The 57671-nt window shown below is 70.9% G+C and carries 49 protein-coding genes and 1 pseudogene (1 of these 50 running past the window's edge); 26 read left to right on the top strand and 24 right to left on the bottom strand.

What is annotated here, in order from left to right:
* Both A3CO_RS0108755 and A3CO_RS0108750 read right to left on the bottom strand, forming a co-directional pair.
* Positions 1-931, bottom strand: the 5' portion of a protein-coding gene (locus A3CO_RS0108755; RefSeq protein ID WP_018331868.1) for a dynamin family protein. 881 nt of this gene lie to the left of the window's left edge; 931 of the gene's 1812 nt are visible here — the first part of the coding sequence; its start codon is at positions 929-931; its stop codon lies off the left edge, out of view.
* A 140-nt stretch (positions 932-1071) separates the two neighbouring features.
* Positions 1072-2022: an IniB N-terminal domain-containing protein gene (locus tag A3CO_RS0108750; protein WP_026204410.1), complete on the bottom strand. Its 951-nt coding sequence runs from the start codon at positions 2020-2022 to the stop codon at positions 1072-1074.
* 329 nt (positions 2023-2351) lie between these two features.
* Here A3CO_RS0108750 and A3CO_RS39960 point away from each other — a divergent pair, with 329 nt between their 5' ends.
* The 3 genes from A3CO_RS39960 to A3CO_RS0108735 all read left to right on the top strand — a co-directional run bounded on the left by A3CO_RS39960 (position 2352) and on the right by A3CO_RS0108735 (position 7062).
* Positions 2352-4499, top strand: a complete 2148-nt coding sequence (locus tag A3CO_RS39960) for an Hsp70 family protein (RefSeq protein WP_281167685.1) — start codon at positions 2352-2354, stop codon at positions 4497-4499.
* The gene (locus tag A3CO_RS39955) at positions 4496-6043 is read left to right on the top strand and encodes a LuxR C-terminal-related transcriptional regulator (protein WP_018331866.1); all 1548 of its coding nucleotides are present in this window, start codon (positions 4496-4498) and stop codon (positions 6041-6043) included. The genes A3CO_RS39960 and A3CO_RS39955 overlap by 4 nt, the downstream gene beginning before the upstream one ends.
* A gap of 128 nt (positions 6044-6171) precedes the next feature.
* The gene (locus A3CO_RS0108735; protein WP_018331865.1) at positions 6172-7062 is read left to right on the top strand and encodes a type IV toxin-antitoxin system AbiEi family antitoxin domain-containing protein; all 891 of its coding nucleotides are present in this window, start codon (positions 6172-6174) and stop codon (positions 7060-7062) included.
* A gap of 96 nt (positions 7063-7158) precedes the next feature.
* Here A3CO_RS0108735 and A3CO_RS0108730 read toward each other — a convergent pair whose 3' ends face one another.
* Positions 7159-9048, bottom strand: coding sequence for a S9 family peptidase (locus tag A3CO_RS0108730; protein WP_245561468.1), 1890 nt, complete (start codon positions 9046-9048; stop codon positions 7159-7161).
* Between the two features lie 146 nt (positions 9049-9194).
* Between A3CO_RS0108730 and A3CO_RS39950 the strand changes: the two genes are divergently transcribed.
* Positions 9195-9326: a hypothetical protein gene (locus A3CO_RS39950; RefSeq protein ID WP_281167683.1), complete on the top strand. Its 132-nt coding sequence runs from the start codon at positions 9195-9197 to the stop codon at positions 9324-9326.
* Here the strand turns inward: A3CO_RS39950 and A3CO_RS30990 are convergent.
* The 4 genes from A3CO_RS30990 to A3CO_RS0108705 all read right to left on the bottom strand — a co-directional run bounded on the left by A3CO_RS30990 (position 9302) and on the right by A3CO_RS0108705 (position 14557).
* Positions 9302-11131, bottom strand: coding sequence for a putative bifunctional diguanylate cyclase/phosphodiesterase (locus A3CO_RS30990; protein ID WP_018331862.1), 1830 nt, complete (start codon positions 11129-11131; stop codon positions 9302-9304). The genes A3CO_RS39950 and A3CO_RS30990 overlap by 25 nt on opposite strands.
* A 76-nt stretch (positions 11132-11207) precedes the next feature.
* The gene (locus A3CO_RS0108715; RefSeq protein ID WP_018331861.1) at positions 11208-13286 is read right to left on the bottom strand and encodes an Rv1355c family protein; all 2079 of its coding nucleotides are present in this window, start codon (positions 13284-13286) and stop codon (positions 11208-11210) included.
* Positions 13283-13972, bottom strand: a complete 690-nt coding sequence (locus A3CO_RS30985) for a hypothetical protein (RefSeq protein ID WP_157647243.1) — start codon at positions 13970-13972, stop codon at positions 13283-13285. The genes A3CO_RS0108715 and A3CO_RS30985 overlap by 4 nt, the downstream gene beginning before the upstream one ends.
* Positions 13973-14098: 126 nt before the next feature.
* Entirely contained in the window at positions 14099-14557 is a 459-nt protein-coding gene (locus A3CO_RS0108705) for an amidase family protein (protein WP_018331859.1), read from the bottom strand.
* Between the two features lie 134 nt (positions 14558-14691).
* Here A3CO_RS0108705 and A3CO_RS39375 point away from each other — a divergent pair, with 134 nt between their 5' ends.
* Together A3CO_RS39375 and A3CO_RS0108695 are read left to right on the top strand one after the other, a co-directional pair.
* Positions 14692-15021 carry a hypothetical protein gene (locus tag A3CO_RS39375; RefSeq protein ID WP_018331858.1) on the top strand — a complete coding sequence of 110 codons (330 nt, stop codon included), beginning with the start codon at positions 14692-14694 and terminating at the stop codon, positions 15019-15021.
* 28 nt (positions 15022-15049) lie between these two features.
* On the top strand, positions 15050-16240 hold the full coding sequence (locus tag A3CO_RS0108695) for an FAD-dependent monooxygenase (protein WP_018331857.1): 1191 nt from the start codon (positions 15050-15052) through the stop codon (positions 16238-16240).
* 7 nt (positions 16241-16247) lie between these two features.
* Here the strand turns inward: A3CO_RS0108695 and A3CO_RS0108690 are convergent, their stop codons facing one another.
* Both A3CO_RS0108690 and A3CO_RS0108685 read right to left on the bottom strand, forming a co-directional pair.
* The gene (locus A3CO_RS0108690; protein ID WP_026204409.1) at positions 16248-16718 is read right to left on the bottom strand and encodes an NUDIX domain-containing protein; all 471 of its coding nucleotides are present in this window, start codon (positions 16716-16718) and stop codon (positions 16248-16250) included.
* A gap of 88 nt (positions 16719-16806) precedes the next feature.
* The gene (locus tag A3CO_RS0108685) at positions 16807-18456 is read right to left on the bottom strand and encodes a cation:proton antiporter (protein ID WP_245561470.1); all 1650 of its coding nucleotides are present in this window, start codon (positions 18454-18456) and stop codon (positions 16807-16809) included.
* Positions 18457-18550: 94 nt separating this feature from the next.
* On the opposite strand from A3CO_RS0108685, the gene A3CO_RS0108680 reads away from it, so the two are divergent.
* From A3CO_RS0108680 to A3CO_RS0108670, 3 genes are all read left to right on the top strand, one after another.
* Positions 18551-19156 carry a TetR/AcrR family transcriptional regulator gene (locus A3CO_RS0108680; RefSeq protein ID WP_018331854.1) on the top strand — a complete coding sequence of 202 codons (606 nt, stop codon included), beginning with the start codon at positions 18551-18553 and terminating at the stop codon, positions 19154-19156.
* Between the two features lie 63 nt (positions 19157-19219).
* Positions 19220-20173, top strand: a complete 954-nt coding sequence (locus A3CO_RS0108675) for a daunorubicin resistance protein DrrA family ABC transporter ATP-binding protein (protein ID WP_018331853.1) — start codon at positions 19220-19222, stop codon at positions 20171-20173.
* A complete protein-coding gene (locus tag A3CO_RS0108670; protein WP_018331852.1) occupies positions 20170-20982 on the top strand; it encodes an ABC transporter permease in 813 nt (270 codons plus the stop codon). The genes A3CO_RS0108675 and A3CO_RS0108670 overlap by 4 nt, the downstream gene beginning before the upstream one ends.
* On the opposite strand, the gene A3CO_RS0108665 is transcribed toward A3CO_RS0108670, so the two are convergent.
* Entirely contained in the window at positions 20979-21359 is a 381-nt protein-coding gene (locus tag A3CO_RS0108665) for a hypothetical protein (protein ID WP_018331851.1), read from the bottom strand. The genes A3CO_RS0108670 and A3CO_RS0108665 overlap by 4 nt on opposite strands.
* 198 nt (positions 21360-21557) lie before the next feature.
* Here A3CO_RS0108665 and A3CO_RS0108660 point away from each other — a divergent pair, with 198 nt between their 5' ends.
* Positions 21558-22367, top strand: a complete 810-nt coding sequence (locus tag A3CO_RS0108660) for an SMP-30/gluconolactonase/LRE family protein (RefSeq protein ID WP_018331850.1) — start codon at positions 21558-21560, stop codon at positions 22365-22367.
* Between the two features lie 24 nt (positions 22368-22391).
* On the opposite strand, the gene A3CO_RS0108655 is transcribed toward A3CO_RS0108660, so the two are convergent.
* The gene (locus A3CO_RS0108655; RefSeq protein WP_157647240.1) at positions 22392-23060 is read right to left on the bottom strand and encodes a YveK family protein; all 669 of its coding nucleotides are present in this window, start codon (positions 23058-23060) and stop codon (positions 22392-22394) included.
* 135 nt (positions 23061-23195) lie between these two features.
* On the opposite strand from A3CO_RS0108655, the gene A3CO_RS34935 reads away from it, so the two are divergent.
* The gene (locus A3CO_RS34935; RefSeq protein ID WP_211214424.1) at positions 23196-24161 is read left to right on the top strand and encodes an alpha/beta hydrolase; all 966 of its coding nucleotides are present in this window, start codon (positions 23196-23198) and stop codon (positions 24159-24161) included.
* A gap of 441 nt (positions 24162-24602) precedes the next feature.
* Complete coding sequence (locus tag A3CO_RS0108645) at positions 24603-25049, top strand: Rieske (2Fe-2S) protein (protein ID WP_018331847.1); 447 nt, start codon at positions 24603-24605, stop codon at positions 25047-25049.
* Between the two features lie 4 nt (positions 25050-25053).
* On the opposite strand, the gene A3CO_RS37910 is transcribed toward A3CO_RS0108645, so the two are convergent.
* The gene (locus tag A3CO_RS37910; RefSeq protein ID WP_157647237.1) at positions 25054-25467 is read right to left on the bottom strand and encodes a hypothetical protein; all 414 of its coding nucleotides are present in this window, start codon (positions 25465-25467) and stop codon (positions 25054-25056) included.
* 4 nt (positions 25468-25471) lie between these two features.
* Between A3CO_RS37910 and A3CO_RS0108635 the strand changes: the two genes are divergently transcribed.
* The 3 genes from A3CO_RS0108635 to A3CO_RS36630 all read left to right on the top strand — a co-directional run bounded on the left by A3CO_RS0108635 (position 25472) and on the right by A3CO_RS36630 (position 27787).
* Complete coding sequence (locus A3CO_RS0108635; protein ID WP_018331845.1) at positions 25472-26269, top strand: hypothetical protein; 798 nt, start codon at positions 25472-25474, stop codon at positions 26267-26269.
* Positions 26270-26781: 512 nt separating this feature from the next.
* Complete coding sequence (locus A3CO_RS0108630) at positions 26782-27240, top strand: SMP-30/gluconolactonase/LRE family protein (RefSeq protein ID WP_018331844.1); 459 nt, start codon at positions 26782-26784, stop codon at positions 27238-27240.
* Entirely contained in the window at positions 27224-27787 is a 564-nt protein-coding gene (locus tag A3CO_RS36630) for a DUF3558 domain-containing protein (protein ID WP_157647234.1), read from the top strand. Before A3CO_RS0108630 ends, A3CO_RS36630 begins: the two co-directional genes overlap by 17 nt.
* A gap of 127 nt (positions 27788-27914) precedes the next feature.
* Here the strand turns inward: A3CO_RS36630 and A3CO_RS0108620 are convergent, their stop codons facing one another.
* The 5 genes from A3CO_RS0108620 to A3CO_RS0108600 form a co-directional block, all read right to left on the bottom strand.
* Entirely contained in the window at positions 27915-29165 is a 1251-nt protein-coding gene (locus tag A3CO_RS0108620) for an alpha/beta fold hydrolase (protein ID WP_018331842.1), read from the bottom strand.
* Complete coding sequence (locus tag A3CO_RS0108615) at positions 29162-29404, bottom strand: hypothetical protein (protein ID WP_018331841.1); 243 nt, start codon at positions 29402-29404, stop codon at positions 29162-29164. The genes A3CO_RS0108620 and A3CO_RS0108615 overlap by 4 nt, the downstream gene beginning before the upstream one ends.
* Entirely contained in the window at positions 29401-30018 is a 618-nt protein-coding gene (locus tag A3CO_RS0108610; protein WP_018331840.1) for a VOC family protein, read from the bottom strand. Before A3CO_RS0108610 ends, A3CO_RS0108615 begins: the two co-directional genes overlap by 4 nt.
* A gap of 31 nt (positions 30019-30049) precedes the next feature.
* Positions 30050-30784 (bottom strand): TetR/AcrR family transcriptional regulator, encoded by a 735-nt coding sequence (locus A3CO_RS30975; RefSeq protein WP_157647231.1) that lies wholly within the window; start codon positions 30782-30784, stop codon positions 30050-30052.
* 68 nt (positions 30785-30852) lie between these two features.
* A complete protein-coding gene (locus A3CO_RS0108600) occupies positions 30853-31545 on the bottom strand; it encodes a TetR/AcrR family transcriptional regulator (RefSeq protein WP_018331838.1) in 693 nt (230 codons plus the stop codon).
* 70 nt (positions 31546-31615) lie between these two features.
* On the opposite strand from A3CO_RS0108600, the gene A3CO_RS0108595 reads away from it, so the two are divergent.
* Positions 31616-32524 carry an NADP-dependent oxidoreductase gene (locus tag A3CO_RS0108595; protein ID WP_018331837.1) on the top strand — a complete coding sequence of 303 codons (909 nt, stop codon included), beginning with the start codon at positions 31616-31618 and terminating at the stop codon, positions 32522-32524.
* Between the two features lie 14 nt (positions 32525-32538).
* Here A3CO_RS0108595 and A3CO_RS0108590 read toward each other — a convergent pair whose 3' ends face one another.
* Positions 32539-33495, bottom strand: coding sequence for an amidohydrolase family protein (locus A3CO_RS0108590; protein WP_018331836.1), 957 nt, complete (start codon positions 33493-33495; stop codon positions 32539-32541).
* Positions 33496-33813: 318 nt separating this feature from the next.
* On the opposite strand from A3CO_RS0108590, the gene A3CO_RS0108585 reads away from it, so the two are divergent.
* The 3 genes from A3CO_RS0108585 (at position 33814) to A3CO_RS0108575 (ending at position 35615) form a co-directional block, all read left to right on the top strand.
* Entirely contained in the window at positions 33814-34119 is a 306-nt protein-coding gene (locus A3CO_RS0108585; RefSeq protein WP_018331835.1) for a hypothetical protein, read from the top strand.
* 252 nt (positions 34120-34371) lie between these two features.
* Entirely contained in the window at positions 34372-35268 is an 897-nt protein-coding gene (locus A3CO_RS35525) for a hypothetical protein (RefSeq protein ID WP_026204408.1), read from the top strand.
* Positions 35265-35615: a hypothetical protein gene (locus A3CO_RS0108575; protein ID WP_018331834.1), complete on the top strand. Its 351-nt coding sequence runs from the start codon at positions 35265-35267 to the stop codon at positions 35613-35615. Before A3CO_RS35525 ends, A3CO_RS0108575 begins: the two co-directional genes overlap by 4 nt.
* 380 nt (positions 35616-35995) lie before the next feature.
* Here the strand turns inward: A3CO_RS0108575 and A3CO_RS38975 are convergent, their stop codons facing one another.
* The 6 genes from A3CO_RS38975 to A3CO_RS0108540 all read right to left on the bottom strand — a co-directional run bounded on the left by A3CO_RS38975 (position 35996) and on the right by A3CO_RS0108540 (position 45127).
* Positions 35996-36709 (bottom strand): DUF4253 domain-containing protein, encoded by a 714-nt coding sequence (locus tag A3CO_RS38975; protein WP_018331832.1) that lies wholly within the window; start codon positions 36707-36709, stop codon positions 35996-35998.
* Between the two features lie 111 nt (positions 36710-36820).
* The gene (locus tag A3CO_RS0108560) at positions 36821-37576 is read right to left on the bottom strand and encodes a maleate cis-trans isomerase family protein (protein WP_018331831.1); all 756 of its coding nucleotides are present in this window, start codon (positions 37574-37576) and stop codon (positions 36821-36823) included.
* Positions 37573-39132: a (2,3-dihydroxybenzoyl)adenylate synthase gene (locus A3CO_RS30960; protein WP_018331830.1), complete on the bottom strand. Its 1560-nt coding sequence runs from the start codon at positions 39130-39132 to the stop codon at positions 37573-37575. The genes A3CO_RS0108560 and A3CO_RS30960 overlap by 4 nt, the downstream gene beginning before the upstream one ends.
* Positions 39129-40718 carry an FAD-dependent monooxygenase gene (locus tag A3CO_RS30955; RefSeq protein WP_018331829.1) on the bottom strand — a complete coding sequence of 530 codons (1590 nt, stop codon included), beginning with the start codon at positions 40716-40718 and terminating at the stop codon, positions 39129-39131. Before A3CO_RS30955 ends, A3CO_RS30960 begins: the two co-directional genes overlap by 4 nt.
* A complete protein-coding gene (locus A3CO_RS0108545; protein WP_018331828.1) occupies positions 40715-43021 on the bottom strand; it encodes a hydantoinase B/oxoprolinase family protein in 2307 nt (768 codons plus the stop codon). Before A3CO_RS0108545 ends, A3CO_RS30955 begins: the two co-directional genes overlap by 4 nt.
* Positions 43022-43024: 3 nt before the next feature.
* Positions 43025-45127, bottom strand: coding sequence for a hydantoinase/oxoprolinase family protein (locus tag A3CO_RS0108540; RefSeq protein WP_018331827.1), 2103 nt, complete (start codon positions 45125-45127; stop codon positions 43025-43027).
* Positions 45128-45317: 190 nt separating this feature from the next.
* Here A3CO_RS0108540 and A3CO_RS0108535 point away from each other — a divergent pair, with 190 nt between their 5' ends.
* The 7 genes and pseudogenes from A3CO_RS0108535 to A3CO_RS30935 form a co-directional block, all read left to right on the top strand.
* A complete protein-coding gene (locus A3CO_RS0108535; RefSeq protein ID WP_018331826.1) occupies positions 45318-45731 on the top strand; it encodes a hypothetical protein in 414 nt (137 codons plus the stop codon).
* 1523 nt (positions 45732-47254) lie between these two features.
* Positions 47255-48406 carry a DNA cytosine methyltransferase gene (locus tag A3CO_RS40330; protein ID WP_051085895.1) on the top strand — a complete coding sequence of 384 codons (1152 nt, stop codon included), beginning with the start codon at positions 47255-47257 and terminating at the stop codon, positions 48404-48406.
* Between the two features lie 179 nt (positions 48407-48585).
* Positions 48586-50271 (top strand): hypothetical protein, encoded by a 1686-nt coding sequence (locus A3CO_RS30950; RefSeq protein ID WP_211214422.1) that lies wholly within the window; start codon positions 48586-48588, stop codon positions 50269-50271.
* Between the two features lie 116 nt (positions 50272-50387).
* On the top strand, positions 50388-51812 hold the full coding sequence (locus tag A3CO_RS30945; protein ID WP_211214421.1) for a hypothetical protein: 1425 nt from the start codon (positions 50388-50390) through the stop codon (positions 51810-51812).
* On the top strand, positions 51809-56788 hold the full coding sequence (locus A3CO_RS36625; protein WP_033414095.1) for an ATP-binding protein: 4980 nt from the start codon (positions 51809-51811) through the stop codon (positions 56786-56788). The genes A3CO_RS30945 and A3CO_RS36625 overlap by 4 nt, the downstream gene beginning before the upstream one ends.
* A gap of 7 nt (positions 56789-56795) precedes the next feature.
* Complete coding sequence (locus tag A3CO_RS36620; RefSeq protein ID WP_342663153.1) at positions 56796-57308, top strand: very short patch repair endonuclease; 513 nt, start codon at positions 56796-56798, stop codon at positions 57306-57308.
* Between the two features lie 135 nt (positions 57309-57443).
* Positions 57444-57671 (top strand): annotated as a pseudogene (locus A3CO_RS30935) (helix-turn-helix domain-containing protein); the annotation flags it as partial.

Raw genomic sequence — 57671 nt, 5'->3', positions numbered from 1 at the left:
CCAGCTCGTCGCTGATGCGCTGCGCCCGGCCGGGGTCGGCGAGCGCGTCCCGCTCCGCGCGGAACCGGGCCGAGAGCTGCTCGCAGACCACGAGCACCTCGTCGGCCGCCATCCGCGTGCGCCGCGCGTGCCGGCCGCCGACCACCTCGGTGCGCAGCAGCTCCCGCAGGTCCGGCAGGCCGGACTCGGCGAGGAGCGAGGCCTCCTCGTGCAGAGCCAGGGCGGCCGATGTGGGGAGGACGGGGACCCGGCGCAACGACTCGTGGGCGTGGTCGAGGTGGGCCCGGTCGAGGTCGGCGATGCGCCGCCAGTGCGGGTGCAGGTCGGTGCGGGTGAGCACGACCGCGACCGTCGGGCACACCGCCGACGCCGTGCGCACCAGGGCGAGCTCGGGGGCGGTCAGCTCCCGGCCCCCGTCGCAGACCAGCAGCACCGCGTCCGCGCCGGGGAGCTCCGCCATCGTCGAGACCGACGCCGGGGACGCGAGCCCGCCCGCACCGGGGGTGTCGACGAGCCGCATGCCGTCGAGCGCGTCGACCGGCAGCGTCACCTCGGCGTACGACCAGCCCGCGCGGTTGTCGGGGTTGCCCGCCTCCGTGACGTGCTCGGCGAGCTCGGCGGGCGCGACCTGCTGCTGCTCCTCGCCGCCCGCCACGGCACGGGCCAGCATCACCGACCGCTGCGCCCCCTGCACGCAGACCGTGGGCACGGTCGTCGCCCGGTGGGCGTCCGTGGGCAGGGCCCGGCCGCCGAGGACGGCGTTGACCAGCTCGGTCTTGCCCGCCTTGAACTCGCCCATGACGAGCACCCGCGCCCGGTCGTCCGCGACCGATGCGGACACCGTCGAGAGCCGCTTCTCCAGGTCGGGCCGGCCGTAGGCCGTCGCCGCCTGCCGGGCGACCTTGACGAGGTCGACCAGGTCCTTCTTCATGTCCCTCCCCTGCACGCACGAAAGCCGGGACACGGTCTCCCGTGTCCCGGCCTCGTCGTCACCCGGGGAACGTTACGCGGCCCGCTCCGACCGTCGTGCCGCTCGTCCCCGGCTGCCCGTCACCCGATGGGCGGGTCGGCTCAGAAGCCGACGTGCGCCACGTCCAGGAGCGGGGACACCGCCCCGTGGCTGGCGTCGACGAGCGCGTTGTGCTGCTCGTCGGTCGTGGTGTTGTTCGAGTGCGACGTGTCGGTGTCGTGCGAGTCGGTCGTGTGGTTCTGCGAGTCGGTGATGTTGTGCGACCCGGAGTTGTCCGTGTTGTGCGAGTCGGTGTGCAGCGTGGTGTTGCCCGAGTCGTGGTTCGACGAGTCGGTGTTGGTGTTCACGCCGTTGGCGCCGGCGACCTGGTTGCCGTGGCCGAAGGCGCCCGAGTTGTTCACCGTGCCGGAGCCGGTGGAGATGACGCCGTTCTGGCCGGTGCCGACGTGGTCGAGCGAGGTGGCGTTGCCCGCACCGAAGGCGGTGGTGGAGCCGTCGCCGGACATCTGGTTGCCGTCGCCCACGAAGCTGTGGTCGCCGGTCACGATCGGGGCGTTCGAGTCGCCCTGGACCTGCACACCGTGCGAGCCGATGTTGTTGGTCTCGTTGGTGACGTTCACGTCCGAGCCGTCGCCGGCCCAGATCTTCGTCACGTTGGTGGTGTTGTAGATCGTGTCGTGCGAGTCGTACGAGTAGTTGTTCGTCACGTAGTTGAGGTGCGTGACGACCTTGTCGATCTCGGAGCAGTGCGGCGCCGGGCGGCCCTCGTCGTCGCAGTCGATCGGCTTGCAGTGGTGCTCGTGGTCGTCGTGGTGCTTGGGCTCGGAGTCCCAGCACTTGTCGTCGTCGCAGTCGTCCTCGTACTGCGCGCACTTCTGCGCGTCGACCTTCTCCAGGACGACGGGGAGGAGCTCCTTGATGTCGTCGACGCAGACGTTGCCGAGGCCGGCGGCCTGCAGCGCGGCGTGCGGGTCGTCGCGGAACTCGGCGAGCGCGTCGTGGTTGTTGAGGAGGTCCATCAGGAACTCGAGGAGGGTCTTGTGCTCGCTCATGGTGTCTGCCCCCAGACGGTGAAGGTGAGCGCTCGGTGCCGGACGGCCCGAGCGGCGTGGTGAGAACAGTCGTCGTCGGGGGGCCGCCGGCCATCGGGGCTCCCGCCGGGTTCCGTGGAGGACCCCCTAGGGGATCGGGGCCCCATCCCCTGGTCGGCACCCCGGGGTCACAGCAAGTGACGTAGCTGCACCCACCGAACGGACCACCCTCACTCGATAGAGCTACGAATGTGTAACGACGACGCGGAACGGGTCGATGATGCGCACGAGTCAGCGACACGACGCCGCCCCGTCCGGGCGGCCGGGGCGAGATGGAGCTGGGTGTGACGATGGTGGGCCCGCAGCGGGCGGGGACGGCACGGAGCGCGATGCCGCTGGCGTACGACCTCGGCATCGACCTCGGCACCACCTTCACCGCCGCGGCCGTGCACCTCGAGCCGGCGCCCGACGTGCACGTCGTCCCCCTCGACCGCCAGGGCACGCAGGTCCCCTCCGTCCTCCTGGTCGACGACGACGGGTCCCTCCTGGTGGGCGGCGAGGCCGAGGCCCGCGCTCCGTGGGCCCCGCAGCGTGTGGTCCGCGAGTTCAAGCGCCGCCTGGGCGACGACACCCCGATCGTCGTCGCCGGCGAGGGCTTCTCCGCCGACGGCGTGGCCGCCGAGATGGTCCGCTGGACCGCCGACCGCGTCGCCGAGCAGCAGGGCCGCGAGCCGCGCCGCCTCGCCGTCGCGCACCCCGCCGGGTGGGGCGCCTACCGCCGCCGCGTGTTCACCGAGGCGCTCGCCGAGGTCGGCCTGCACGACGTCGTCCTGCTCACCGAGCCCGAGGCCGCCGCCTCCGCCCACGCCGCCGCCGGCCGCCTGCCGGTCGGGCGCACCGTCGCCGTCTACGACCTCGGCGGCGGCACCTTCGACGCCGCCGTCGTCCGCGGGGTCCCCGCCTCACCTGTCGCACCGGTCGGCCTGACCGTCCTCGGCCGCGGCCAGGGCATCGAGGCCCTCGGCGGCATCGACTTCGACGAGGCCCTGTTCTGGCACGTCTGCTCCGAGCTCGGCGGCGCCGTCGCCTCGCTCGACCCGGCCGACCCCGCCACCGTCCGCGCCGTCTCGGGCCTGCGCCGCGCCTGCGTGGCGGCCAAGGAGGCGCTGTCGGTCGACACCGAGGCCGTCGTCGAGGTCCGCCTGCCGAACGTGACCACCCGCGTCCGCGTCACCCGCGGCGAGTTCGAGGAGATGATCGCCCCGGCCCTGCGCCAGACGATCGACGTCCTCGGCGAGGTGCTCGACTCCGCCCGCCTCCGCCCCACCGACCTCGACGGCGTCCTGCTCGTCGGCGGGTCCTCCCGCATCCCGCTCGTCGCGCGGATGCTCACCGCCGAGCTCGGCCGCCCGGTCTCCATCGACCCGGACCCGACCTCCGTCGTCGCCCGCGGCGCCACCTGGGCCGCTGCGGCCGCCTCGGGCGTCATCCGCCCGCCCTCGGGCCCCTTCCCCGCCGCCTCCGGCCCCTTCCCCGCCGCCTCCGGCCCCTTCCCCGCCGCCTCCGGCCCCTTCCCGACGCCGGGTCGTGCCCCGATCTCGGGGCCCTTCGAGCGTCCTGCGGTGGAGCCCCGCACCGAGTGGGTCGGCCCGGCCGCGGCGCTCCTCGCGCACGCCGAGGCGGAACCCCGTACCGAGTTCGTCGGGCCCGCCGCCGCGCTGCGCGCCCACGCCGAGGACCCGCGGACCAACCCGGTCCGCGTCGGCCCGCACCTCGATGACGACCCCGTCACCGACACCCTGGGCAACGGCCTCCCCAGCCGCACCCCGATGCCGACGAGCGCTCTGCGGCCCTCCCCGGTCGCCGCCCCCGCGGGCTGGACCGGACAGCTCCAGCCGCCCGGGAAGCCCGACACCCGCAAGCGCCGCCTCGCCATCGGCGCCGGTGCCGCGGCGGTGCTGGTCGCGGGCGGCGTGGTCGCCGTGGCCGTGCCGATGGTCAGGAACACCAGCGGTGACGCCTCCGTCGCCGCGTCCGCCGCCCCGAACGCCGCGACCCCGGCTGCGGCCGCTCCCCCGGCCAACGCCGCCGGCACCCTGCCGCCGGGCACCCTCGGCTCCGGCGGCGCCACCGACAACTCCGGCCGCGCGGCAACCCCGGTCGCCGCGACCAGGAGCCGCGCCGCCACTCCGGCGGCCGTGAAGCCCGTGGTCCCGGCCGCCGTCCCGCCGGCGGCCGCCCCCGCGGTCGTGCCGCCGCCCGCCGCCGCACCCGCCCCGGCTCCTGCCCCGGCGCCTGCTCCCGCTCCCGCTCCCGCCCCAGCTCCGGCCCCCACGCCGGGCACCGGGAAGACGACCCCGCCGCCCACCGGCGGCACGGGGGGCACCGGCGGGACCGGGGGTACGGGGGGCACGGCCGGTGGCACGGGTGGCACGGGCACGGGCGGCACGTCGACCGCTCCCGGCCCGACGACCACCCCCTCCGGCACGGCGACGTGAGCGCCCCCGAGCTCGAGCGACCCATGACCGCCGACCTCGTGACGCTGGCCGAGCAGGCCGCGCTGACCGGAGAGCTCGTCGAGGCCGCCCGCTGCGCCGACGAGGTGCTGGCGTCGGAGGCCCCGGTGGCCGACCTCGTCCGGGCCGCCCACGTCCTCGCCGGGGTGCACGCCCACCGCGGGATGCTGGCCGACGCCGCCGCGCTGCACGCCTGGGTCGCCGCCGTGGCCCCGAGCGGCGCGTCGTCCGCGGCCGCGATCGCGCTGGTCGGGACCGGGCAGGAGCTCCCCACCTGCCCGGCCGACCCGTCGCGGCCCGCGCCGCCGACCCTGCGGACCGGCGCCGACGGCCTCGTCGGGAAGGCGATCCGGGCGAGTGTGCGGCCCGCGGGCTCGGCGTCGGCGCTGTCCGACCTCACCCGCGCCGCCGCGATGCTCGAATGCCGCGCCACCCCCGTGCTGCACGACGACTCGCCCGCGGCGCTCGGCGCCCTCGTGGCGCTGCACCGCGGGGAGCCCGACCTCGCCCGCACCCTCGTCGACCGTGCCCTGGCCGCCGACCTCGGCGGCGCGCCCTACCGTCGCCGCCACCTGCTGCTGCGGGCGTGGGCGGACATGGCGGGCGGCGACCTCCTCGCCGCGCGGGCGGGCCTCGACGCGGCGAACGCCCGTCCCGAGCCGGTCCACGCGCGCGACGAGCTGGTCGCGGTCGCCCTGGAGGCCGGGCTCGTGCGCCGGGCCGGCGACACCCGCGGCCTGCTCGCGGTCTGGTCCCGGGCGCGCGAGGCGGTGCTCCGGCACGCCGTGGACCTGTGGTCGCTGCTGCCGATCGGGGAGCTGGCCGTCGTGGCCGGCCGCCTCGGCCAGCTGGCCTGGCTCGCCCCCCACCTGCAGGCCGGCGACGAGCTGCTGACCGCGCTCGGCGAGCCCGTGCTCTGGGCCGCGCCGTGGCACTGGTGCGCCTTCCTCGCCGCCGTCGCGGCCGACGACCCGCCCGCCGCCCAGCGCCACGCCGCCCACCTCGCCGAGGGCGCCGCCGACGTCGCGGCCCACGCCGGGTCGCTCGCGCTGGTCCTGTCCCGGGCCGCCCGCACCTGGCTGCGGGTGCTCGCCGGGGACGTCGACGCCGACGACGTCAGTGCCGTCGCGGGCTCGCTGTCCGACGCGGGCATGGCCTACGACGGCGCGCGCCTCGCGAAGGAGGCCGCCGTCCGCACCAGCGACAAGCGGGTCCTCGCCGCCATGCTCAACCTCGCCCGCGGCATCCTCGCCGGCCCGACCGTGCTGCCCACCACCGAGGCCGCCCCCGCGGAGCCGGACGCGCCCGTCGTCGTGACCCCCTCCCCCCGGCCCGGCGTGCTCTCCGACCGGGAGCGCGAGGTCGCGGAGCTGCTCCTCGACGGGCTGACCTACCGCGAGATCGGCGACCGCCTGTTCATCACGGCGAAGACCGTCGAGCACCACGTGCGGGGCATGCGTCAGCGCCTCGGTTCGGAGTCCCGCACCGACCTGTTCGCCGACCTCCGGGCGTCCCTCGCGGGCTGACGTTCGTCCCGCCCCGACCAAGATCATCGGAACGTGGAGAAACCGGACGCCTGCCGTCCGAATTCTCCACGTCCTGGCGATCTTGAAATTCCTGGAACCGGTCAGCCGCCCGGGCACTCCAATCCCATGTGACGGTCGAACAGTTCATCGCGTCCCGCGACGGTGTCATCTCACGCTCGCAGGCGAAGGACTGCGGGATGAGCGACGACCAGATCGCCCGCACGATCGCGAGCGGCGAGTGGATCCGGCGCGCTCCGGGGGTGTACTTCGTGCGGGCGTGGCCCTGGACGGCCGCGGCCCGGGTACGCATCGCCGCGGAGTGGATCCGGCCGGTCGGCGCGCTCGTCGGGGTGTCCGCCGCGTGGTGGCTCGGCCTCGGGGTCGTGAACCCGCACCCGAACGTCGTCGCTCTGCCACCCGGCTGCTCGCGCTCCAGGCCGGCCGGACTCTCGGTCGTGCACCGGGACCTGCGGGGCGACCGGGTCCAGCACCGCGGCCTGCGGGTGACGAGCAGGGCGCTCACCGTGCTGGACGCGGCCGTCGCGCTCGGCAACGAGGGCCAGGCGTTCCTCGACCGCATGCTCCAGCAGAAGGTCGTGTCCCTCGACGAACTCCGGACGATGCAGTCCCGCCACCTGGGTCGGCGCGGTTCCCGGGCGGCCCACGACCTGCTGGTGCAGGCCTCGGACCGGGCCGCCTCCGGGGCCGAGCGGATCATGATCGCCCTGCTCCGGGACGCCGGGATCACGGTGTGGGCGGTGAACCTGGCGGTGACGCTCGCGGACGGCCGCGGGGTGATCATCGACATCGCGTTCGCGGACGCGAAGTTCGCGCTGGAGGTCGACGGCTGGGCCTTCCACTCCGACCCCTCGCGGTTCATCGAGCGTCGCGCCCGGACCCGCGCTCTCGTCGCCGACGGCTGGGTCGTCGCGGAGGTGACGTGGGAGGACCTGGAGAAGCGTCCGGCGAAGGTGATCGCGGAGATCCGACGCACCCTGGCCCACCGGGCGACGCGCTGATCCCCCACAAGATCATCGGGATGTGGAGAATCCGGATGATCAGCGTCCGAATCCTCCACGTCGCGATGATCTTGGCGGCGCGGACAGCGTCACCGGCTAGAGGTTCTCGATCTCCACCGGTGGGACGTCGACGGACAGGTCGAACAGGCGGGCGTAGAAGGCGAGCTCGGAGTCGAGTGCGCGCTTGATGTTCTCGGCGGCCCGGAAGCCGTGCTGCTCCCCCTCGAAGAGCAGGTACGCCACCGGCACGCCCTTGGAGCGGAGCGCCGAGACGATCATCTCCGACTGGTTCGGCGGCACGATCGCGTCCTCGTCGCCCTGGAGCACGATCAGCGGTGTCGAGAACTCGTCGACGTGGGTCAGCGGCGACCGCGCCACGTAGACGTCGCGCGCCTCGGGGTACGGGCCGACCAGCCCGTCGAGATAGCGGGACTCGAACTTGTGCGTGTCCCGGGCGAGCGCCTCGAGGTCGGCGACCCCGAAGTGGTCGGCCCCCGCGGCGAAGGGCGTGTCCGGCCGAGCCAATGACGCCAACACCGTGAACCCGCCCGCCGAGCCGCCCCGGATGGCCAGGCGCGACGGGTCGACCCGGCCGGCCGCGGCGAGGGCCCGGGCCGCCGCGAGGCAGTCGGCCACGTCGACGATCCCCCAGGCGCCCTTGAGCTGCTCGCGATAGGCGCGGCCGTAGCCGGTGGAGCCGCCGTAGTTGACGTCGACGACGCCGAAGCCGTGGCTCGTCCAGTACTGCAGCCCGACGGCGAGGACCGGCGCGGCGGCACCGGTCGGGCCGCCGTGGATCACCACGAGCAGCGGCGGGGCGCCGGAGACGGGTCCCGACGGCGGGTAGTACAGCGCGTGCGCGTCCCGTGCGGCCCCGTCGGGGCCCACCGAGGAGAACGTCATGGACTCGGGGACCGAGATCGTCGTCGGGTCGAGCCCGAGGTCCCGCGGCGCGCGCAGCGTCGTGACCTCGCCCGTGCGCGACACCCGGTGCACCCCGGGCTCCGTGGTCGGGCTGCCCGCGAGGCAGACGACGCCGTCCCCGTCGGCGCGGACGGAGCGGATCGCGCTGAACCCGGTGTCGAGCTCGGTCAGCGTGCCGTCCGGGGCCCGCAGCACGAGCGCGTCGAACCCGTCGGACGAACGCGCGAAGACGAGCGACCCGTCGTCGAGAACGGCGTAGCGGGAGCCGCCGAGCTGCCAGCCCGGCTCGCCGATCTCGCCTTCGAGCACGACGAGCGGCTCGACGGAGGTGCCGTCCCAGCGGTAGAGGTTCCACCAGCCGGTGCGGTCGGAGATGAAGGTGAGCGACCCGTCGTCGTGCCAGGCGGGCTCGGCGACGGACTCCCCGGGCCCGCCGGCGACCACCGTCTCGTCGCCGGTCTCGAGCGAGCGCACGGTCAGGACGACGTCGTCCCACGGCATGGACGGGTGGTCCCAGGACAGCCACGCGAGCCGGCCGGCGTCGCGCGACAGGCGCGGGGCCGCGACGAAGTCCGGCCCGCTGACCAGCACCTCCGGCTCCGAGGGCGCCACGGCCGACAGCCGCACCACCTCGTTGACGACGTCGGTGGCCGGGGAACCCGCGGTCGGGTGGTGCTCGCGGACGCAGACCAGCCAGGTGCCGTCGGGGGCGACGTGACCGTCGGCGTAGCGGTCGCCACGGGGGACGGCGGGCTCCGGGGTCAGCATCGTGACCTCGCCGGCCGACACCCGGCGGAGCCGCTGGTCGGACCAGTCGACGGTGAAGACGACACCGTCGTGGACCCACCAGGCCCCGCCGCCGTACTCGTGGACCGCGGTGCGGGCGTTGGAGCCCTCGGGGAGCAGGTCGTGCACGGACCCGTCGGGCGCGCGGCGCACGAGCTGCACCCGGCCGCCGTCGGCCGCGCGGCCCTCTCCCCAGACGACGCCGTCGCCGTCGGGCACCACCGCGTCGAGGCGGACGGCGGCGGTCACGACGAGATCCGAGGTCACCGGGGTCACGGCGTGCACGGTAGCCCGCGGGCCGCTTCGGGATCGGTCAGGGACGGACCCACGGCGACGGAACGGTTACCGTGCTACAAGATCGGGGTGATCCGGAAACGAAGCGGGCGACCTCGCGGCGAACGGCGACCACGAGGGGAACGACCATGAGTTTGCTCCTCGGCAATCTGCGTGACCTCATCGGCGACCTGTGGGACGGCTCGGACCTCCCCGACCCCGAGCGTCTCGAATGCCCCGAGCGCGACGAGGACGATCAGCCCGTCGCCCGTCGCGAGTAGGTCGTCCCCCCGGTCCGGCTCATGAGGGCGGACGCCACCCGGTCGGCGGGCAGCGGGCGGGAGAACAGGTAGCCCTGCGCCACCCGGCAGCCCAGCTCGACGAGGGTGGCCGCGGCCTCCTCGCTCTCCACGCCCTCCGCGATGAGGTCCAGGCCGAACGACTCGGCCAGCTTGATGATCGACCGGACGATCGCGTGGTCGTCCGGGCTGTGGCCCAGGTCCAGCACGAAGCCCCGGTCGATCTTGAGGGTGTTGACGGGGAACGCCTTGAGCTGGGCGAGCGAGCTGTAGCCGGTCCCGAAGTCGTCGATGGCGATGGACACGCCGAGCGCCCGCAGGCCGTGCAGCGTCCTGCGGGCCGCCGCGTCGTCGCTCACCACGGCGTGCTCGGTCACCTCGAGGATGAGGTCCCGGCCCGAGAGCCCGTAGCGCTCGAGGGTGGTCGCCACCGTGGAGACGAAGTCGATCGCGATGAGCTGGACCGGCGAGATGTTCACCGAGATGGCGAACCCGTCCATCGTCCCGGCGGGCAGTTCCGCCCGCCAGGTGGCGAACTGCCGGCACGCCTCGCGGAGCACCCAGTCACCCAGCTCCCCGGCGAGGTTGGTGGCCTCGGCGACCCCCACGAACAGCTCGGGGGCGACCGGCCCGAGCGTCGGGTGGTTCCACCGCACGAGGGTCTCGACGCCGACCGGCACGCGCGTGCGCAGGTCGACGATCGGCTGGTAGGCGACCGTGAGCGAGCCGTCGCGTATCGCGGTCAGCAGGTTCATCTCCACCGCGACGCGGACCTGCTCGCGCTTCTCCATCTCGGCGGTGAACACCACGACGTTGTTGCCGCCGCGCTTCTTCGCCACCAGGACCGCGTGGTCGGCCGACCGCAGCCACTGCGCGAGCGAGACCGACGCCGGCTCCATCACCGCGATGCCCACGCTGACGGTGCGCCCGAGGGACTGCCCGCCGACCTGGATCGGCTGCGCGATCGCCCGCTGGATGCGCTCGGCCAGCGCGACCGCGCGCGCCTCGTCGCACGTCCCGTCGACGGACACGACCAGCTCGTCCCCGCCGAGCCGGGCGACGACGTCGGCCGGGTCGACGGCGGCCCGCAGCCGGTCGGCGATCTCGACGATGAACCGGTCCCCCGCCTCGTGCCCGAGGAAGTCGTTCATCGCCTTAAGCCGGTCGACGTCGATGAACAGGAGCGCCCGCGTGCCGGACACCCCGGCCGCCAGCAGGCCCGTGAGGTGCTCCATCAGCGCGCGCCGGTTCGGCAGGCCGGTGAGCTCGTCGTGGTGGGCGATGTGACGCAGCCGGTCCTCGGCGGCCATCCGGCCCTGCATCTGGGCGAACAGCAGCGCGATGGTCTTGAGCGCCCGCAGCTCGTCGTCGTCCCAGCCGCGGTCGCCGTACTTGATGAAGCCGAGTACGCCGGTGGTCGCGCCGGCGGAGCGCAGCGGAACCACCGCGACCGACGTCAGCTCCACACCGGACCCGTCGCGCACGCGCTCCTGGTAGTCGGGCGACTCCGAGGGCCGGAGGATCATGATCTCGGCCAAGTACTCGCTGGCGGCGAAGATGGGGTCCGCCGAGGCGAAGGGGATGACGCCGAGCGGGTCCGGATCGGGGATGTCGGGCCGCGGCGGCCACTCGGCGACGAGCACGGTGGTGTGCGCACGAGGGTCGTGGAAGCGCAGGAAGCTGAGGTCGACGCCAAAGTAACGGACCATGCGGGCGAGCACGGACGCGGCGGCGCAGCGCAGGCCGGCGGAGTCGACGCCCATGAGGCTCGTCGCGACGGCCGTCACCAACTCGTCCAGGTTCGTTGGCTCAGGGTCGTGATCCGGCTGGTCCACGTACAGAGCGTAACGAATATTCGGCCATTCAGGCATCCCGACGTACCCCCCCGACCGGGCGACGTCTGCTCCTCACCGGCGCCCCCACGACGTGGCTCAGCCTTAGCACGAGAGCCACCGCCTCGTCATCAGCCACACCGACCGCGGCGCGGAATTCACCGCGGAGCCCGTCGAGAGTGTCCGCGAAAGGTTCGGAGAGGGCGCGGAGGTCCTCCTGATCGACCGCGTAGAGGAAGACGGGCGAGACCGGATGGACGGCCAGGCCACACCGTTCGGCCGTCACCCAGACGGCCTCGACGGCCATTCCTCCGTGCACGAAGTGACGCTTCGTCGCACCCGGGACCGCCACCACCGCGAGGGCGGAACTCGAGGCGACCCGGTCCCGCGTGTCGTCGGCGAGCGCCGAGCCCGCGTCCCACTCGGCGAGGAGCGCCATGACCTCGGGACGTCGCGCGATGGTCAGCTTCGCGAGGTCGCCCTCCGCGAGGCCGAGCGTCGCGACGTCGATGCCCGTCGTCGTGTCGCCCCCGGGCCAGACGAGTTCCTCGAACATCTCCCGGTGCAGCGGCGCGGTGAGGTAGCGGACGCGGTCGGCCTCGGCCATCGCGGCACCGGCGCGCGTCAGCGCCTCTCCCGGCTCCACCAGGTGCAGCCGTCCCCCTTCCGCCTCGGCCGCCTCCCGCAGGCTCGCCGAGACCTCGGGGGCGATCGGCTGCGGTCGTCCCAGAGCCCGGTTGGTCCCCCGGCCGAGCACGTCCAGCGCGGCCAACCGGTCGTCGGACCCGTCCCCCAGGCGCAGCGTCGCGATCAGGTCGGGGCGGTCCGCGTCGGGGAGGATCGCCACCTCGCCGAGCCGGCGCGCCCGGGCCGCCGCCACCCGTGCGTTGAACAGGGCGGCACCCAGGGCCACGTGGCTGCCGCGGTGGGCCACATCCATCGTGCTCGTCCGGGACTCGTCGAGGACCAGACGGACTTCGTCGGCGTCCCGCTCCACCCGCCAGGGCTGGACGTTCCCGCCCGAGGGTGCGCGGCGGACCGCCTCGAGGATATCGTCGTCGCCGGTGTCATCGGCGACCTCCTCGTCCGCCGGCGTCGGGAGCGACGGCGTCGAGAGCCCCGCCAGGCAGTCGTCGGGGTCCCACCGCACACGCCCGGACGGGAGGTCGTGCCCGAGGCCGAGACGGCGCACGGCGGCGGCGACCTGGACGGCCCCGAGCGTGACGTCGGACCCGAGCTGTGGCCACGTCGACAGCGTCGTTCCCACCTCCACCAGCGACGCCGCGATCCTGGGAGACACGTCGGCGGCTCCGAGGATCCGCATCACGTGGGGGACCTTGTCCCGGGTCGAGAGGCTCGCGAGCGCGGCCGAGTCCAGGTCACCGACGAGCCCGTGGAAGAGCGGACGGTCGGGTTCGAGATCGAACCGCTCGACGTCGAACAGCCCGCGGTCGCTCGTGGCCATCAGCACAGGGATGCCACGCGCTCGCGCCGACTCGCGCAGCAGGACCTTGACGTCGAGCGAGTCGGCCTCCTCGACCAGCACGTCGACCCCGTCGAGGAACGTCTCCACCGCGTCGGCGGTGACGCCCGCGGGGAACACCTCGGTCTCCAGCCACGGGTCGAGCTCGGCGATCCGGCGGGCGGCGAGGACCGCCTTGTTCACGCCCAGGTCGAGCACCGTGGCCGGGATCCGGTTCAGGTTCGAGAGCGCGATGGTGTCGAAGTCCGCGAGTCGGAGGCGCCCGCACAGGCCCTCGAGCGCGAGCGTGTGCGCGATCGCATGCCCGACCGACAGGCCCGCGACCGCGACGGTCAATCCGGCGAGCCGCTGCTGCTCGGCGGCGGTGATCTTGTTGCGGTTCCGATCCTGCCGCAGCCGCCGGAACGGCTCCGGACCGAGCACGGCGACCGCGGTGTTCCGCCACGGGTAGTAGACCCAGTGGACCGGAGCGTCCTCGACGACGTCGCCCCGCAACGTCGCCAGGTCGGCGAGCTGCTCCGCCCGACGGTCGAGCACCTCGGCGCCCACTGGTGGCTCGGCGACCACGAACGCACGGTGCTCCTGCGGCCGGCCCGCGTGCTCCTCCGGCGAGCCGTCGAGGTTCATCGGCCCACCCGCGGCAGCGGCACGTCGACGCCCAGCAACTGGGCGGTCTCCAGATCCATGGCCCGTCGCACGTCGTCCGAGATGCCCGCCGGGAGATTCCAGCGGTCCCAGGAGACGAGCCGGGTGAGGTAACGGTCGTCGGGATAGGGAACGGCAGGTATGCCGTCCTCGACGATCGCCCCGCTCGACGTCCACAGGCGCTCGCTGTGGCGCGCGGCGCTCCCGATCCCGTGACGCGCGCCCAGGATCGTGCTGGCATAGACCGGGGCGCGGCCGAAGGCGTTCACGACGTCCCGCCGACCCTCGAAACCCGGAGCGACCCAGAGACCCTTGGACTCGACGAGTCCGTCGGCCAGACGCGCCCGAAGCCAGCGGCGGAGCGTGGCGTCGTTCTCCCAGACCGCGAGGGCCTGGGCTTCCGCCGGGTGATCGAGCGGTCCCTGGGAGCGCATCCCACCACGCACCCGGCCGTGCCGGTCGTGCGCGACGAACATCAGGGACGTGAGATCCGGGTCCAGTTCGAGGGCGGGCGCCACCCCGTGGGACGAGTACACCTCCAGGGCGCCGGCGACGTAGGACTCCCACAGGTCGGGGCGGGCGACCGGGGTACTCACCGTCATGGTGTGCTCGGTGCCGCGGATGCCGTACCGAAGCTCCCGACCCGCTGTGGCGATCCCTGCGGACATCCAACCCCCATCGTCGAAGCGCACCAGGGATCTTCAGTGCGTCGACGCTCCGACACAGCCGCCATCCGGAGGTTCCTCTGGGTGGCGGCCGTCTCGCCCACCCGCCGTATGAGGGACGGCTATCCGCTACACGGCGTGTACGCCGTTCGCAGTGCGGACAGCCGACTCCAGCTCGAACGCCAGTTCCACCAATGTCGCCTCGTCGCCGGGGCGGCCGGCGAGCTGCACCCCGACTGGCAGGGCCCCGTGCCGCCCCGCGGGCACCGCGATCACCGGGGCGCACGCGACGTTCTGCAGCGGGGCGAAGCCGACGTAGCGCACGAGTCGCTCGGCCAGTTCGTCGAACGGGACGGCGGGGTGGAGCCACCCGAGCGGCGGCGTCCGGTGGGCCAGGACGGGCGAGAGCAGGACGTCATGGTGGGTGGACTCGTCCGCGCGGTCCAGCCCGAGGCCCCGGAGCGTCGGGTCGACGGCCACGAGCCGGGCCGCGACGGCCGCGCGCAGTTCCCCGGGCGACACCTGGCGGCGGCGCAGCCGCGCCACCAGCGCGGTGACGTCGTCGTCACCCAGCGCGTCGTCGGTCATCCACCCACCTCCGTGACGGCAACGCCACATCGTCGGCGACGTCACGGCGGACCCGCCGCATGTCACACCGGCACCTCGTGGCGTACCTCCGGGTACCTGCGCACCATCGGTGGCTCGCAGACCCGGAGGTGCCCATGGACCCACAGGAACGCTTCGACCGCTTCCGCTCCGCCCTCGGCTTCCGCGCCGACCTCGCCGACGTGGCCGACGTCGCCGATGCCCCGGGGCTCGCCCTGGCCGCCCTCGACGGCGAACCGATCGAGCCGCCGGTCCGGCTCCACGTCGACGTCGCGAGCCTCACCGACCACCTCGGCGCCCCGGCCGACGACGACCACGAGGCCGCCCGCCTGCAATCGCTGCTCGCCCAGATCGAGGAGGCGTTGCTGGTGCGCGAGCAGGGGCAGGACCACCTCGTGCTCGAGGCCGCCGGACTGCGCGCCACGAGCTCCGCCCCGACTCGTTAGCCACGCTCAGGACGGGGCATCCGACCCCGTGCCCCACGCCCTGATCTCCGGCGCCAGCATCGCCGGCCCGGCTCTCGCCCACCAGCTGCACACCCTCGGCTGGCGCGTCACGGTCGTCGAGCGGGCGGAGCGGCTGCGCGACGAGGGGCAGAACGTCGACATCCGCGGCACCGGCCGCGAGGTCGTGCGCCGCATGGGGCTGGAGGGCGCCCTGCTGGGCGCCGGCACGGGCGAGCTGGGCGTCCGCTTCCTCGACGGGCGCGGCGGCACCGTCGCGGAGTTCCCGGCGGGCGAGGGCGACTCCGACGGGATGACCGCCGAGCTGGAGATCCTGCGGGGCGAGCTCTCCCGGATCCTCTACGAGGCGACGGCCGACTCGACCGACTACCGCTTCGGCGAGCAGATCGCCGACCTGGTCGACCACGACGACCACGTCACCGCCACCCTCGCGAGCGGCGAGGAGATCGACGCCGACGTGGTGGTCGTGGCCGAGGGGACCCGGTCGCGCACCCGCGACCTCGTCGTGCCGCAGGCCGACCTCGTCGAGCTCGGCCTCTACATCGCCTACCTGACGATCCCGCGGACCGCCGACGACGACCGGTGGTGGCGCTGGATGCACACGGTCGGCACCCGCGGGGTGGGCCTGCGCCCCGACAACCGGGGCACCACCCGCGCGATGCTGAGCTTCCTCTCCGACGTGCGCGGGGTGGAGGCGCTCGACCGCGAGAGCCAGGTGCTGCTGCTGCGCCGCACCTTCGCCGACGTCGGGTGGGAGACGCCGCGGGTGCTCGCGGCCCTGGACGACGCGCCGATGTACCTCGACGCGGTCGCGCAGGCCAAGCTGGACCGCTGGAGTTCCGGACGACGGGTGCTGCTCGGTGATGCCGCCTGGTCCGCGGGTCCGTTCGGCACCGGGACGAGTCTCGCGTTCACCGGGTCCTGGGTGCTGGCGGGCGAGCTGGCCGACGGCACCGACGTCCCCGCCGCCCTGCGTCGCTACGAGCAGGTCATGCGCCCGTTCGTGGACCGGGCGCAGGACGTGAAGCCGGCGATGCTCCGGGCCATGAACCCGCGCACCGCGGCCGGTCACGCGCTGCGACGCGGGGCGTTCAAGGTGGCCGCCGGGGTCATGGACCGCTTCGGTGGCCTGCTCAGCCGGTTCTCCCCGGCCGCGGCCGTGATCGACCTGCCCACGTACCGGGGCCTCCCGGCGGCCTGACGCGCCCTCAGGCGATCCGCGGCTCGGTGCGGTGCAGGGCGTCCGCGATGCGCACCGCGTGGTTGGAGAACAGCTCGTACTCCCCGATCCGCTCGGGCTCGACCCACGCCACGGCCGTCGTCTCCACCCCGTCCGGGCGCGCCTCGCCCCCGATCGCTCGGGCGTGGAAGCAGACCCCGAGCGGCTGGACGGCGCGCCCGTCGTCGAGCAGCGCGACGTGGCGCGGGTCGGTGTAGATGCCGACCAGCCCCGTCACCTCGATCTCGACGCCGGCCTCCTCGCGGGTCTCCCGCACGGCGCACTGCGCGATCGTCTCGTCGAGCTCGAAGATCCCGCCGGGGAGCGCCCACGTGCCGGTGTCCTCCCGCCGGATCAGCAGCAGTCGCCCCTGCTCGTCGCGCACCGCCGCCGAGGCGCCGGGGATGCGGGTGGTCGCCCGCGGGGCGGCGGGGTCGTCGAAGAAGTCCACTCGGGCCACGGGCCGATCCTCCCCCGGCACGGGCCGCCGGTCGTCGGGAACTCCGTCCCCGACCGCTCCGCGGTCGCGACGGCGACACCCCGTGCGGTCACCCGGTCCCGCGGCCCCGGAGCTCGATGGCGATCTCGGAGGCGTCGAGGTCGGCCAGCGCGTCCTCCAGCACGTCCGCGTCGAAGGCGCCGTCATCGCGGGCGTCGAGCAGGGCGGTGCGCTGCGCGGCGAGCACCACCAGTCGGTGCTCGACCGAGGCCCGGACGCGCTCGACCGCGGGCTCGGCGTCGGGGCGCTCCGGCTCCGGGATCGCGGTGGACGTCCGACGCAGGAGGTCGAGGAGTTCGGTGCGCTCGGCCTCGGCACGCTCCCGGGCCGCGGGGTCGACCGGTGGGGCGAGCCGGCGGACGAGCGGGCCGACGGTACTGCCCTGGACCAGCAGGGAGAGCGTCGCGACGGTGAATGCGACCAGCACGAGGACGGAGCGCTGCGGGGTGGTCTCGGGGAGGGTCTGCGCGGCGGCCACGGTGACGGCCCCGCGCATCCCGGCCCAGACCACGACGGTGCCCTCGCGCCACCCGAGCGGCTCCCGCAGGAAGTAGCGGATGGTGGCGAGCCCCCGGGTGATCCGCACGGCGAAGCGGTCGAGCCGGGCCTGCGAGACCCGTCGTCGGGACCGGGCGGCGAACTCCTCCTGGCCCTCGGCGGTGCGCATGCGTTCCTGCATGTCCTCGAGGCGCGGCTGCAGCGACCGGTGCTGCCGGGCGCGGATCGCGAGGCCCCGCAGCAGCGGGGCGACGTAGGCGGCCCGCACCAGCACCGTCAGGACGAGGGCGGCGACGGCGACGAGCACGGCGGTCCCGACGCCCGCGTGGTCGCGTTCGACGCTCTCGACGATGCCGCGGATCTGCAGCCCCATCGTCAGGAACACCGCGCCCTCGAGGACGAACTCGACCGTCCGCCAGTTCTGCGAATCCGCGAGGCGGTTGCGCGACGACAGGTCGCGCGGCGCGCGGATACCCGTCAGCAGCCCCGCGACCACCGCGGCGACGAGGCCGGACGCCCCGAGGATCTCGGCGGGCACCGACGCGAGGAACGGGACGGCGAAGGAGATGACCGTGGTGACGGTGGGGTCGGCGATGCGGCGGCGGACGAGCAGGGCCAGCCGCCCGACGGCGGCGCCGAGGACCACGGCCACCGCGACCGAGTACGCGAAGGACCCGACCGCGCCCCAGAACGAGAAGGCCGCGGCGGTCGCGACGATGGCCGTGCGCAGGATGACGAGCGCGGTCGCGTCGTTGAGCAGGCTCTCGCCCTCCAGCATCGCGACGACGCGCCTGGAGGTGGACGTCCGGCGGATGATCGAGGTGGCGACCGCGTCGGTCGGGCTGACGATCGCCCCGAGCGCGACGCCCCAGGCGAACCCGAGACCGGGGACGACCAGGGAGAAGAACCAGCCGAGCACCAGCGAGCCGGCCACGACGAGCACCACCGACAGCCCGCTGATGGCCCCGAACTCGCGTCGGAAGTTCATGGCCGGCATCGAGACGGCGGACGAGTAGAGCAGGGGTGGCAGGACGCCCTCGAGGATCCACTCCGGCTCGATCTCGACCCCCGCGAACAACGGCAGGAAGCTCGCACCGACACCGACCACGACGAGGAGCAGCGGCGCGGCGACCCCGACGCGGGGCCCGAGGGTGGCCGCCACGGCGAGCACGACGATCCCCACCACGCCGACGACGAGCATCTCCGTCACGCGGGCAGCCTGGCAGCACCGGCGCCCGCGTGGCGGTCGAGCGCATGCGACGAACGCAACCGTGTCGTTCCTATACGGTGAGGACATGGCAGGGGCTCGGACGGCGACCGGTGGCGCGGCGCTGCGGCCCCGCGTCACCGACGCGATCGTCGGGGCGGCGTTCGCGGAGCTGGCGGACTCGGGGTACGCGCGGATGTCGATGGACGCCGTGGCGCGGCGCGCCGGCGTGGGCAAGGCGGCCCTGTACCGGCGCTGGTCGTCCAAGGAGGCGATGCTGATCGACCTCGTCCGCCAGTCGGTCGCCGACACCCTGCCCCCGACGCCCTCGACGGGCGCCCTCCTGAGCGACCTGCGGGAACTGCTCGGCACCCTGCGCGACCAGGTCTCCGACCCGCTGGTCGCCGCGATCGGCCCGACGCTGTTCGCCGAGGTCCGGCACACGCCGGCCCTGACCGAGGTGCTCCGGGCGGACGTCGCGGCGCCCCGCAGGGTCGCCGGGGAGGCGGTGCTGCGCGCCGCGGTGGCGCGTGGCGAGCTGCCCGGGACGGTCGACGTCGAGCTCGCCGTGGATCTGCTGATCGCGCCGCTGTTGTTCCGCGTTCTCGTCGCGCAGGAGCGGTGCGACGACACGTTCCTGGACACCCTCGCGGTGGCGATCGAGGCGGCGGTGCGGGCCACGGGCCGGAGCTGAATCCCGACGACGCTGTCGGACCCCGTCGCTACGCTCGCGCCGATCCGGACATCAGGGGGCTTCATGGACGTGGCGATCGAGGTCGCCGGGCTGGTCAAGCGGTACGGCGACGTGACCGCCCTCGACGGGGTCGACCTGCAGGTTCCGCGTGGAACCGTGCTCGGCCTCCTCGGCCCCAACGGCGCGGGGAAGACGACGATCGTCCGCATCCTCACCACGTTGCTGCGGCCGGACGCCGGGCGGGCGACGATCGACGGGGTCGACGTGCTCGCCCAGCCGCGTGAGGTCCGCCGGCGGCTCGGGCTCTCCGGGCAGTACGCGGCGGTCGACGAGTACCTGACGGGGTTCGAGAACCTCGACATGATCGGGCGGCTCTACCACCTCGGGCGGCGCCGCAGCCGGGAGCGCGCGCGGGAGCTGCTCGACCAGTTCAGCCTGGCGGACGCGGGCGACCGCCCGGCCCGGACCTACTCCGGCGGGATGCGGCGGCGCCTCGACCTCGCGGGCGCGCTGGTCGCCGCTCCCCCGGTGCTCTTCCTCGACGAGCCCACCACGGGGCTCGATCCCCGCAGCCGGACCGAGATGTGGGGCGTGATCCAGCAGCTGGTCGCGGGCGGCACCACGCTGCTGCTCACCACGCAGTACTTGGAGGAGGCCGACGTGCTGGCCGACGACATCGTCGTGATCGACCACGGCAAGGCGATCGCGCGCGGCACCGCCGACCAGCTCAAGGCCCAGATCGGCGGCGAGCGCCTGGAGCTCACCGTCACCGATCCCGGTCGGCTCGACGAGGCGGGGCAGCTCGTCACCCCGCTCGGCGTCGCGCCGCCGGTCACCGACGAGCACCGCCGGTCCCTGACGATGCCCGTCGCGGGCGGGGTCAAGGCGCTGCGGCAGGCGCTCGACCTGCTCGAGTCCGAGGGGCTCGACGTCGACGACGCCGGGGTCCGGCGGCCCACCCTCGACGACGTGTTCCTCACCCTGACCGGCTCCACCACGGAGGAGGACGCGTCGTGAGCACCCTCGACGTGGTGAACGACGCGGCCGTCGTCGCCAAGCGGAACCTCATCAAGATCAAGCGGGTGCCCGACCTGCTGGTCTTCACCACGCTCTCGCCGATCATGTTCGTGCTGCTGTTCGCGTACGTCTTCGGCGGGGCGATCGACCCGAGCGGCGGCGGGGCGGCCTACCGCGAGTTCCTCATCGCGGGGATCTTCGCGCAGACGGTGGTCTTCGGGGCGACCAACACCGGCGCGGGCCTCGCCGAGGACGTGAAGAAGGGGATCATCGACCGGTTCCGGTCCCTGCCGATGGCGCCGTCGGCGGTGCTGACCGGGCGCACGCTCTCCGACGTGGTCAACAACGTGATCGTGCTGGTCGTCATGTCGATCACGGGCCTGCTCGTCGGCTGGCGCATCAACACGGGGCCGCTCGAGGCGCTGTGGGGCTTCGTGCTGCTGCTGATCTTCGCCTACGCGGTCTCGTGGATCATGGCGTGGCTGGGCCTGCTGATCCCCAGCCCCGAGGTCATCAACAACGCCTCGTTCATCGTGATCTTCCCGCTGACCTTCGTGGCGAACACGTTCGTCCCGTTGGACACGCTCCCCGGGCCGCTGCGGGTGTTCGCCGAGTGGAACCCGGTCTCGTCGGTGACGCAGGCGGCGCGAGAGCTGTTCGGCAACCCCGACCCGAACCCGGCCGCCACCGCGTCGGGCGCGTGGTCGCTGCAGCACCCACAGCTCTACACGCTGATCTGGGCCGTGGCGGTCGTGGCGGTGTTCGCCCCGCTCGCGAGCGCGCAGTACCGGCGGGCGGCGAGCCGCTAGCTCTTCACCGCGGAGACGATCCCCGCGATCAGCAGGCCGACGAGCAGCAGCAGGAGGGCCACCGGGCTCAGCACGCCCAGCAGCACGAGCCCGACGATGATGGCGATCTTCGGGCCGGTGCCGAGCGCGCCCCACGCGCCCTTCATCGCGCCGAACAGCGGATTCCTGCCCGCCATCAGCGCGTTGCCCGCGCCGAAGATCGCCCCCATCTTCAGGCCGCCGCCCGAGCCGATCTTCTCGACCTGATCGGAGAGGCCGTCCACCTTGTCGGCCGCCAGCCCGGCGAGGCGGTCGATCAGGGCCACCGCCAACCGCTCGCCACAGATCTTGAGGCGTTCCCCGGCGTTCAGGTCCGCGACGGCGGCGGCAACGGTCATGGGTTGGACGCTATCCGTTGGCGGGCCGTGTGGAACTCCGCCGAGAGCAGGCCGCCCACGACGGCGACCGGCGCAACCGGGCCTGGTCGTCGGAGTGTCGTGCCAGGGTGTCGGCGTGGGTGAGCGGCCGGACGATCCAGGCCCCGACCCCCTGGAGCGTCGAGTTGTTTTTCAGGACCGTCGTGTTAGTTTTCCGGCGTGGAGACGCTGCTCGACGGTCTGGCCATGGTGGAGGGCGCCCGCTGGCACGACGGCCGGCTGTGGTTCGCCCATTGGGCCGTCGGTGAGGTGATCGCGGTCGACCTCGACGGGAAGGCCGAGGTCGTGGCGTCCGGTCCGCCTCAGATGGGATGGGCCTTCGACTGGCTGCCGGACGGGCGGCTCGTCACCACCGGCGACGCGGTGCGCGTCGACGGGTCGGTCCTGCGCGAGGGCGGGGCGAACGAGATCGTCGTGACCCCCGGCGGTCACGTCCTCGTCGACGGGATCGACGGCGGCTTCTCCTTCACCGAGCCCGGCTGGATCGACCTCCTGTCGCCCGACGGCACGTCCCGCCGGTTGGCCGACGACATCCGCTTCCCCAACGGCATGGTCGTGACGCCGGACGGCTCCACCCTGGTCGTCGCCGAGTCCGTGGGCGGGTGCCTCACGGCCTTCGCCCTGCACGACGACGGGTTGCTCGGCGATCGCCGCGTCTGGGCCGAGGGACTGGGCCCGGACGGGATCGCGATGGACGCGGCCGGCGGCATCTGGGCCCAGACCGCCGACACGTTCGCCCACAGCGGCGACCCCGACGCCCCGGCCGGCGCCGTCGTCCGGGTGCTCGACGGCGGCGAGATCACCCACCGCGTCGAGACGCCCCTGCCGTGCTTCGCCTGCACCGTGAGCGACGAGCACCTGTTCCTGCTCTGCAACGAGTGGGAGGGCATCGAGAAGGCGGCGGAGGTCGTCGCCCGGCGCTCGTCGCGCATCTACGTGGTGGACCTCGACGCGGTCCCGGAGATCTGAGGGTTCCGCCGGGACGGACGCCGGTCAGGGTCGGATCGTCTGCGCCGGGTCGTCGAACACGAGGTCGTCGACCCGACGCCCGAGGCGCTGGAGCACTCCGCTCCCCCAGAGCACCGCACCGAGCAGCACGACCAGTCCCCCGGCGAGCGCGCCGGCCACGCTGACCAGGCCGAGCGGGGGCACAGAGACCGGGTCCGGGGTGCTGGGCGGCGACGTCACGCTCACCGTGACCAGCGACGGGTCCGACCCGAAGGTCTCGGCCCCGGTGATGGCGGTGGCGAGGGCGCTCGTCACCGCGGCGTCGTCGGCGGTCGCCTCGGCCGGGGTAGCTGCGCGGGCGGCGATCGAGAGCATCGTCGTGCCGTCGACGGGGGTCACGCGGACGACCTCCTGCAGCGCCGGGACGGTCGTATCCAGCTGCGCGGCGACGGGCGCGAGCACCGTGTTGTCGGTGGCGAGCTCCGCATAGGTGGCCATGCGCGCGGACACGTACTGATCCACGGTCGACGCGGCATCGGACGAGGACTGGCCGAGCGCACCGTCGGAGACCAGCAACTGCGAGGTCGAACTGACCGGGGTGTGGTCGATCTGCAGGTCGGCGAACAGGCCGAGCACGGCGCCGAGCACGATCCCGACCGCCACGACCCACCGCGCCCCGCGCACACTCCGCCGGATCCGCCCTCCGTTGCCCATGCGCACGAGTCTCCGCGCCGTTGGTGTTCGTTCCGTGAGTCGAGGGGCGTCACGACCTGTGGATCCGCTGAAGAAGGTCACGGGTCCGGGGCCCGCACGAGGCGGCTCTCAGCTCCGGACGTGACGGTGACGGCCATGTCCCGTCGCGCCGGCGTGTCGCTCCTCGAGGGCTGGCTCCCGCTCACCGCGCAGCTCGTCGCGGCCGTGCTGCTGCTGGTGCTCGCCGCCTGGTTGCTCCGCCGTGCCCGACCGGCGCACGTGGTCGTCGTGGTGGTCCTCGCCCTCGTCGGGGCGGGTGCCGCCGTGGGGTGGGTGTGGTGGTCGCTGCGGGACCAGGACCTCGCGACCGACCCGCCGCCGTCCGGACTGTGGGTGTGGACCGGAGTCGGCGCGGCCGCCCTCGTGCTGCTGGTCGTCAGCGGGGTCCGCCGCGGCTGGTCCCGGCGCGCCCTCGCGGTGGTCGCCGCCGTCCTCGCGGTGCTCTGCGTGGGGCTGCAGGCCAACGAGTGGGTCGGCTACTTCCCGACCGTCGCCGAGGCGTGGAGCCAGCTCAGCGCCGGTCCCCTGCCCGACCAGGTCGATCCCACGGCGCTCGCCGGGATGCGCGGCACCTCCCGCACCGCCGGCGTCGTCGTGCCGATCACCACGCCCGACGACATCAGCCACTTCACGCACCGGACGGAGTACGTCTACCTGCCGCCGGCGTGGTTCGCCCCGGGCACGGCGGCTCTGCCGGCGCTGATGATGATCGGCGGCGAGTTCACCAGCCCGACCGACTGGATCCGCACCGGCAAGGCCGTCGACGCCGCCGACACCTACGCCCGGGCCCACGGCGGACTGGCGCCGATCCTCGTCTTCGCGGACTCGACCGGCTCGTTCCGCAACGACACCGAGTGCGTGGACGGACCGCGGGGCGACGCGGCGACCCACCTCACCGACGAGCTGCGGCCCTACGTCGTCTCCCACTTCGGGGCGGGTGCCGCACCGAGCCAGTGGGGCGTCGACGGGCGGGACGTGCGCGGTCGACCTCGGCGTCACCGCTCCCCAGGACTTCGGCACCTTCGAGGACATCCAGGGCGACCTCGCCCCGAACGCCGGTGACGCCGCCCAGACCCTGTCCGAGCTCTACGGCGGGAACGCCGCGGCCGAGGCCGCCTTCGACCCGACCACGGTGCTCGCCCACCACGCGCCGTACGCGGACTCGGCCGGCTGGTTCGCCGACAACCCGACGACGACGCCCCGGGCCACCCGTGCCGCCCCCGCCACGCCCGCCAACCCGCGCGCCGGGACGGGCGGACGCCGGGACCCGGCGCCCGCCGCCATGCAGGGCCAACAGGCCACCGAGGCGCACACCCTCTGCGCCGAGGCGTCGGCGCGCGGAATCACCTGCAGCGTCCACGTGACCCCGGGCCGGCACACCTGGCAGTTCGCCCACACCGCCTTCGTCGACGCGCTGCCGTGGCTGGCCGGGCGGCTGGGCCTGCCGTCGTCGGAGGCCGCGGCCCCACTGCCGGCCCACCCGGGCCGTCCTACGGTGCGCGCATGAGCCGAACGGACGAGCCCACCGATCCCGCCACCCCGGGACTCGGACGGCGGCCGCTCCTGCAGGGTTGTCTCGCGGGCGGGGCCGCGCTGGTCGGACTCGGGGTGGTCTCGGCGTGCGGGGGTCCCCAGACCACGCCCACCGTCCCCTCGCCCGGGCCGCTGGCCTCGCTGAACGACGTGCCGGTCGGCGGCACCGTGGTGGTCAACAGCCCCAACGGCGCACCGGTCGCGCTGGTCCGGCCGAACGCCGGGACCGTGGTCGCGCACAGCGCGATCTGCACCCACCAGGGCTGCAGCGTCGCCCCCGCCGGCGCCACGCTGAGCTGCCCGTGCCACGGCTCGGTGTTCGACGCGGCCACGGGAGCCGTGCAGCAGGGGCCGGCGGACCGCCCCCTGCCGGCGATCGCGGTGCAGGTCCAGGGGCAGTCCGTCGTCGTGACGTAGGCGGTCAGTTCTTCTTGGTGAGGGTGACCAGCTTCGTCGAGCCGCCCCTCGAGCTCGTGCTTCCCGACGACGAGCTCTTGCCCGACGACGAGTCCTCGCTGCCCGACGACGAGCTCTTCGTGCTCGCGGAGTCCTTGCTCGAGGACCCCTTGCCCGACGACGTTCCGGTGCTGTTCGAGGTCTTCTGCACCGTGGAGGACGACGACGAGGACTTCTTCGGCGGCGCCGTCGGCAGGTCGAGCGTCAGGTCGATCTTGTTCGGCGCGTAGGTGAACGAGTAGTACTTCCCGCTCACGCAGAACGTGTGGCCGTTCTGGTTCGCGGCGTAGGCGGGGCCGCCACCGCACGTCACCGAGGCGGGCGACCCGTTCTGCGCACTCGACGCCGTCGCGGTGGCGTTCCTGCCCGCGTAGGCCACCGACTTGTCGTGGTCGGTCGCCGACGCCCGCGCGGTCGAGTTGTCGCCTGCCGCCGTCGCCTTCGCGGTGCTGTCGTCCGACGCGGCCGACCCGGCCGTCGAGTTCGCGCCCTTCGCCGTCGACGTCGCGGTCGAGTTCGTCGAGGCGGCCGACGAGGCCTTCGACGCGGAGCCCGACGCGGTGGACGTGGCCTTCGAGGCGCCCACCGCGGTCGACGACGCCTGCGCGCTGTTCCCGGGCGCCGACGCCGTGGCGGTCGAGTCCTGCGCTCCCGAGCTCGCCGCCGCCCCCGTCGGGCTGCCGGTGTTCGAGGTCGCGGTGCTGCGTCCGGACGCGGCGGCCGTGGCCGGCCCACCCGAGGACGTCGTCGTCGCCGTGGACGGGGTGGTGGGGTTCTCGGCGGTGCCTCCGCCGGCCTGGGCCTGCGCGGACGAACCCTGGTTGCCGCTGCCGGCGCCCGAAGACCCGGACCCGGTGATCGGTCCGGTGGATGCACTGGCCCCGGGCGTGGTGCCGTCGCCGATCCCGGCACTTCCCGCCGCCGCGCCGTCCGAGCCGGGTGCACTGGACGCCGCACCTGCGCCCGAGGAGGGCCCCCCGGAGTACGAACCGCCCGCACCGGCTCCCGCGCCGGTCGTGCTCGTCTGGCCGGTCCCGTTCGCCGTATCGGGTCCCGTGGTAGTCGTGGCCGTCGCGGAGGGGGGCGGCGGCGTGTACTGCGGGTCCGTGTCGCCACCGCTCGCCGCCGAAGCGGCAGCAGAGGACGCGTTCGCGGGCGTCGTCCCGGTGGCAGGCGTATAGGTCGCAGCGCTCGCGCTCGACGCGCCCGTTCCCCCGGTGACCCCGGAGTCCGAGGCCGAGCCCGACGCGGCGGTGCCCGATCCCGTCCGGCTCGATCCGGCGGACGGCCCGGTCGCGCCGGCGCCGTTGGCGTCGGCCTGCGTGCCGTCGCCCGCCGTGCAGGTGGCGTGCCCGGTCGCCGCCGTGCACGTCTCGCCCATCGCGACCAGCGGGAGCCCCGCCGTGGTCGCCGCCGCGAGCACCAGGGCGCTCAGACCCACCGCGGTCCGTGTCCGGACCGGGTTCCATGCAGCCATGCTGTGTACGCCCCCAATGACGTCGAGTCGTTCGAGGCGTCCCCGCACGACCTCGGCATCACCGGTTCGGACCCGTGGTGCGCACAGAGTGTGCGGATGGATCTCCGACCCGTACCTAGGAGTTCTTCCCAGGCTTTCGAGCGCGACCGCTCGGTGTCGGGCGAATTCTCCCGAACAGGCCCTGACGACGGGTTCGGGCCACTACCGTGAGCTGTCGTGACCGAGCCGGTGCCGCCGGGGCTGTACACCCAGCCTCCTCAGGGGCCGCCCCCGTGGCTGCCCGCGCGGCCGCTCCAGGCCTCCGACCCGACCGTCCTCACGACGGGGCAGGTCATCCCTCGCCAGGCCATGCCGGTCGCCCCGGCCGCCGATGCGTTCACGGTCGATCTTGACGCCGCACCCCGGGTGCTCCGCGAGCTCTACGCGGCACGGGACGAACTTCTGAACGTGCGCGCCGAGGCTCTGCAGCTCGGGCGGGTCGACCCTCAGACGAATGACGAGGTCAGCCGGGATGCAGCGATGGTGTTCGGCGCGATAGCGACCGGGGGCTCGGGCTCGCTGCTGGCGGCCGTTGACGGAGGCATCGCCCGGCTCGGTGAACTGATCGGCAACGTGGAGGCTGAGCTCGCTGCTTATCGACAGTCCGAGCAGGAGAACCGTGGGTTTCTGGCGTAGCGGACTTCTCGTCCTAGCGGTCCTGGGATTGTCAGGCTGCGCAGCAACGCCGCCCGTTCCTGCAGACGCCCGACCTGCAGCGATAGAGCGTTTCGGAGCGCCTCTGGTCACGAGGCCCGCCGACGTCACGTCCATCTACGGCGACCCATGCCGCCAGCTGTCGACGGCCGAACTCTCCACTCTCGGCATCACTAAGGCAGGAGCACGGCGCAGCTATCTGGGGGACAGCGAATGCCGGTGGGGTTCACGGGCAGGCGATAGCTTGCTCATGTCCATACACAGAGACCGTGACCTTCTGGTCGACACTTATCGAGCCCGACTCCTACCGATCTTCGAGCCGGGACAGGTGGCCGGCTATCCCTCGGTCCGTCAGCAGACCGCGCGCGAGAACAACATCTGCACCGTGACCATCGGGCTCGGACCGAAGCAGGCACTGGAGGCCGACTGGACAGGACTCGGAACGCTCAAGCCCGGCGACCCTGACCCGTGCGAGCGGGCTGAGACCGCCGCCGCGCTGGTGATCCGGAAGCTACCGCCGCAGTCCTGACGATCCCGAGGCCCAGATCCCCCGGCGCCGCGCGAACCGTTCGCTCACCGACCACTTCGCGCGGCTCAGCAAGATCTTCCGCGGCCTACATCGTGAGCAGGGCACATCGGACGCCCGCACACCACGGCTACTCCCCCGGCGGCGCCAGCTCGTGCCGGGACGCCAACCAGTCGACGATCTGCCGGGACGCGAGCTCGTTGCCCGTCGGCTCGTCGGGCGCGATCGCCCCACCGAAATGGGTGCCGCGCACGCGTACGTGGGTCAGGTCGGGCGCACCGAGCGCAGCCACCATCCGCTGCGAGTCCGCCGGGAACGCCGCTTGGTCGCCGGTGAGCTCGACGAACAGCGTCGGCACGCGCACCCCGGGCGCGCACCGCACGAAGTCGGCGTTCGACGACAGCCCCGACCAGGTCGAGAGCCACGCCTCCGGCGTCGTCAGGCGGCAGAAGCCGACCTGCCCGTAGTTGATGAGGTCGGGCCGTGACCCGAACAGCGACCCGTACGGCCGGTCGCTGGGGTCGAGCGACAGGTCGACGCACCGCGGGTCGGCGTCGGTCCGGAACACCGTGATGATCTCGGGCGCCAGCGCACGACGGCGGTCGGCGGGTGCACCCGTGCGCTTGTGCACGGTGCGCGCCTCGGCCGCGCGAGCGAGGGCGGCGTGGGCACGGGCGTCGATCCGGGCGACCCGGTCGCGCTGCGCGGCGCGGTACCGCTCGAGGAACTCGGGTGAGTACGTGGAACTGGTCGGCGGCTCGGCGAACCCGTTGCGGGGGTCGAACGGGTCGAGGTCCGGCACCGTCGCGAGCGGATCGGTCTCGTCCGCGACGGACGGGTCGATGCACCCGAGCAGGAGCCGCCCCTGCCCCGGGTGGGGTGCCAGGAACACGGCCGCGTCCACCGGCGGGAGGAGAGCCTCACCCAGCTTCGTCGGGCGCCCACCCGGCGTCGTCGTGATTCGCTCGGAGCCGGCCAGACCCGCCTGCTCGGCGTAGAACGCGAACAGCGTGCCGCCGCCGGAGTGCCCGAGCGTCACGACCGACTCGAAGCCACGGTCGCGCAGGAACGCCAGCCCCGCCGCGACGTCGAGGAGCGCCTGCTCGTGCACGAGGGTCAGGTCGTTGTTGACCGACCGCGTGTGCTGGGTCCACACCGCCGCGCCCGCCTGCAGCAGCGGCGGCACGAGGGGGTGGTGGGTGACGTCCTGGCGCGGGTGCATCAGGACCACGACGGTTCGCGCGCCGGGCACCGTCGCGAGCACGCCGCGGACGGTGGCGCCGTCCGCCGTCGTCAACTCGTGGACGCTCGTCGTCGTGACCCCGGGGCGCTCGTCGGCGGCGACGTACCGACCGGCGCCGAGCCGCGTGGGGGCACTCATGCCGGGTCGACCTGCAGCGCGTTCTTGTCGTGCTGCACGATCTTGCCGTCCGCGACCCCGGCCACGCAGCTGTACCAGACCGCGTGCCGGCAGCCGGTGGCCCGACGGTCGATGACGATCGGGCCGTCAGCGGTGATCTCGAAGTACGGGCCGACCTTGCCGACGGTCGCCCCGGATTCGGCCGCCACCTTCGCCACCGTCGTGTTCTCCGGGACGTCGAGGACGTAGAGCGCGGTCATACCTGCGCCGCTTCCCAGTCCGCCCGCTCGACGATCAGCTCCGCCTTGCGCGCGAGGAGCTTGCCGAACGACGGGTCCGGTGCGGTCACCACGTCGATGAGCGCGTCGATCGTCAGGTTCGCGTCGAGATCCTCCTGCGGCGTCACCGGACGCATCGCGCGGGTGAACTCGACCATGTAGCCGTTGGGGTCGTGCGTGTAGATCGACTCGATCGTCTCGTGCTGGATCTGCATCTCGACCGGCCACTCGGAGACGTCGAGCCGGCGCCGGTACTCCAGCAGGTCGGCCTCGTCGTCGACGTGGATCGCGAGGTGGCGCGACCGCACGAAGAACTCCGGCACCTCCGGCCCGAACCCGGCGTAGACGTCACCGCGCTGCTGCGTGTGCTGCGGCTCGAGCCCGAAGTAGTAGAAGAAGGCGAGCCGGTCGTCGTTGCCGATGTCGAAGAAGAAGTGGATGAAGTCCGGGTGGTTCTCCGGGCCCCAGCCCGCGGCGCAGATCGAGTGCACCACCGGGAAGCCGAGGACGTCGCGGTAGAAGCGGACGGTCCCTGCGGGATCGAACGTCGGGAACGCCGCGTGGTCGACACCGCGGACCTTGTGCTCCAGTGCCATGACCCCAGCCTAGGAGCCGTCTACGCTCGCGTCAATCTTTCGACGGCGACGTCGTGATGATGCGCTCGAGGTAGTCCAGGTCCTGGCGCAGCAGGCTCAGCGCGGCGGCCGGGTCGTCGGGGCGCGGCGTCTCCGGGAGCCGGTCGGGCGCCTGCGCCACCATCGCGACGGCCATCTCGGCCATCTGGTCCCCGACCTCCTCGGGCGACTGCGCCCCGCCCGGGCGGAACCACCACGCGATCCAGTTGCACATGCCGATCAGGGCCAACGCGGTGGTCCGCACCGGACGCGGCCGGAACTCGCCGCTGCGGATCCCCTCGTCCACGACCCGCACGAACCCGTCGAGCACCCGACGCTTGGCGGCCTGGTGGGCGCCGGCGAGGTCGTCGGGCAGTTCGGACTCCGAGCGGATCACGAGCTGGAACCGGGCCGCGTGCCGGGCCTGCTGCCCGGCGATGAGCCGGACGAGCTCGCGCAGCTTCGTCGTCGCGTCCAGGCCGCGGGCGGCGATCTCCTCGGTCGCCGCGGCGGGCGCCTCGGTGATCTCGGTGACGAGCCGTGCGAGCAGCTGGTCCTTGTTCTTGACGTAGTAGTAGAGCGACGGCCGGGTCATGCCCATCGCGTCGGCGATGTCCTGCAGGCTCGTCCCGGCGAAGCCGCGCTCGGCGAAGAGCCGGGTCGCCTGCTCGTAGATCTGCGCCTCCACCAGTTCCCGACGAGGCCGCCGGGCAGGGGGCTCGTCGGCGGTCGGCTCGGGGGCGCTCATGGTCGCCGACGATAGAGGTGTGCTTCGCGCAGGTGAGCACTAAGTGGGGCTATAGCCCCAGTTAGTGCTCACCTGCGCGGAGCGCACCCGAGCCCCACCGCGTCGAGCACCCGGTCCAGCCCGCGCACGAACAGCTCGTCGTCGGAGGACCCGTCGTCGAGGAAACCGGAGCTCGCGAGCGTCGGGTAGCGGTCGCGCTGCCCGACGATGAACCGGCCGACCTCGGCGACGAGAGACGGGTTGTCCAGGCGCCGCCAGGACGCGTCGTTCATCGCGGTCCCGATGACGACGTTGGAGAGCAGCTTCGTCGCGACCTGCAGGTCGTCGCCCACCAGGCCCGCCCGCACGAGCGTGGCCTGCAGGAACTCGACGCGGGCGAGCACGTTCGGGCCGAGCAGGGGACGCCCGAGCAGCGTCGGGGACCACGGGTGGCGCAGCATCGCGGCGCGCCAGTCGACCAGCAGCACCCGCGCGGCGGACCGCGGATCGGTCTCCGTGGGGATCGGCACCTCCCCCAGGACGTGGTCGACGGCGAGGTCGAGCACGTCCTCCTTCGTGCGGACGTGCCAGTAGAGCGCGGTCGAGGTGACCTCCAGACGCTGCGCGAGCCGGCGCATCGTCAGGCGCTCGACCCCGTGCTCGTCGAGCTCGGCGACGGCGGCCGCGACGATGCGCGCCACGCTCAGCGGCTCGGCCTTCCGCGGCGCGGCCGTCGGCCGGTCCCGCAGCCACAGCACGTCGTTCGCCCGCTGGTCGGTCACGACGGGGACGATAGCCCGTTGCTCAGGAACTTATCGCTGGTAAGTTCCTGATCGACGGAAGGGGTGCGCCATGCGGGCAGCACGGTTCGCGCAGTACGGAGGGCCCGAGGTCCTCGAGATCGTCGACCTCCCCGACCCCCACCCCGGCCCCGGACAGGTCCGCGTCGCGGTCCGCGCCTGCGGGGTCAGCGCCACCGACCCGAAGCTGCGCGCCGGCACGCTGAACTTCGGCGCGCCGCTGCCGACGACCACGGGCGCCGAGGTCGCGGGCGTCGTCGACGAGCTCGGCGAGGGCGTCGCCGACGTCGCGGTCGGCGACCGCGTGTTCGGCATCTCCGACGACCACGCGGGCGCCGCCGAGTACGCACTCATCACCTACCGCGCCCCGATCCCCCGCGCGCTCGGCTTCGTCGACGCCGCCGGCCTCCCGGTCGCGCTCGAGACGGCCACGCGCGTGCTCGACCAGCTGAAGGTCGGCGCCGACACGACGGTCCTGCTCAGCGGAGCCTCCGGCGGGATCGGCAGCGTCGCCGTGCAGCTCGCGACCGCCCGCGGGGCCCGCGTGATCGGCACCGCGAGCGCCGCCAACCAGCACTACCTGCGCCTGCTCGGCGCCGAACCCGTCGTCTACGGCGACGGCCTCGTCGACCGCGTCCGTGCCGTCTCCCCCGACGGCGCCGACGCCGCGGTCGACATCGCCGGCAGCGGGGTCCTCCCCGAGCTCATCGAACTCACCGGCGCGGCCGACCGGGTCCTCACCGTGGCCGACACGGCGGGCGCGACCGCGCACGGCGTGCACTTCAGCAACGGGTTCGCCGACGGCAACGCCTTCCACGCGATGGCGACGATCGGCGAGCTCGTCGAGGCCGGCCGGTTCTGGCTTCCGGTGGAACGGACCTTCCCGCTCGACGCGATCGCCGACGCCCACCGCTGGAGCGAGACCGGACGTGTCCGGGGCCGGCTCGTCCTGGTCGTCTGACGAGCCGTCCCCGATCACGCTGTGGCGGGACCCACACGCAGTCGCGGGAGGAGCGCCTCGGCGTTCGCCCGGTCCACGCCGGCGAGCACGGGGTCGCCCGCCCCGAGCGCCTCGTCGAGCACGTGGTCGAACCTGGCCGACCAGGAGTCGGGGGCGAACGGGGAGTCGCTGCCGTAGAGCAGGTGGCCCGGCCGCAGGAAGGCGGTGATCGACGGCAGGGCGGAGGGGGCGGACGACAGGGCGGTGTCGACGTAGAAGGAGCGGAGCTCGTCGAGGATGTCGTCCTCCGTGATGCCCTCGACGAGCTGCGCGGCCCCGGCGAGCCGACTGGCGACGAACGGCACGAAGCCACCGGCGTGCGAGAGGATCACGCGCACCCGCGGGTGCCGGGCGAGGACCTTCCGCGCGGCCATCTGCAGCGCCGCGCGCGTCGTGTCGAACGGGAAGTCGAGCAGCGGGCTCGGCAGCCCCGGCAGCATCGGGAGGCCGGGCGGGACGGTCGGGTGCACAAACACCACGGCGGCCCGCTCGTCGAGGACCTCCCACAGCGGGTCGAGCGACGGGTCCCCGAGGTAGGCGCCGCCGGCGTTCGACAGCAGGGACACCCCGTCGGCGCCCAGCACGTCGAGCGCGTGGACCGCCTCCGCGACCGCCCCCTCGACGTCGGGCAGCGTGAGCACCGCGAACTGCCCGAACCGGTCCGGGTGCGCGCGCACCAGCTCGGCGCACTCCTCGTTGACCGCCCGCGCCAGCTCCCGCGCCTGGGCGTCGTCCCCGAAGTGCACGCCGGGCGCACTGATCGACAGCACCCCCGTGGCGATGCCCCGGCGGTCCATCATCGCGAGCGCCGCGTCCGGGTCCCAGTCCGGCGTCGGCCACCCGCCCGCGGTCAGCCCCCGCTCGTCGAGCGCGCGCCGGTAGCGCGTCGGAATGAGGTGCTGGTGGACGTCGATGCGTCCCTCGGTGGCCATGGTGGTCCTCCCGCTAGGTCGAGAGGTGCCGTGTGTGGTGCACAGGATTCCTGTGCACCACACCCGCCACTCTGCGCCCCAGCAATTCGATGTCACTGTTCCCACGGCGTCAAGATCACGTCGAATGGACGCTCAAGACTGATGTCGATCTTCAAAACAGCTCTGACGGTCCACTCGACGTGATCATGGTCAGGTCGGTCTCCGAGCTCCTCTTCACGCGACGACGACGCAAGCCCTGCTCGCTGCAACTCCTGCGCCTCGGCTCCGAGCTCGGTCGTTCGGCACCTCGGAGGAGACGCTCTGTGCCAGGCTTCTCTCGTGTCCGAGGGCTTCGACGCCGACCTTCCTGTGATGCGCATGGCCGCGAGCGGGCTGCACGGCGATGCCGGGACGATCGAAGCGACGGCACGCAGCGGCACCGACGCCCTGGTCAGCGCCGGTGCAGCTGCCGGCATCGGGCCGCTCGAGGGCGTCGCCAGCGCGTTGTCCGCGCAGCTGAGCGCCGCGCTCGCTTCGGTCCGGCTCGACGTCGAGGACTCCGCGGCCGCTCTCGACGCTGCCTCCGGGACCTACCAGAGCTCCGATGCAGCGGCGTCGCGCACCATCCGGCTCCCCGGCTTCTGACCTTCCTCGAAGCGGACCCGGGTGCAGCTCCGACCTGTTTGACTCGTCGCCGTGCCGCTGCACGGGGATCCCGATGCCCTCATGGCCGCATCTCGACGTCTGAGCAGCGCCGCGGCAGGGTTGGCGTCGGCCCACGACGCGTTGCTCGGGCGAAGCGCCTCGTTGTCGGGCGCCTGGACAGGACAGGCCGCCAGCACCGCCATCGCCCGAATCGCGGGGGATGCAGCGCAGGTTCGTCGGGCAGCTGATGCCGTGCAGGGATCGGCCGCGCCCCTCGCCGCGTACGCCGAGGAACTGAGGGTCGCTCAGCAGGACTACGCCCGCGGCGAGCAGATGTTGCTGTCGGCACAGAACGCCGCTGCCGGTGCAGGCTCCGGTGCGGTCGCGACCTCCGACGCGGAACGTGACGCGACGATGCAGGCACGAGCGGACGCCGCGGCACTCATGGACCGTGCCGAGGAGCGCGCCCGCCAGGCGAACGAGGTGGCGGCCCGGGCCCTGCAGCGAGCCGGGGCCGAGGTCGGCGCCGGGCCGACTGTCAGGAACGAGAGCTCCTCGTTCCCGGCGGACGTCGGCAATGCGGCCGCCTCCCTGGGCCTTGCCGCTCTCCGCGACCCACTCAGCAGCCTTGCCGTCGCCGCCGGTGGCGCCCTCGCCTCGCTGGGAGCCGTTGGCGCGGTCGGCAGCGTCGCCCTCGACCTCACCGGCGTCGGTGCCCTTGCCGGCGTTCCCCTCGGCGCCGCGTCGACCGCCGCCGTCGTGGGTGGAGTGGGGCTCGCGGGCGCAGGTCTGCTCGACATCGCCCGGCACGCCGCCACCGACGACCGCGTCACGCCCTTCCAGGTGGCCGCCCGCAACCTCGACGACGACCTCCCCGACACGGCGTCCGGGGATGTACTGCGCGAGCGGACCGAGCCCGGGGCGAACGATCGGGTCCGGCAGGTCCCCGACGACGAGGCCGTCAGGGCTCTCGCCGAGCAGCTCCGCGAGGACGGGGTGCCGTACACCCGCGGTTCCTATCCTGGCACCTGGGTCACGGCCGCCGACGGCACGCGGATCGGGCTCCGGGAGACCTCCGGGTCCGGCGGCCCGACCCTCGACATCGAGTTCCCGAACGGCGAATCCTGGAAGGTCCACCGACAGAGATGACTTCCTACGAGGACCCGACCACCAAGATCCTCGTCAGCGGTCTCGACGACTGGGTCAGTCTGGCGGAGGCCCGGTCCCTCGTGCAGGTCGCGCGCGGCAACCTGCACGACCACGCCCTCAGGGCAGAGACCCTGTCCGTGGTGAGTCGACTGCTCGCCGACGGCCTCGTGCGTCCGGGCACGTTGTCGGACCGCTTCTCAGCGTGGGACGACGACGCTGAGCGTGCGGTCGAGCGCATCGCCGAGGGCTGGGACGACGCTGACGCCGATGACTGGCTGTACAGCGTGTGGTTCGAGAACACCGCGTCCGGCAACGATCTCGCGCGCTCGGCGGGCGGCGTCGAGTAGAGCTGCCGGTTGGAGTCCGACGGGGCGCGCCGTACGTCCGGCTCTGGGCGACCACGCTCCCCGCCGTACCCGCGCCGCCGAAACCGGTGCCGGCGGTACCGGTTCCACGACATGCTCAGCGAGCCGAGGTCACGCGACGTGAACCCCGTGGCGATACCCCAGCGGTCCATCATCTGGGTCCGCGGCGATGGTGCGCATGCCGAGATCGGGGACGTCGCGCCAGTTCTGGTAGGTCCCACCGGCGGCCCCCTCGAAGTCCGTCTTGAGCCTCCAGAGGAGGTGCCGGTAACCCCAGGTCGGCGTCGGGCTCTCGCGGGGTCCCCCGCACAGGAGTGCCAGCTGTCTGCCGGGGGCCGGGAAGCACAGGGTCGACGGATCGATCAGTCCCACCAGAACCGCCACAGGGTCTCGCCGCGGATGGACTCCGCGTACTCCGAGAGCGGGATCGGAGCGGTCCGGATCTCGATCTGGGGGTCGACCTGGTCGGGGCAGAACGCGAAGTGCTCCGCGGCGACCGACGTGCACTCCTCGACGCTGCGCGGTGGCCGGGCGACCGAGAGCAGCAGCGTGTCCGGCCCGACGAACGCCACCACGGCCCCGAACCGTTCCTCCCAGCTGCGCAGGACAGCGGTCGCCCGCGGCAGATCGCGGTTCCGGTAGTTGCACATGCCGGACCACCGCAGCGCCAGCGGGATGTCGGCAGGGCGCGCCGCGTCGACCACGCCCATGCGGGCGATCCCCTGTGCCGCCCGCGCGAACCCCGTGGCCGACGCGATCGTCGCGTGGTGCCGGGACAGGTCCCGCCCGGAGCCGACCGGCGGCGGGAGCGTCGCGGCGAGGGGCTCGTCGCACGGGCAATCCGGCAGGCACGGCCCCGCCCACCAGTCCGCGAGCACGGTGTACGGGTCGGTGTCGACCTGCGCCGGGTCCTCGTCGACCTCCGCCTGGTCGAAGCGATCGAGCGTCCCGTCGTTCAGCAGGACCGGACACCGGCGTGACTTCCGCGCGTCACGGAGGAGCCTCCGGTACAGCGGCGGATCGGGCTCGTCGAGGAGTTCGAGCAGCGTGGGAACGGGTTCGCGATCGGTCTTCACACTCGTTCTGACTGACCCCACGCTCGATCGGTTCCACTTTTCTGCGCGGACCCGACGTCGGAGAACCGATGCCGGCGGCACCGGTTCTCCGGCATGCTCCGCGGACCGAGGTCACCCCGCGTGAGCACCCACCGGCGAAGCGAGGAGCGACCCGGCGTCAGGAAGCTCCGGCGGCAGGCCGAGCGAGCGCAGCAGGCAGAACGCCCCCGCCGTCGCGGCGGAGAGCACGGGCAGCCCCAGCTCCTGCTCGACGACGGGCACCAGCGGCAGCGACGGCATCTGCACGCAGCACGAGATGACGAGCGCATCCGCGCGCGACAGGTCCAGCCCCCGCGCGGCCTCGACCACCCGCGAGCCCGGGATGCAGCCGACCTCGGTGTTGTCGCCGACCTCGAGCGCGGCCCAGTCGACGATCTCGATCCCCTCGGCCTCGAGGTAGGCCACGACCTGCTCGGCCAGCGGCCGCATGTACGGCATCACGAGGGCGACCCGTGCCCACGACTGCGCTGCCAGCGCGTCGACCAGCGCCCCCGCCGACGACACCAGCCCCGCCGGCAGCCCCCGCTCCGCGAGCTGGGCGGCGACGGCGGACTCGACCCGACGGTGCTCCCCCGCACCCTGTGCCATGACCGCGACGAGGCACGCGTAGAGCAGGGCGTCGACGCCGGCGTCGGCGAGCTCGTCGACGCACCGTCCGCGCTGCGCGTTCATGGCGACGAGCTCCTCGGGCGTCACCTTGTGCATGCGCATCCGGCTGCCGTGGAACGAGAACGTCTCGGTCGCGTGGCGGGCCAGGAGCGCTGGGATCTCGGTCTCGACGGTGACGTTCGAGCTCGGGACGATCATCCCGATGCGGTGGTGGCTCACGGGTTCTCCCCTGACAGGCGTGCGGTGATGTCGGCCGTCATGGCCTTCTTGTCGAGCTTCCCGACCTTCGTGCGCGGCAGCGCCTCCACCAGCTCCACGCGCTCGGGCCACTTGAACTTCGCGACGTCGAGCCGGTGCAGGTGATCGCGCAGGTCCGCCAGGGTCACGGGCGTGCCGTCCGTGGTCAGGTAGGCGCAGCCGCGCTCGCCGAGGCGCGGGTCGGGCATCGCGACGAGCGCCGCCTCCACCACGTGCGGGTGGGCGAGGAGCAGCAGCTCGACCTCCTCGGCGTTGATCTTCTCGCCGCCCCGGTTGATGAGGTCCTTGATGCGGCCCTCGATCGAGATCGCGCGATGCCCGTCGAGCAGCAGGACCGCGGCGAGGTCGCCGGTTCGGTAGAAGCCGTCGGACGTGAACGCCTCGGGCCGGTCCACGCCGTAGTAGGCGCGCAGCGTGTACGGGCCGCGGCAGCAGAGCTCGCCCACCTCGCCGTCGGGCACCTCCGTCTCGGTGCCCGGCTCGAGGAGGCGCACCTCGTCCGCCGGTGAGATCGGCACGCCGACCGTCTCCCGGCGTAGCTCTGCGGACGTGCCCTGCGGCGTCACCAGGAACATGCCCTCGGCCATACCGAAGAGCTGCCCCACCCAGGCTCCACCGCGACCCGTCGTCGTGAAGAGCTCCTCGGAGACCTTGGCGCCGGAGAGCAGGACGACGCGCAACGTCTGCGCGAGCTGGTCGTAGAGCGGGTGCTCGGGCGCGCGGTAGTGGACGTGGCCGAAGAGCACCGAGGTGGTGCGCTCGGCGACGAGCAGGGGCATGGCGGTGTCGAGGTCGTGGTCGGTGAGAACCAGGCACGCGCCGACGCAGTGCGAGGCGTGCACGCCGCAGACCACCCCGGCGTTGTGGATGACGGGGATGAGGTGGCCGACGCGGTCGTCGGCGGTCCAGCCCAGGACGTCCGCGTAGGCGCGGGCGTTGTACCAGTACTCGGTGTGGTGGCGCGGGATCAGCTTCGGGACGCCCGTGGTGCCGCCGGAGAGCTGGAAGACCGCGATCCCGCCCGGGTCGAGGCCACGCTGGATCTCCTCGACGCGCTTGCGGGCCTCGTCGGGGTCGATCTCGGCGACGGGGAGGTCGCCGAGGACGAGGACGTGGTGCATCGTCGGGTGGTCGCGACCCTGCTCGCGGGCGAACTCCACCAGGTCGATGCCGCGCGTGCCGGCCTCGACGAGGTGCGCCCGCGCGCCGACCGCCCGGCTGATGTGGGCGATCTCGTGACCGCGGTGGGCGGCGAGGGTCGCGACCGGGACGAGCCCGGCCTTGAGCATCGCGTACCAGGCGACGACGGTCTCGAGCCGGTTCGTGACCTGCACGATCACCGGGTCGCCCGGCCGCAGCCCGAGCTCGGCGAGGCCGACGGCGATGCGGTCGGTCTCGCGGTCGAGCTCGGCGTAGGTCCTGCGGCCCTGCGCGGCGACGACGGCGTCCCGGTCGGGATATGCGAGGGCGACCGTGTGGAACTCGTCGGCGATCGTCTTCGTGCCGAGGAGGCTCATCGGTGCCCTTCCCCGTCGCTTCGCTCGCCCCGGAGGGCCGCCAGGTGGATGCGGTCGGCCGCGAGGCCGTCGGCGAAGTCCTCACGGCAGGCGTGCGGGCCGGCGACGACGACCAGCGCGGGCGTGCGTCGTCGCAGCCGCTCGGCGACCTCGAGGCGGGTCAGGACGGAGGCGCGGTCGTCGGCGCCGGTCAGCCAGACCGTGTCGATGATCCGTTCTCCCTGCCGCACCGCGTCCTCCACCGTCGCCTCGTCCCCCGACGGCCGGTCGTCAGCACCCAGGTCCAGCACCGTCGCGTCGAGGGCGGACGGGTCGTCGGCGACGACCCGCGAGTCGAAGCCCCGCGGCCCGGCCGGCTCGTCCTCGACCTCCGGCTCCTGGCCAGGCGTGGACGGCCGCAACGACTGCGCCAACACCCACTCCGCCAGCGACGCCCCGGCCGGCGGCTCGTCCCCCGCCCACTGCTGCAGGGCGGCGTTCACGACGTCGGGTGTCCCCGCGGCGAAGCGGTCCAGCGGCACGTTCCCGGCCCGGCTCATGTACGCGACGAGCAGCTGCTCGACCGGCAGCTCCAGGCGCTCCGGGAACGTCTCCCACCAGCGGCGGGAGCGCTCGGCGATGTCCTGGATCCGCTCCACGGCGGGACGGCGGGCGGCCTCGTAGTCGCTCAGAGCGGTGTCGAGGTCGTCGGCCTCGCCGAGTGCGGTGACCAGTGCGATCGCGTCCTCCATCGCCAGCTTCGTCCCCGACCCCACCGAGTAGTGCGCGGTGTGCGCCGCGTCCCCGAGGAGCACGGTGCGCCCGTGGTGCCAGGTCGCGCACCGCACCGTCCGGAACTGCAGCCAGCGGGTGCGGTTGCCGATCAGCCGGTGGCCGTCGAGGTGGTCGGCGAAGACGTCGGAGAGGTAGTCGAGCGCCTCCTCGTCGGAGGAGTCCGCCGGCACCTCGCGGTCGAACCCGGCCGCCGCGAGCGTCGCCGGCTCGGTCTCCACCAGGAACGTGCTGCGGTCGGCTGCGTAGGGGTAGGCGTGCGTCACGAACACCCCGTGCTCGGTGCGTTCCGGGGCGAACAGCGCGTGGGGCAGCGCCGTGTCGACCCCGGCCCACAGGTACCACCCCGACCCGACCTCGACGTCCTCGCCGAAGTCGCCGGCTGACCGGGTCGCGCTCCCGACCCCGTCCGCCGCGATCACCAGGTCCGCGTCCAGCTCGTCGGCGGTGCGCCGCGTGCCGAACTCGAGCTTCACCCCGGCGTTCTCGGCGTGCCGCTGCAGCACCCGCAGCAGGTCGGCCCGCCCGACGGCGACCAGCGAGTTCACGCTCATCCCCGCCGACCGCTCCCCCACGCGCATCCGCATGTCGTGCGACCACGCGGTGGCGAGGATGTCGTCGAGCGAGGCAGGGTCGGCCTCGGCGAGCTTGCGCTGCGTCCGCGCCGCGAGCCCGACCCCGAACCCGAACGTCTGGTCCGGCACGCCCTGCTCGTGCACGACGACGTCGCACCCGGGCTGCGCGAGCTTGATCAGCCGTGCGGCGTAGAGACCTCCTGGTCCCCCGCCGAGCACGGCGACGCGATCCAGCTTCACGAGCGGGCGTCCGCGAGCACGCGGCTGGTGCGGGTCACGTCGTCGACGTGGTCGACCGGCACGACCGCCGTCGACACCGCCGTGAAGCACCCCGGGCAGCAGTACTGCCGGAAGTGCACCGCGCCGTCGACGTACTCGCCCGCGTTGTCCACGACCTGCGGGCCCGCGTCGCTGACCGGCCCCTCGTAGCGGACCAGGTCGAGCTCGCCCACGGCACCCGTCCCGAGCAGCGTCGCACAGTGCGCGCACGCCACCTGCTCGCCGACCGCGACGAGGTTGTCGTCCAGCCGGCGCGCGTCGGTCAGGTCGACCGTCTCCCGCGTGCCCTCGCTCGCGCCCCGGGTGCGGCGGGCTTCCCGCAGTTCCCGACGACGGGTCTCGGTCGCCTCGGCGTCCACCGCGCCGGTGCCGTCGACCACCACGCCGTACGCCTGCTCGGCGGCCGCCGCGGTGACCTTCTCCTCGCGCACGTCGCGGGCGACGTCCTCCGGCGTCCGCGTCAGCGGGTCGCCGTAACCCCCGCCGCCCTGCCAGAACATCGTGAACACCTCGCCGGGCGCCACGTAGGTCTCGCCGTAGCAGGGCTGCAGCTCGGCCGTCCCGCCGACCTCGGCGAGGTCCGCGGGCAGCTGACCGGCCCCGAGCATCGTCGTGACCTCGGCGCCGCGGGCGATGTACTCGACGCCCGTGTTGCCGGGATAGCCGCCGGCGAGCCCGTTGTTCTGGCTGACCGCCTTGCCGTTGGAGGCGAGGACGAGGCCGATCGGGAAGCTCGTGCCGTGCGGGGTGACCGCCATCGACGCGGAGACGCCGCCGCGGCGTCGTCCGGGACCGCCTGAGTCCGGCTCCTCGCGCCGCCAGAGGGCGAGGACCGGGTAGAGGAACTCGGTCATCTCGACGTCGGGCACGCGGCCCATCGGGATGCAGAACAGTCCGCCGGTGTCCATGCCGTCGGCCTGGGGCTGGGCGCCGTAGCCGCCGGCCATGGGGTCCATGAGGATGGAGAGGAACGGCGTCGGGACCGCGCCGCGCTGGTCGAGGCCGGCGATGACGGCGGTGTCCCAGGTGCCGCAGCAGGCGGACTGGACGTGCGCGTCGAGTTCGGGCGCCTGGTCGAGCATCTGGGAGAGGCACTCGGCGACGAGGTTGCCGGTGAGCCATGCCGGTCCGATCGGTCCGCGCCCGACGGCCGCCGGGAAGCTCGCGTTGTTGATCGTGCCTTCCTCGGCGACGAGGTCGAAGCACCGCATGAGCCCGCCGGCCGACCACGGGATGTCGCCCGCGAGGATCGGCAGCAGCGCGAGCATGACGCCGCCGCGCATGCCGGCGTAGGTGCAGTTGACGACCCCGGACTGCGGGTCGGTGCCGGTGAAGTCGAAGGTCAGGTGGTCGCCGGCCTTGCGCATCTCGACCGTGATCTTGTGCAGGCCGCGGTCGCCGGTGTGGGACTGGTCCTGGTAGCCGGTGGCGCGCCACCTGCCGTCGGGAAGGTCGGTGAGCTTGCCCCGCAGGCGCGACTCGGCGTCGGACATCATCCGCTTCATCACGGCCTTGACCGTGTCGGCGCCGTACTGCTCGATGACGGCGATGAGGCGGTCGCGACCGACGGAGTTGGCGCCGACCTTCGCGCGGAGGTCGAGCCCGATCATCATGGGCACGCGGGAGCGGCGGACCCAGACGTCGGCGACGTCGTCCTGCAGCACGCCGTCGCGGACGACCTTGATCGGCGGGGTGGGCAGCGACTCGGAGAAGACGTCCTGCGCGGCCGGGGAGAAGGAGCCGAGGCCGACGCCCCCGAGGTCGGCCTGGTGGGCGATCGCGGAGGTCCAGCCGAAGAGCTTCCCCTCCCAGAACACCGGCTGGTAGACCATCGCGTCGTTCTGGTGCAGCCCGCCGCCGACCCACGGGTCGTTGGTGAGGAACATGTCGCCCTCGGCGATGCCGGGGTTGACCGAGCGGTGCTGCAGGGTCCAGTAGATGGCGAGGTCGACGGCGCCGACGAGCATCGTGTTGTAGAGCCCGACCTGCACCTCCTGGCCGAGCTCGTCGGAGACCGCGAAGTCGAAGTCGTTCGCGTCGGTGACGATCGGCGAGCCGGACATCCGCTTGAGCGCCTCGCCCATCTCGTCGGTGACCGACCAGAGGCGGTGCCGGATGACCTCGTAGGTCAGCGGGTCGAGCGCGTCGATCTGCTCCTGGGTGACGGTGTGGATCGGCAGGCTCGCCGGGAGCTGCGCGGCGAGCGTGGCGGGGTCGATCGGGCGGCTCGCGAAGTGCTCGGAGCCGGGGACGGCCATCGTCATTTCCTAGGCTCCCTGGGTCCTGCGGATGTGGAGGTTGCCGAGCTCGTCGACGGTGCCGGTGCGGCCGTCGGGGACGACCACCGTCGTCGTCGGGACCTCGATGACGGCGGGTCCGGTGATGACGTGGCCGGCGCGCAGGGTCGTGTAGTCGTAGATCGGGGTGTCGACGAAGCCCTGGCCGATCTCGAGGTAGACGGGCCTGGTGCTCTGGGCTTCCGGCTCTCCGACGGCGCGCTCGAGCGGCGGGAGCTCCGGGCTGAACGGGAGGACGCCGCGGCCGCGGACGCGATAGGTGATGGCCTGGATGCCGGCGGCGGAGAAGCCGGTGCCCTTGCCGTAGAGGTCGGCGTACTTCTGCTCGAAGCGGTTGGCGGCGTCCTGCAGGGCGCCGGCGTCGACGGGGCCGTCGGCGACCGGGACCGTGACCTCGGCCAGCTGCATGGCATAGCGCATGTCGATCTCGCGGACGATCTCGACGCGGTCGAACTTGAGGCCCTGGCGGTCGAGGCCCTGGCGGACCTGGTCCTCGAGCTGGGCGAAGTTCTTCTCGGCGCGGACGGCGTCGACGGGGAGCTGGGCGGGGTCCGAGAGCTCCTGCGCGAGCGCGATGTCGGAGGCAGCGAGGCCGTAGGCGGAGAACGCCGAGGCCACCGGGCCGAGCGGGACGACGACCTCGTCGACCCCGAGGTGGGTCGCGTACTTCGCGCAGAACGCGGGGCCGGAGCCGCCGAAGGCGTAGAGGACGAAGTCGCGCGGGTCGTGCCCGGCCTCGACGACGCTCTTGCGCAGCAGGTCGCCGGTCTGGGCGTTCTGCGCGGCGTGGATGGCGGCCGCGGCGTCCTCGACGGAGAGCCCGAGCGGGTCGGCGACCTTGGCCTTGATGGCTTGTCTTGCCTTCTCGAGGCTGAGCGCCTTGCGACCGCCGAGCAGACCCGTCGTCGGGAGGATGCCCAGGACGAGATTGGCGTCGGTGTTGGTGGGCTCGGTGCCGCCCTGGTCGTAGCAGGCGGGACCGGGGACGGCCTGCGCGCTGTGGGGTCCGATGCGGAGGTTGCCGCCGGCGTCGACCCACGCGATCGCGCCGCCGCCGGAGCCGATGGCGTGGACCTTCAGCGTGGGGACGTTGATCGGATGGTGGTTGATGACGGTGGTGGTGTCGCGCTCGGGCTCGCCGTCGACGATGAGCCCGACGAGGAAGGTGGTGCCGCCGACGTCGGTGGAGATGATGTTCTTGTGGCCGAGCTTCTGGCCGAGCTGGACCGATCCGATGACACCGCCGGTGAGGACCGACCCGACGGTGGAGATGGCCTGCTGCGGGGCCTCGCTCGCGGCGACCGCTCCCCCGTTGGACTGCATGACGAGCAGCGGCCCGCCGAGGCCCTTCTGCTTGAGGCTCGACTCGAGGTTGGCGAGGTAGTCGCGCAGACCGGGTCCAACCTGCGTCGACATGATCGTCGTGGAGTTGCGGGCGAACTCGCGGATGCGGGGGCTGACCTCGCTGGAGAGCGCGACGTAGATGTCGGGGTCGATCTCGGCGACGATCTCGCGGATACGCCGCTCGTGGGTCGGGTTGCGGAAGGCCCAGAGCAGGGAGACCGCGATGGCCTGGATGCCCTCGCTGCGGAGCTTCTCGACCTGGGTGCGGACCTCGTCCTCGTCGAGGGCGACGATGACGTTGCCGTCGCGGTCGATCCGCTCGGTGACCTCGAGGGCGTGCCGCTTGGGCAGCAGGTAGTGGTCCTTGTCCTGCGCCAGTACGTGCTGCAGCTCGTGCGGGGAGCGGCCCAGGTACCGGCCCTCGACGTTCATGATGAAGATCGAGTCGCGGTGGCCCTTGGTGGTCAGGAACCCGACGTCGGGGACCTTGCGCTGCACCAGGGCGTTCAGGCTCGAGGTGGTGCCGTGGGCGATGTGGTGGGTCTCGGCCAGCATCTCCTCCAGCGACCGTCCCAGCTGCTCGGCCAGCAGCTCCAGGACGTCGAGCACGCCCCGAGAGTAGTCCGGAGGTGTCGACGGGGCCTTCGCGGCGATGACCGACCCGGAGTCGTCATCCAAGACCGCGTCGGTGAAGGTCCCTCCCACGTCCACGCCGATCACGTAGGCCATGCGGTGCTCCTCGTTGAAACTCGCTCGTGACCCGCGCCACGACTTTGACGGTGGCGTCGACTATCTGACACCAGCGAAGCCTCGTCAAGGGCGGAGTTGTGGAGCAGCGCGGGTTGGTGCTCGTGGGGCTCGTGTGACGAGCGGCGGTGGGCCATCATCGGAGCCGTCGTCGATCGCCCCGGAGGTAGACGTGCACGCGGAGCTGCTGAGCCAACGCGTCGTCGAGATCATCGAGAGCGCGGCGCTCCCCCACCTCGACAGCCGATCGCTCGTCGCTGCGCTCGCCGTGGTGTTGGCCGGCGCCGGGTTGGTGATCGTGCGGGACTACGCGTTGGGCACGGGAGACTCGCTGCCCCTGCTCGTGGCCGAGCCGTTCCCGCGGGTGGAGGCGTCGCTCGGAGTGGTGCCCGCCCTCGGTAGCGTCGACGGTGCCATGACCGTGCGGCTTCAGCGCTTCGCAGAGCACCCGGCCGTCGATGGCCTCGTCGTCGTGAATGCCCTTCCCGACCCCGTCCCGCGTCCGCGCTCCATCGCTGGCATCCCGCTCCGCGCGGCGGTGGTGGGAGCACGCGCGAACAGCAGCGCCTCGGGGTGCACTAGCTGACGAGGGACTCGATCCAACTCTAGTAGTGCTGCAACCACGCCGGCATACGTTGTCCCGGGTGCTTCAGCGGGAGCCACCGCGCCACGCGGCCGCCGACCCGCACGTGCCGTTCGAGGCCGTAGCTCATGTCGCGGTGTAGAGCGGGTCGCGCAGCACCGGTGACCGTGGCGAACACGTCTGCGGCAGGCTGCCCGAGCGTGTCGACGAGGTCAGCCCCAGAGCCCTGGAACTAGCTGACGATCTCGCTGCCGTCCTGTAGCAGTCGGCGAAGAAGGCCTTATCGCCAGCGATCCTGAGCAGCTCCAGCACGTCGCACACGACCCTGCGTCCCGAGCGCCGTTGCCCGATGACGTCGCCGACCCTCACGACCCTTGCCTGCCGGGGCTGCGCGGCGCACTGTCGGCGAAAGACAGCAGCTTTGAGGCAGATACAGACCTTTGGCCCAGGCTCGAAGGCAACGGTCCAACACGACACCCTCCTGCCCGATCCGGGAACGTCGACGTGGACTCAGCCTCGATCGGGCATCACGGTCGCACGGTCCCCGGCTTGGCCACGATCTCCGCTCCGTCGCTCGCCGCCGGGCGAGGTCGGCCCCTCACAGCTGGCATGATCGACCGCGCAGAGGGCGACCGCAGGGGCGCACACCAACCTGGTTCAGACCTATCGCGCTCCACACGCCGGCTAAACACCGAATGGATCGACGTCCAGCGCGCCCCTCATCGAGGCTGGCCTTCAAGTGCTGGCTGCGATCCGGCAACGTTGCGGACACCGGCGAGCCGCATCTCTCATCAGGTCGATCTCACCCGCCGGCGGTCCAGCGCCAAAGAAGAACACACAGGAGGAGTGGCCTGGAGCCGCACGTCCCGTCGACGGCACCTCACCAGTCAGCGGTGGAGGCACCTCAGGACCCCACTGGGAGTTAACCAGACACCCAGGGCGCCGGACCCCGACTAAGCAGCCCCGCCAACCACGAAGCCTGCCGCCCCCGGTCTGCCAGGTCGTCGCTCGGACGAAGCACCCCGACCTGCGGCGACCGGGAGCCGTACGGCAGCATCACCAGACAGATCCTCAGGGGGGCAAACGTGACGCAATCGCTCCAGCCGACCACGCGCGGGTCGCGGCTCACAGGGGCGCCGGCTCACCGACCTGCCCATCTCTCCGAGCCAAGGACCTCATGCCGCGCTCAACACGCCGCGAGCAGGCTAAGCACCCCCCGTCCCGCCGAGCTCGTGGCCTGGTACGTCCGACGAGCGAAGCGCCCGTCGCAGCGAGACTGTCGGACCCTCGTCCTATGGTGACCTCATGAACTCGATCTTCGCTGCGCCGGCGCTCGCTGGGTCGGGCCGGCTCGTCTCATCGGACGAGCCAGGACCGCCCGCGCGCCACCGGCTAGGGATCGAAGCAGAAAGGTCCGCCCTAACCAATCGGCACGTCCAAGTGACGGAATCTCTATTGCCGCACTTGTTACATGCTCATGCTGCACCACCATCGACTTCTCGAATGCCAAGAAGGGCGGCCTGACAATGGCGCGACGTCAGCAGCGGTACGCCGCAGTCTCGCTCTTCGCAGGCTGTGGAGGGATGGATCTCGGCGCAGAAGCCAGCGGTAGGGCTCGAGTCGTATGGGCCATTGACAATGAACACTGGGCGGTAGAGACGTACCGACACAACCTCGGGAATCACATCGTCGAGGCGGACATAACTCAAACGCCCGTGCCCGACGTGCCCTGCGACATCCTGCTCGCCGGGCCTCCGTGCCAAGATTACTCAACGCTTTGGAACCACGACGGCCTCAAGACTGCGCGAGGTAATCTCTTCCGACAAGTCGCGCGCTATCTGCATCATCTGCGCCCGGCCGCGTTCGTGCTCGAGAACGTCCCCGGTCTCTTGTCAGCCAACCACGGCGCTGCGTGGACCCTTGTCCGGCACGCCTTGCGGGCACCGTCCGCGTTGCAACCAGGGGAGTCCGGACGCGGAGGTGTTCGATACGACCTGACAGCGCAGGTCGTGGACATGGCAGACCTCGGCGTCCCCCAGCACCGGGACCGATTGATCGTTATCGGCGTACGTCGAGACCTCCGGGTACGGCCACCGGCAGTACCGGCACCATTCGCTGACGCCCACAGGACAGTGAGCGAAGTGCTCGACAAGTTCCCACTGGCGGACAACGCTCCGAATCATGAGCTCGGCCTTGACTCACCCGACGTTGTGGAGCGGCTGAAACTCATTCCGCCGGGCGGGAATTACGAGATGATCGACAGCGACCATCCGCTGGCAGTCAAAGGCTTAATCAGTCACGTGTATAAGCGGCTGGACCCGCGGAAACCTGCCTACACCGTGATCGCCGGCGGCGGGGGCGGGACACATGGATACCACCACGTTGAACCACGACGACTGAGCAACCGGGAAAAAGCCCGTCTACAAGGTTTTCCTGACGACTTCGTCTTCCAGCACGGTTGCCGCCCGAACCCACGATCCGCTCGGAGCGCCTACCCGAGAGTCCGGCGCCAGGTTGGGAACGCCGTCCCACCCCCCGCTGCTGAGGTCATCGTAGGCGCTCTGGCCACGCGACTCGCTGAAGCTGGTGTCCCTCCGAGGAGTGCACGCGAACTAATTACTGCTCGGAAGGAGGGTCAGCGCCGGCCTCTCGGCCAGCAGCTGGCGCTGAGCGTATGAACCCACCTCAGGAGCTCGAAGCAGTCGTCGCCCTCCGCACACTCTCCGTCTTCTCTGCTGATCAAGCTGGGGCATATCGCGAACACGCAACGTACGCGAGCTCCATCTTGGGAGACGACGCTCGGTCAAAACTCGCTACTTGGATCGCCTCGTGGACTTCTAACGGACCGAGCGGAGTCGTGGTCCTGACGGGCAATGCGGGCACGGGCAAGACGGCCGTCGCAGAGGCTTTCTGCGAAACGCTCAACACTACGCTACCAAGCAATGACCAGCTCTCAGAGGTGGCCGCGGACAAGTGGGTGGTGAAGGATCTGTCCGGCCTCCCCGATCCACGCGCCCGCGAGGACGCAATGGCATCTGCCCTAACAAAATCGCTCACGGGGCAAGCGTTGGTGTGCGCAAACGAAGGCGTCTTACGAGACACCCTCGAGGGACTTCACGAGCCAGGTCTGCTAGCTAGCCTTGATCTTGCCCTGAGGCATGGCGCTTCCCACCACGACGTTCCCGCCGTCACCTTTGTCAACGTAAACCGTCAGCGCCCAACCGCAGACGGGTTTTGGCAAAGCATTCTGGAATACCTCTTTAGGGACGACCTGTGGCGTGGTTGTGACGGATGCCCTTTCGACTCGGGTGCATGCCCCATGCGCAGCAACGCCGAAAAATTGCGCAGCCCCGTCGTACAGGAGCAAGTAAGAACGCTCCTTCGTCTGGCCTCGGGTGATGCGGTCCCAACTCTCCGCGAAGTCCTCGCGATCCTGTCGTGGGCAGTGGTCGGTGGACATACGTGCCACGAAACTAAGAATAGATTCCGCGATATTGGACCAGAGGCATTTACCGCCAGCGAGGCCTACTACACGCGCCTCGTGGGTGGCGGCCTTCCGGATCACGTGCTGGAAAGGTCTCCCCTCCTCGTCGGACTACGGTCGGCCGGCCTAGGAGAGGTCAGCGATCTAGAGATCGACGGATGGCTTCGCGACAGCACCGGAGCCCCCAGCCTCATCCGCGGGCTCGCTGGAAATCCCCAAGTCCGCGCTCGGGCTGCGGACGGCGACGACCAAGACGTCGCACTAGCAGGCACCGTGTCGGCCCTTGATAGGGTGTCTACTTTGCAGGGTGCAATGACATTCCATGCGCTCGGAGAAATGGTAAGCACTGACGAAGATCCCACTCGCGTCGAGGACGGTCTAGACGCCCTCGTCGGTGGTCGCAACAACGACGCCGCCGGCCAAGTGCTCTGGCGACAGAGGGTCTTCTTCGAAGGCGTAGACCCCATCGGCGGTCCAACCGCTGTGGCGCGCAGGCTGCTGGACTATCGCCATACCGCCGAACTCATTGCCCTAGCACACGACGTCGCAGCAGGGCGGGATACGGTTCTCACCGTCAGGCAAATGGCCCGGGGTCTCAACTTCCTTGTGACTGGGTTCTCGAGTGCAGATGAGGGCTTGATCGTGCCCGACCCGGCCTGCTTGTTCGCTCGAGACCCGGGATCGTTCCGGCCTGCGAGCCCGTCTCTCGTACACAGTCAAATTTCTTTGAACAGACTCTCACTTTCCACCCCCGACCAAGGCCTCGTCGAGGATCTACTAGACGTTGATCACATAGAGGTCGAACTTATTGTTGACGATAATCCTACCCACCTCCTGAGGATCAAACCTCGGATGTACGAGGCGATCTGCGAAGCGGCCGAATACCAAGGTCCTGTTGGGCAAGGAGTGGCTGAGATGAATGATCTACGGGCCTTCTACGGCACCCTAGCGTCCACCTTTGAGCCTGACGGTGGGTTGCGGGTCGCGAATCCCAAAGCCTTGCCACCGACTCTCGTCAACGTCGCTCTTCCTCACTTCACATCCGGCGGTACTGAGTAATGGCGCCTGGATCGAGGAGACTGGCTCCTCGTCAGATAGCGGTCGATCTGTTTGGGCTAGATCCCGACCGCGATGAACGTGCCTCGCAGTTGTGCGCTGAGACGTTGTTGACCCTAGTGCAGAACAATTACACAGCTCCAAGCGTCGAGGATCTGAAGAGTCCCAAGAGACAACTCTTCGCAGTCCGAAGTCTTGCGCTTGAACAGAACTTCTTGTACGGAAAAGACAAAGGCCGGGTAGGCGACGAGGACACCTCGCCGTCCCGCTACGGCGAGCTACTTTCAACTGGTAGCCAAATTCGGGGCTCTGCGCACTTGCAGCTTGCCCAACAGACCTTGATGGGCCTGGTGGACCCGGATACACAGCGCGGCCAGCGTGGTGCTTGGCTACTTCGACCGTTCCACGAGTCCTTGCTCTGGTATGACGCGCGGAAGGCAAGCCCGAGCCGGCACGACTGGTCTGTCCGCAAGGTCTACATGCGTGGAAGCGGGATAACTCTCGCCCGGATGCTTGCGGACGCGGGAAATGTGATGGTTCGCCCCCACGGCTTACGGGCAGTTGACGCAATTCAGCAAGCTCTCAAGACGCCAAGTCCTCTAGCCAAGATCAGCGAACAACTCGAAGCAGCGCTTCCGAGGCAGCATTTCGCCATGGTTGAGTCAGATGAGAAAAACGCCTGGGAACAAGCCCGTGACTCTCGCCTGCGAGACCTAGAAACGCAGGTGTGCCTACACGCGGACGGAGTGATGGGACAGGGGTCTGCGAGCGGCCCAGAAAAGTTGTGGCAACTCCGGACCGCTCTCGCACTCGCATTAGCGATTCACGTGTTAAAAACGGCATGGAGCATTACCCAAACCCCCGCGGCTGATCGCTTCCTCTTACTGAGCTTCGGCGACGACGCCCGAGCCCAAGATCCGGTCCGCCAGCAATCCGAAGATTCGTTTCGCAGGGCCAGGATCCGGCTGGCGGAAGCGACAGTATCAACTCTTGGGCGTCGTATGCGCGAGCTCGGACTGCAAGGCCACAAGGAGTGGGAAGGCGACTTTGAGATGAGGAAGGGCTCCGTCGCAGACGCGCTGCAAGATGTCAGCCATCAACTCCGGCGAATGACGCATCCCTCAGTCGAAGAGAATTATCTCACGTTAGCTCGAACCGCTGTCGAGAACGCTAACTATGGGCGCTCGGAAGACGGCTTTCGAGTCCTCTTTGAATCAATCGGCTTGATCGCAGGAACACGTTACCGTTACCTCACGGCTACTCCAGACCTTCTCGGGGCCCTTGTGGGAGCTCTGTCGACGAGGATGCCTATGTCGAGCCGAGAATTCTTCGCAGCTGTCCGTGATGAATGGGGGTTCGTCATCAATCAGGAAGCGGCCGCTCACACCAGCTTGGCCGGCCAACTTGATGGCGCGGCGTTGGAGCGCAACGCCCGTCGAGCGGAGCGCATGATGTCTGAGGCGGGGCTCGCGCTTGGACTCTCGGACCGCACAACGGTAGTTGGGGAGCGCGCAGCGTGGAGCGGCCGGGAGGTGCGTGTATGAGCACCAGACTTGGTTCCGGCCTTGCCGATCATATCAAGCGTATGAGCGGCAGTTCCCGCTTCATTTTGATCGAGGGTGTGTCAACCGATCTTGCAGAAGGAATGGCGAACGACTGGGACTCGGGCCTTCCTCCATTAGCTATCGTCTCCGACGCCCCAGAGCGGTTCGGACAGTACGCACTCGTTGGCGCGTCAGGGACGGAGCTTCGCAACCGGCGCGGTCGGAATGGGGAATTTGGCGTTGTGCTTGTCCTGTGTGAAGGTCAGCAGGTGCCGGACCGGCAGTCCCTCACTCTATTCGAGTCCATCTCCCCCAGCGTCCTGCTTGAAAGCGCCGAGGGTCTGGCTGTGCTAGCAAAGCAAAAGCCGCCCGTTGCGCTCGACGGTCCGGTGCGAGCGGTCCGGGATGCTCTGCTTAACTTGGGTTCCGCTCGCCGTCCAGGGGCAGCGTCGGTGGCCTCCTACTTTGATAGGGTCGCGGCCGGCACCGACCCGTTAAAGGCTCTAACATTCCTAGGCGCGTACGCAGATCACTCGACGGGAGAACGAGTTGACAGTGACCGCATAATCGATAATTTAAATCTCGCGCGTCAGCGCACCAGCGAGGACGTTTTGCGGCCCGTCGCTTACGCCGAACTACGCCGACGAACTGAACGCGTGCTGGCTCGTAGACCGGCGTTGCGTCAGGGCGACGCCGCCACCGTCGAGGCTAATCGAGTTATGGCGCTTCTCCAGGCTGGGGACGACCGCCTTCTGGAAACACTTCAATTCGATGAGGCTCGCGAAATCTTCGAGCAGCGGAATTTGAAGCTTCCTGCTGCAGTAGCTACAGAGGTTGCCGACTACCGCAACCGTCTATCATCGGCAAGCCAAGCTGCAGCGCTCCCCTGGGACAGTTACGTGGCTCAGACGGAGGACCTCCGTCGGGGTCCACGTCAGCGCGAAGCCGCCCAGTCGTTCTGCGACTTGGACGACGGACAAGAACAAAAGCTTTTCTCAAAGAAGACCCGTGGCGCTCTTGAACGTCTCCTCCGAGACAAGTCCGTCGACGGAAGTCGGCCATCGTGCCCCGAGGCTGCGCTGGCAAGAGCAGCTCAGCAACTTGGTGGAACTTTCATTCAACGAGTGCAAGTTCTTTCTCCTACTCTATCGTCTCCTCCCGCCCGCCCGACGCGCAGCAGTGCAGGTCAGCAGGTGACGCTCGCCTGCGCTCGGTTGCGACTGGGCGCATTGCTAAGAAAGTGGAACCAGACAGGCGGAGAAATAGATGGGCTCCTTCTGCAGCCAGCCGACACGAACATTGATCAAGACGCATTTGTCAATGCTGACCTCAGTCGATCCGATCTCCCTCCGCTGCAGCTCCGCGTCTACGGTGAGGGCGACGGCAATACTGTGCAGGTGGACTGGCGACCCGACCTAGACGACGTTGCCACTCTTCGGGCCGCAATGCTCTTTGCTGAAAGCCCCACTCTTACGCTCGCAATGCGATCAGAACCTAGTCTCGCAACGTTCTGCACCGGCTCTGACGCGGACGCGCCAACGGGGATAGTCCCGCCTACGGAGCTCCTGCCCGTGGCTCAGCAGCTCAACGCACTTGCGCGGAATCTGCTGGAGCATGGCCTTGACTCAGCGCGCTTGCAATCCTGGTGCGCGGTCTGGGAGGAAGCTTGTAACGATCGGGAGAAGGCGAGGAGAGACGACGATTCGGAACAGCTCACCCTCGCAGGTGCAGTCGTCGGTCCAATGCCCGACCAAGGTGTCGCTCTAACTCCGCTGGCTCCGCTGAAGGCCGAGTGGCTCGGCCAATATCACGACGCGCTGCGCCGGATGCTTGTCGACGCCGAGGAGCCGGAGTCGGAAGTGCTCCGTCCTGTCGTCGCGACAGTCGGTGGAATCGCCCGCACAACCGCCGCCCACTATCCACCGTTTCTCCGCCTGCGCACTCGCGATCGCGCCCTATTGCCTAGTAACGAAGGTAGGGTCTGGAGCCTATACGGTGGAAGCTCTCCCTCCGACGACGGTGGTCACGCGGGTTCCGCTTTGGAGGGTGTCCTCGGGCGGCTCCTGGCTCTCCAGCCGGAAGCCGCGGGACACTTGAAGTGCCTCACCTGGGGACCGGGTGCCGCAGACCTTCTTGTGCACCGGACAGTGCAGATGCTCGGCCGCAAAGTTGGACGAGCCGTGCTCGGCAAGGTCGAGATCTTTTGTATCGGTAGCTCGCACGACGACCGGCCTCGGTGGGAGACGCTCCACTGGGCGGACGATGAGCTTCGTGGGCGACGGCACACTCTGGAGCTTCGCTACGTCGACAGCTTGGACGAGGCGGCGCAATTGATCCGCCCCCAAGGTAGCGAGGCTCCGGCTGCCCACCTCGCCTTAGTCACCGGCCTAACCGAGGGCGGTAATCGGCTACAGGTTGAGTCCCCGGAAGTCGACCCCCCGTCCGACGACGACGAAGTGCTATTCGCTCCTCGCACGTGGCAGCGCGCCCGTCAGGAGCGGCGAACACTTCTAATGCCCCCGGGAGCCACCGGTCGCGCGCAGACGTGGTTGAAGTTGCAGAACGCGGTCGACGAGGGTTGGCCGGAGCCGGGCGATCGCATCCGAGTACCCGAGGTTCGTACAGGCACGCTCGACATCCGGGAGCAGCTGCAACAACTACATGATCTTGCGTTATGGATTGCCACACTTGACCGCTATGCAACACGTGACAGTCTGGAGCAGGCCCTCGGAGACGAGATAGCAATTCTGCACCAGGAGAAGCGCCTTGGAGGCGACAGCCCGCTGTCCCTTGTCCTAAGCCAGAAATCGGGAGGACCGGCGGATCGCGCTATTGGCAGGAGTTTGCGCACCGCTGGGATAGTCGCGGACCCGGCCATAGCCTTGAACGTTGGGACGGATATCCGCAAGGTAGCGAGCCAGGGCTACGGGATTCTGGCCCTCCAGGCCGCCACTACCGGCGCGGGAATCAACGAACTTGTTGGCCACGTGGTCGCATTTAGCCTACTCGCGACAACTGCCACGCCGTGGCCCCTGCCCCCTGGCTGCAGGGTCCTTCTTGTAGGCCTCGACGAATATCGTCACTGGTTCCCAGGTAAGAGGGGGGACCTGCTCGCCCTAGCCCTCGACAGCGAAGAATGTGGTGTTCATGTCGCTGTTATCGAGGTTAAAGCTCGGCGGAGCGACGAAACAGACGCAGGGAGTGGAGCCCTCGACCAACTGCAGCAGACCTTAGCCGCTACACGCTGGGCTGCGTATCCCGAGGCGGGCTCGGTTTATAGTCGCCTATGGCTCAATCGGATAACGGAAGCGGCTTACGCCGTCGCCCGCGAGTCGCGCTTTCGGCTCGATAAGCGCGAAATTGCGGCGCTTGAGGCATTCCGGCGCGGTAACGGTACTCTTGAGTGGGCAGGGATTGGTCTGGTCTTTGGGCCACACTTGGAGCCATCGAGCAGGCACTACCCGCAGCAGGTCGCGGGCGACATCGTGCCCGTAGTCCTCCAGAACGTTCAACTCACGCAGTCACTCCTCGAGCAAGCGACGCACGCTAACCTGACGACGCTCCGTACAGTGGAAGCGACCTCGGCGCCGCTGCAAGGCGGGCGTACCAAACGGAGGCCAGAGGCACGGAAACAGCCGGAAGCAGCCGCAGTTGATCCTGCCGAGACGAATGGCAGGGAGACGGAAAGTCGTATCTTTGATGGAGGTTCCTCAAGTGCTCCGGAAATAGACCGCCCGGAAGAGACGGTCCACGCCGGTAATGCAGTAATCGAAGTAGTGGCCCAGGCCGACGCAGAGCCCGTCCCCGACGACCCATCTACTAACGCCGCCGACCTCGGCTCTCCGAGACCAGAAGACGGTCAGGTGGGCTCCGACCGCACAATCGACGTCGCCGGTTTCGCAGCTCCAGTTCTCGGTTGGGACGCCACCACAGGCGAGGAGATCCGATGGCATCCCGCAGGACCAGGGCAGGACGTCCTGCAGAACGGTCACGCGGAGATTTGGGGATCCTCTGGAATGGGCAAGACTCAGTTCGTGATGAGTCTACTGGGCCAGCTGTCTCATCTGAGCGGAAGCAAGTTCGGTATTGCGGATTTCAAGAATGATTATAGTGACGACGCGGGTTTTCCCTCGTTTGCGGAGGCCGAGTTCCTCGACCTCTGGAATACGGGAGCTCCGTACAATCCGCTAGCACTCGAATCAGACTCAGACCGCGCTGTTGAGACGGCGATCATTGCGCTTCGCGACACGGTCGACGAAGCCACCCGCTCGTTTACTCGGATGGGCGTTCGGCAACGGCAGAAGCTCGTGTCGGCGTTGCGCTCCGCTTACCAGACGGCAAGGACTGAGGACCGATGGCCAACCTTGCTGACTCTGGACGATCGTCTTGACGACGACTTGGCAGGTGTACTAGGGGACCTTACCCACTACGAATTGTTCCGCGCTGGTCCGCCGCTTGGAGACGTGATTGACCGGAACGTCGTCTTTGGGTTGTCCCACATCCCAGGTAACGGGCAGACCACGATCTTAGCGGCCGGCTTCATCTTGTCCGCACTCTTGCTGAAGGTGCAGGACCTTCCGCCAGTCCCCAACACGGTGCGATATGTGGCTGTGGTGGACGAAGCCCATCGAGTGAAAGATTTCAGAGCGCTGCAGACGATGATTCGCGAGGGTCGCTCGAAGGGCCTCGCCGTCGTCCTAGCGACGCAGCAACCACTCGATCTGCCAGAAGTGGTGGCAGCGAATGCTCAAACCAAAATCTGCTTTGGCCTGCCAGATGCAACAGTGGCGACGATGGCAGCTCGCAAACTCGAGCCGGACAACCCTCGCCTGACAGACCAGATCCGCAGTCTTGGAGTGGGCGAGGCGTATGTCAGCCTGCGAGGAAGCAGGCCACGCCTAGTGCGTATGGCACAGGCGCACCGCGACGCCCACCAGCTTGGCCTGCCGCGCCTGACCCCAACTACACGGCATTAGCTTTACAGTGAATAGTGCCGGTCGTCCTGCGTCCGCCATACGTTACCCCCAGGGGGGACAGTCAAATTCCTGGGCTAGTTCTGCGGACGTTCGACGTCGCATGCAACGACAACCCACACGGGATACGGGTCCTGAATTAGCTCTTCGGAGAGTGTTGCATGCTATTGGACTGAGGTATCGAGTAGACGTGTCGCCGATAAAGTCACTACGGCGGAGAGCTGACATCGTCTTCGGCCCATCCCGTGTGGCCGTATTCGTCGACGGCTGCTTTTGGCACGGTTGTCCAGTTCACGGACGAAGACGCACGCACGCCAACTCCGAATACTGGACATCGAAAATTGCCTCAAACGTGAAGCGCGATCGTGACACGGACAACCAGCTAGAATCTGCAGGATGGGTGGTTATCCGCGTTTGGGAGCACGAGTCGGCTTCGGAGGCAGCCCTAGTAGTCGAGGCGGCAGTGAAAAGACGTAGAGCACGCTTCGCGCGGTCCTCGAATTCTGCCAGCAAGAGCCAGTGATGTGTGGCGTCTCAGGACCTGGTTGACACTCTGGCATCAGGAGATGCTTGACACCCTTCCCTCCGGATGATCTTGCTTCCGCGCTCTGTTCGAGCGGGAGGAGATCGGGTGGGTGAGGGCGCCGACTAGTGGGTCGAGCGGCGGTACCGGGCGGTTTTGGAGGTCCGGGACGGGGCGCCGGTGGCGGAGGTCGCCGACCGCTACGGGGTGTCCCGGCAGACGGTGTACGGGTGGCGGCGGCGGTTCGACGAGGCCGGGGTGGCNGGGCTGGCGGACCGGTCACGGCGCCCGCACCGCAGCCCGTCGCGGACCCCGGCGGCGGTCGAGGCCGAGATCGCCGGGCTGCGCCGCGAGCACCCGCGC

This window comes from Actinomycetospora chiangmaiensis DSM 45062 (assembly GCF_000379625.1).
Classification (GTDB): Bacteria; Actinomycetota; Actinomycetes; order Mycobacteriales; family Pseudonocardiaceae; genus Actinomycetospora; species Actinomycetospora chiangmaiensis.
This window is presented reverse-complemented; position numbering and strand designations above follow the sequence as displayed.

What these genes read in the sequence shown, in the direction of transcription:
- A3CO_RS30985 (WP_157647243.1), bottom strand. Translation starts at nt 13,972, where the DNA reads ATGTCCGCAGGGATCGCCACAGCGGGTCGGGAGCTTCGGTACGGCATC.
- A3CO_RS0108675 (WP_018331853.1), top strand. Translation starts at nt 19,220, where the DNA reads ATGGACGTGGCGATCGAGGTCGCCGGGCTGGTCAAGCGGTACGGCGAC.
- A3CO_RS0108620 (WP_018331842.1), bottom strand. Translation starts at nt 29,165, where the DNA reads ATGAGTGCCCCCACGCGGCTCGGCGCCGGTCGGTACGTCGCCGCCGAC.
- A3CO_RS0108685 (WP_245561470.1), bottom strand. Translation starts at nt 18,456, where the DNA reads ATGCTCGTCGTCGGCGTGGTGGGGATCGTCGTGCTCGCCGTGGCGGCC.
- A3CO_RS39375 (WP_018331858.1), top strand. Translation starts at nt 14,692, where the DNA reads ATGGACCCACAGGAACGCTTCGACCGCTTCCGCTCCGCCCTCGGCTTC.
- A3CO_RS0108615 (WP_018331841.1), bottom strand. Translation starts at nt 29,404, where the DNA reads ATGACCGCGCTCTACGTCCTCGACGTCCCGGAGAACACGACGGTGGCG.
- A3CO_RS0108645 (WP_018331847.1), top strand. Translation starts at nt 24,603, where the DNA reads ATGAGCCGAACGGACGAGCCCACCGATCCCGCCACCCCGGGACTCGGA.
- A3CO_RS39960 (WP_281167685.1), top strand. Translation starts at nt 2,352, where the DNA reads ATGGTGGGCCCGCAGCGGGCGGGGACGGCACGGAGCGCGATGCCGCTG.
- A3CO_RS0108665 (WP_018331851.1), bottom strand. Translation starts at nt 21,359, where the DNA reads ATGACCGTTGCCGCCGCCGTCGCGGACCTGAACGCCGGGGAACGCCTC.
- A3CO_RS0108750 (WP_026204410.1), bottom strand. Translation starts at nt 2,022, where the DNA reads ATGAGCGAGCACAAGACCCTCCTCGAGTTCCTGATGGACCTCCTCAAC.
- A3CO_RS39950 (WP_281167683.1), top strand. Translation starts at nt 9,195, where the DNA reads ATGAGTTTGCTCCTCGGCAATCTGCGTGACCTCATCGGCGACCTGTGG.
- A3CO_RS0108655 (WP_157647240.1), bottom strand. Translation starts at nt 23,060, where the DNA reads ATGGGCAACGGAGGGCGGATCCGGCGGAGTGTGCGCGGGGCGCGGTGG.
- A3CO_RS0108545 (WP_018331828.1), bottom strand. Translation starts at nt 43,021, where the DNA reads ATGACGATGGCCGTCCCCGGCTCCGAGCACTTCGCGAGCCGCCCGATC.
- A3CO_RS0108595 (WP_018331837.1), top strand. Translation starts at nt 31,616, where the DNA reads ATGCGGGCAGCACGGTTCGCGCAGTACGGAGGGCCCGAGGTCCTCGAG.
- A3CO_RS34935 (WP_211214424.1), top strand. Translation starts at nt 23,196, where the DNA reads ATGTCCCGTCGCGCCGGCGTGTCGCTCCTCGAGGGCTGGCTCCCGCTC.
- A3CO_RS30975 (WP_157647231.1), bottom strand. Translation starts at nt 30,784, where the DNA reads ATGAGCGCCCCCGAGCCGACCGCCGACGAGCCCCCTGCCCGGCGGCCT.
- A3CO_RS0108575 (WP_018331834.1), top strand. Translation starts at nt 35,265, where the DNA reads ATGACTTCCTACGAGGACCCGACCACCAAGATCCTCGTCAGCGGTCTC.
- A3CO_RS0108705 (WP_018331859.1), bottom strand. Translation starts at nt 14,557, where the DNA reads ATGACCGACGACGCGCTGGGTGACGACGACGTCACCGCGCTGGTGGCG.
- A3CO_RS40330 (WP_051085895.1), top strand. Translation starts at nt 47,255, where the DNA reads ATGGCGCGACGTCAGCAGCGGTACGCCGCAGTCTCGCTCTTCGCAGGC.
- A3CO_RS0108680 (WP_018331854.1), top strand. Translation starts at nt 18,551, where the DNA reads ATGGCAGGGGCTCGGACGGCGACCGGTGGCGCGGCGCTGCGGCCCCGC.
- A3CO_RS0108715 (WP_018331861.1), bottom strand. Translation starts at nt 13,286, where the DNA reads ATGAACCTCGACGGCTCGCCGGAGGAGCACGCGGGCCGGCCGCAGGAG.
- A3CO_RS30960 (WP_018331830.1), bottom strand. Translation starts at nt 39,132, where the DNA reads ATGAGCCTCCTCGGCACGAAGACGATCGCCGACGAGTTCCACACGGTC.
- A3CO_RS0108590 (WP_018331836.1), bottom strand. Translation starts at nt 33,495, where the DNA reads ATGGCCACCGAGGGACGCATCGACGTCCACCAGCACCTCATTCCGACG.
- A3CO_RS36625 (WP_033414095.1), top strand. Translation starts at nt 51,809, where the DNA reads ATGAGCACCAGACTTGGTTCCGGCCTTGCCGATCATATCAAGCGTATG.
- A3CO_RS0108540 (WP_018331827.1), bottom strand. Translation starts at nt 45,127, where the DNA reads ATGGCCTACGTGATCGGCGTGGACGTGGGAGGGACCTTCACCGACGCG.
- A3CO_RS0108610 (WP_018331840.1), bottom strand. Translation starts at nt 30,018, where the DNA reads ATGGCACTGGAGCACAAGGTCCGCGGTGTCGACCACGCGGCGTTCCCG.